Genomic DNA, 54219 nt, shown 5'->3' on the forward strand with positions numbered 1-54219 from the left:
GCGACCACGCCGCCGGCCACGACGCCGCCGCAGGTCGCCGCCACCACGCCGCCGCGCGCGCAACCCAAGCCCGAACCCAAGCCGGAGCCCAAGCCCGAACCCAAGCCGGCCGCTCCCAAGCCCGAGCAACGCTCGGACGATGGCGCCCGCGCCCTGGCGCTGCTCGAAGGCCGCGCCGCGCCGGCTCCCAAGCCGCAGGCCACCAAAGGCAACTTCGTGCTGCAGATCGCCGCCTACACCACGTCCGAGGATGCCCAGTCGCGCCGCGACAAGCTGCACCAGGCCGGTGTCACCAACGCATTCGTCGAGCAGGCTTCCATCGGAGGCAAACAGCAGTACCGTCTGCGGGTGGGGCCGTTCCCCTCGCGCGAGGCGGCGCAGGCGGCCCAGGCGCGGTTGCGCACCCTGGGCTATGACAACGGTTTCATCGCCGCCCAATAGTGACCGGCTTCGACTTCGTCGTGCTGGCCATCCTGGTGGTATCGGGTGTGCTGGGCCTGGTGCGCGGCCTGCTCAAGGAAGTGCTGTCGCTGGTCGCGTATCTGCTGGCCTTCGTGGCCGCGATCTGGTGGGGGCCTACGGTCTATGCCTGGCTGGAGCCCTATATCGAAACAACGCTGCTGCGCATGGGTGTCTCCTACGCGGCGGTCTTCATTATCGTGCTGCTCGGCGTGGGGTTGGTCAACATGACGCTTGCCGCCTTGATCCGCAGTACCGGACTGAGCCCGGCCGATCACGGCCTGGGGGGCATGTTCGGGCTGGCCCGGGGTCTGGTGATCGTGCTGGCGCTGGTCGCCGCCGCCGGCTACACGCCGCTGCCGCAGGAGCCGTGGTGGCAGGACGCCATGTTTTCGCATTCGGCCATCGAGGCCATCAAACATATCAAGACGTGGCTGCCGCCGTCCCTGGCGACATGGCTGCCGTATTGATTAGCTTCACATCAACCAGGAAATCTCACCATGTGTGGAATCGTAGGGGTCATCGGGCGCGGGCCGGTCAACCAGCTGCTCTATGACAGCTTGCTGCTGTTGCAGCATCGCGGGCAGGACGCCGCGGGCATCGCGACGTCGCAAGGCAACCAGTTCAATATGTACAAGGCGCACGGCCTGGTGCGCGATGTATTCCGCACGCGCAACATGCGTGCCCTGCCGGGCACCTCGGGCGTGGGCCAGGTGCGCTATCCCACCGCCGGCTCCAGCGCCAGCGAGGAAGAGGCCCAGCCGTTCTACGTCAATGCCCCGTTCGGCATCATGTTCGCCCACAACGGTAACCTGACCAATTGGCGCGAGCTGCGTGAATCGCTCTACCGCGTCGACCGCCGCCACATCAACACCAATTCCGACTCGGAAGTGCTGCTGAACGTGCTGGCCCACGAACTGCAGTCGGCCGCCAGCGGCGTCTCGCTCGACGACGACGCCATGTTCCGCGCCGTGGCCGCCGTGCACAAGCGCGTGCGCGGCGCATACGCCGTGGTGGCGCAGATTTCCGGTTACGGCCTGCTTGCGTTCCGCGATCCCAACGGCATCCGTCCGCTGTGCATCGGCCGCCAGGAAACCGACGAAGGCGTCGAGTGGATGGTGGCCTCGGAATCCGTGGCGCTGGAAGGCAGCGGCTTTGCCTTCGTGCGCGACGTCGAGCCGGGCGAGGCGGTGTTCGTCGACCTGGACGGCCGTTTCGTCAGCCGCCAGTGCGCCGACAATCCGCAACTGGTGCCTTGCATCTTCGAATATGTCTACTTCGCCCGTCCCGATTCGCTGATCGACGGCGTGTCGGTGTACGACGCCCGCCTGCGCATGGGTGAATACCTGGCCGACAAGGTCGCGCGCAACATGCGCCTGGGCGACATCGACGTGGTCATGCCGATCCCCGATTCCTCGCGCCCGGCCGCCATGCAACTGGCCGCGCGCCTGAACCTGGACTACCGCGAAGGCCTGATCAAGAACCGCTACGTCGGCCGCACCTTCATCATGCCGGGCCAGGCCGTGCGCCGTAAATCGGTACGCCAGAAGCTCAACGCCATCGGCATGGAGTTCAAGGGCAAGAACGTGCTGCTGGTGGACGACTCCATCGTGCGCGGCACCACCAGCCGCGAGATCGTCGACATGGCGCGCGCCGCCGGCGCCAACAAGGTGTACTTCGCCTCGGCCGCGCCTCCGGTACGCTTCCCCAACGTCTACGGCATCGACATGCCCACGCAGAGTGAACTGATCGCCACCGGCCGCAGCGACGAGGAAATCGCCCGCGCGATCGGCGCCGACAGCCTGGTCTACCAGGACCTGCAGGACATGCAGCAGTCGCTGCGCGACCTCAATCCCAAGCTGACGCGCTTCGAAGCGTCCTGCTTCGACGGCGAATACATCACCGGCGACATCACCGCGGAATACCTGGCGCGCCTGGGCCAGTCGCGCGGCGAATCCGGCGATGGCGAAGGCGCCAGCGGCCTGCAGTTCAACATGGGCTACGCCGCCAACGACGCCTGAGGCCGGCGCTACAAACGGCCGCTCCGTCTGAACTGCCCCCCAAAAGGTTGGATTTCGTCCAACTTTCGGGGGGCAGTTCACGTGTGAAGCCCCCCGGCACTTACCCCTTAGCCTTGAGAGGGCAGGTGTTGATGCCGATCAGCGAATACAGCGGGCAAAAGCGCACCACCCCTGTCAGGAGTGGGATGACGCCCAGCCAGCCCCACCAGCCGACGGTGCCGGTGGCCGCCAGTGCGATGAGGACGAGGCCGATGACGATGCGAAGGATGCGGTCCAAGCCGCCGACATTGAATTTCATGGTTTCTCCTGAGTCATTCAAACAAAAACCGAAGCCAGACAGGGGTGAATACGGCTAACGGCAAGACGCTCACCCGGCCAGCGCGTTGCGGTTCCAAGGCATGCGCATGAGCACGCGGGCGAGCCCGCAGAACCCCGAGACACCCGCAAAAACAAGCCCGGCCCCCGCGAAGCCTGAGAGCGCATGGAACCAGGGCGAGACCGTGGCACCCAGCACTGCCCCGAGCACGATCAGCGAGCCTGCGGCGATCTGCACCTGCCGCTGCAGCTCCAGCGGCTGCGAGGCATCGGCCACAACGGGCAGCCCCGCCTTCTTCCAGGCATCCAGCCCGCCTTCAAGCACGTAGGCGTCGCAGGCCACGCAGGCCCTCAGCGCCGACGCGTTCACCCGCGTCCGGTTGCCTGAGCGGCAATGGAAGATGACGGTCGACGCGTCGTCGAGTGGCATGCCGCCGCTTTGCAGGCGGTCCATGGACACATGGCGCGCCGCTGCGATGCGTTCGCGGGCGTGTTCGTCCGCGGCACGGATGTCCACCAAGACAGCACCCTGGTTCATGAGTTCGCTGGCGGCTTGGGGCGAGATGGATTTCAGGGACATGGCGGTCTCCGGTGGCGGGTCATGGGCAGAAGATGGTCTTGAGCGTCGCGATGAGCTTGGTCACATCCGGGTTTTCAATTCGATAGTGCAGGGTCTGTGACTCGCGTCGGTAGGCCACCAGACCTTCCTCGCGCATCTTGGCCAGGTGCTGGGACAAGGCCGATTGGCTCAGCGCCACGTACTCGTGCAGCGCGCCGACGGTCATTTCTCCATGTTCGATCAAGAGGCAGAGAACGAGCAGGCGGTGTTCGTTGCCGACGGCCCGCAGCATGGCCGCAGCCTTGGCCGCACCCTCCTGCAAAAACGATTGGTCTTTTGGGTTGAGCGTCATGGTGATTTATATTTCATTTTTTTCTAATTTAGCATAATCTAATAAATAGTCAAAGCATCTCTTCCAAAACTCCAAGGCAGGACATTGCTTATGCAATCCGTTGCTCAGGTTCAGGTTTTCAGGGCTTCGGCGTGGCCCGGGGCGTGGCTATCCGCATGGGCGGTGGCCTCTCCGCGAGGTGCGCCCCGAACGCCGTGGCGGCTTTCAGCGAGTGCTTGGCGCCGACCGGCAGTTCCGCGCCTTCCGCTGTTGCCCAATAGCGGACACGAGGCGCCACACGCCGAGATCGGGTTTTATTGCCTCACTGTGCGGGCGCTGCGGCCCGGACTTTCCCGCATCCATTCGATATAAACAAGGACTTGATCATGCAAACTTCGGATTTCGTTGCGACCGTTTTTGACGGAAAGAGCAACCCCAACAAGGTAACCGTGACGTTCACCATGGCGCTCAACGCGCTGCTCAAGGGGCATACGGCGACCATCATTTTGATGGTGGAGGCCGTCGAACTGGGCAAACCGGGCGCAGCGGCGGGTATGGATATCGGAAAGCCGTTCGAGCCGGTTGCCAGTTTGCTGGAGAAATTCATGGAAAAGGGTGGACGAATTGCGATCTGCGGCGCGTGCATGATCCACAACGGAATGAGTTCCGAACAAATGGATCCACGCTTCAGCGTCATCACCGCACCAGACGTGATTGACCTGCTGATGGGGGCCAAGGGGTCGTTGCAAGTAACTTGATGCCGTTGAAAAAGCAGATTGGAAAGGCTGCTGTCTCCACTGCTTCTGCATGGCAGCGTGATTCGTTTCGCGCAGGCGACGGAATGAATCACGCGGCAGATCTTTCCACTTGCACGGCGTTCAATGAAGAACTGAGTGCCCGCGTGCTTTACACACAACGCAAAGCACTCACCACAGACTGTCGCCGCAGGCTTCAAGGTGGGTCAGGTACAAGCGAAGGTCGAACTCGTACTGGTGGTATTGCGGCTCCATCAACCGGCACAGGTTGTAGAAGGCCTTGTTGTGTTCCTTTTCCTTCAGGTGCGCCAGTTCGTGCACCGTGATCATCTTCAGGAATTCCTGCGGTACCGCCTTGAACAGCGTGGCCACGCGGATTTCGTGCTTGGCCTTGAGCTTGCCGCCCTGGACCCGCGAGATGAAGGTGTGCTGGCCCAGTGCATGCTGGATCACATGGATCTTGCTGTCGAAGGCGATTTTGCTGAGCGGCGCGCCGTTGCGGATATAGGTGTTCTTCAGGTCCACCACATAGTCGTACAGCGCCTTGTCGGTGCGCACGCCATGCGCGCCACCGGGGTAGCGGGCGCGCAGCGCGGGCCCGAGCTTGCCCTGGTCGAGCAGGGCGCGGGCCTGCGCCAGCAGCGGTTCGGGATAGCCGGTGAGGTATTTCATGGCGTCAGGAAAGCGGCGGGGCCGGGCGCTGGCGGACGCGCGGGCGTCCGGGCTGCCAAGCCGGCGGCGCGGCTCAGGCGGCGCGGCCGCGGCCAAAGACAGCGGGCAGGGCCATGGCCAGCAGGATCACGAACAGCGCCAGGCTCCACAGCGCGTACTCGATGCCCAGCACCGGCACCACCGCGTCCATGCAGGTGGCATAGATGCCGAACAGCCACGGCACGCCGCCATCCAGGCCGATGCCGGTCATGAAGCGGTCGGCGAAGGTCTGGTCGCAGGACAGCATCTTGGCGGCCACGGTGTACTGGTACCAGGCCGCGGCGATGCCGCTGACCGACAGCAGGGCCGCCAGGGCGGCGCAGAGGCGCGTCAGCGCGCGGCCGCCGCCGAAGCCGCCGACCAGGGCGATGACGCCGATCACCAGGTAGATCAGGCGCTGCAGCACGCACCAGGCGCACGGCGGCATGTCGAAGACATACTGGGAAACCAGGGCGATGCCGACGGCGCCGAAGCAGAAGAGGGCGATCAGGCGGAGCAGGCGTTCTGAACGAGAAGTCATGGTTGTTGCAAGATAAGGGTTCGCACGGGCGGGTGCGCGGGGATGGCCGGTGTGCGGCCGCCAGGCCGTTAGGCTTTGGGAATCGGAATTGGTTGCATGACCTGCTGCAAGACGCCGAGCAGCAGTTCGCGCGAGCCTTCCCAGAAGATCTGCACGCCCAGGCACAGCATGATGAAGGCCGACATGCGCATGAATACAGCGGTGCCATTATCGCCCAGCCGGTGCAGCATCTGTGCGGCAAAGCGCAGGCAGACGTACAGCGTCAGCGAAACGACCACGATGCCGGGGATCGAGCCGCCCAGCCGCAGCAGGCTCAGCAAGTGGTTCTGGTCGCGCAGCGACACGCCCACCGTGATGGCCGCGGCGATCGAGCCGGGGCCGCAACTGATGGGGAAGGTCAGGGGATAGAAGGCCCGGGACTTGGCCATCTCGGGGGTGAATGATTCGGCCATGCGCGCGACCCGCTCGGTGTCGGCGTCGGGGGAATTCACCAGCCGCCAGGCGCTGGCGATCACCAGCATGCCGCCGCCCACCCGCACGATCGACAGCGAGATGCCGAAGAAGCTCAGCAGCACGTTGCCGGCCACCATGGCCACGATCAGCATCAGGCCGACGTTGATGGCGACGCGCTTGGCCAGCACCGTGCGGGTCGCCGACGAGGCGCCTTCGGTGAGCGACAGGAAGATGGGGGCGATGGCCGGCGGATTCAGGAACGGCAGCAACGTGGCCAGCGCAAAGAAGAAGCTGGCCCCCAGCACCCGCAGGTATTCGTTTAGCTCCATCCCAGGTATCGCCAAGCCGAAAACCGGATTGTATGCGGTCGGCGGCGGTCTGGCGATGACTCGCCGATGGCCTCAGGCGGCCTGCTGCCGGGCCTCGTCGCCGGCCAGCGCGTCCAGGATGTCGCGTTCGAACTGCATCTGGCTGCGCGGGCGCGCCAGCGCCGCGCCGTCGACGATGAACACGTCTTCCACCCGGTCGCCCAGCGTCATGATCTTGGCCATCAGCAGGTTCACCTCGTGGCTGGCGAAGACCCGCGCCAGGGCGTGCAGCAGGCCGGGTCGGTCGGTGGCGGTGACCGACAGGCGCCAGGAGGTGCTGCGTTCGTCGGGCTGCAGCTCGGCCTGCGGCATGATCGGGAACACGCGCGACATGCGCGACTGGCGCGCACGACCGTAATGGCTGCCGCGGCCGGGTTGGGCCTCGGCCGCGGCCTTGGCGTCCTTCAGGCGCTCGGCCAGTTCGTGTTCGACCAGCGTGGCCTGCGCGCGCAGGTCGCTGGCGCCCTCGGGCAGCAGCACGATGAAGCTGTCCAGGGCCCAGCCGTGGCGGGTGGTGTGGATGCGGGCATCCTGCACCGACAGCGACTTGGCATCGAAATACCCGCAGATCGCCACGAACAGGTCGGGCGCGTCGCGGGTGTAGACCATGATCTGCAGGCCTTCGCCGTGCTCGGTGGGGCGGGCCCGCACCACCGCATGGTCCGGCGCCACCTGGTGGTACAGGTGGCGCGTGTGCCAGGCGATGTCGGAGGCGTCGTGGCGCAGGAAATAGGCCACGTCGAGCTGGTTCCAGAAGGCTTCGCGGGCGTCGTCGCGCAGGCCGGTCAGGCGCGTCAGGCGCGCGGCCTCTTCCTTGCGTTCGGTCAGCACCGTATGGGCGTCGGCATGGGCGCCGCCCAGCGCGGCCAGCGTCAGCTTGTACAGGTCTTCGAGCAGCTTGCCCTTCCAGGCGTTCCACACCTTGGGGCTGGTGCCGCGGATATCGGCCACCGTCAGCAGGTAGAGCGCGGTCAGGTGGCGTTCATCCTTGACCGTGGCGGCGAATTCCTGGATCACGGCCGGGTCGGACAGGTCGCGCTTCTGCGCCACGGCCGACATCAGCAGGTGCTGGCGCACCAGGAATTCCACCAGCCTGGCGTCTTCGGGCTCCATGCCGTGGTCGTGGGCGAACTTGCGCACCTCGCGCGCGCCCAGCTCGGAGTGGTCGCCGCCGCGGCCCTTGGCGATATCGTGGAACAGGGCCGCCACGTACAGCAGCCAATGGCGGTCCAGGCCGGCGATCAGCTGGCTGGCCAGCGGATATTCCTGGGCGTGCTCGGGCATGGTGAAGCGGCGCAGGTTGCGCACCACCGCCAGCGTGTGCTGGTCCACCGTATAGGCGTGGAACAGGTCGTGCTGCATCTGGCCGACGATGCGGCGGAACACCGGCAGGTAACGCGGCAGGATGTTCAGCATGGTCATGCGGCGCAGCTCGTGCACGATGCCGCGCGGCTGCTGCAGGATCTGCAGGAACAGCTTGCGGTTGACCGGATTACGGCGGAACTGCGCGTCGATGCGGTGGCGCGAGTGCCAGATGGCGCGCAGCGTGCGCGCCGACATGCCGGTCAATTCGGGATGCTGCTGCATCACCAGGAAGGCGCGCAGCAGCAGCGTGGGGTTACGCTCGAAGCCATCGTCGCGGATGATGTCGAGGCGATCGCGCAGATTGCGGAAGTCGTCGTCGATGTCGCGCGCGTCGCTGTCGGGGCGCGGGAACAGCCGCTCCTCGATGTTCTGCACCAGGATGCCATTGAGCTGCGTCACCAGGCGCGCGGCCCAGTAATAACGCTGCATCAGCAGCTCGCTGCCGCGGCGCGTGGCGGTGGCGTGGATGCCGTAGACCTCGGCCAGGGCCGGTTGCAGGTCGAACAGCACGCGGTCTTCGCGGCGCCGGGCCAGCAGGTGCAGTTCGATGCGCAGACGCTTGAAGGCCTGCTCGGCCTTGCGCAGGTCGCGCGCCTCGGAGGGCGTCAGCAGGCCGGCCTGCGCCACGGCGCGCCAGGTCTCGCCGAAGCCGGCCGCGCGCGCCATCCATAGGATCACTTGCAGATCGCGCAGGCCGCCGGGCGATTCCTTGCAATTGGGTTCCAGCGCGTAAGGCGTGTCCTGGTAGCGGGCGTGGCGCTGCTGCATCTCGACGCGCTTGGCGCGGAAGAAGGCGCGCGCGTCCAGGCGCGACTGGGTGGCGGCCTCGAATTTCTTCATCAGCGCGCGGCTGCCCGCCAGCCAGCGGGATTCGAGCAGCGCCGTCTCGACCGTGATGTCGGCGTCGGCTTCGCGCTCGCAGTCTTCGATGGTGCGCACGCTGTGGCCCGGCTCCAGGCCCAGGTCCCAGAGCGCGGCCACCAGGCGCTCGATGGCGGATTCATCTTCGCCGGTGGGCACGTGCGGCAGCAGGATCAGCAGATCGACGTCCGAGTGCGGGTACAGTTCGCCGCGGCCGTAGCCGCCCACCGCCGCCAGCGTGGCGCCGGCCGGCAGCGGGTAATGCTTGACCAGGTCGCGCAGGGCCGCATCGACGATGCGGCGCAGTTCGCCCAGCAGGGTGTCGGGGCGTTCGTGCTCGCGGAACTGGACCACCGCGGCGCGCCGGGATTCCTGAATGCGTTCGCGCAGGGTGCTGAGGATGTCGGCGGTCATGGTGGCGGGCGGGCCGGGGTCAGACGGCGGGAATGACGATCGGTTCGGTGATGAAGGCGGGCGGCTGGGGCATGCCGGGCGACAGGGTCAGAACCTCGTAGCCGGTGTCGGTGACGCAGATAGCATGCTCCCATTGCGCCGACAGGCTGTGGTCGCGGGTCACGACCGTCCAGCCGTCGGACAACTGGCGGATCTCGCGGCGGCCGGCGTTGATCATCGGCTCGATGGTGAACAGCATGCCCGTCACCAATTTCACGCCCGTGCCCGGCTTGCCATAGTGCAGCACCTGCGGGTCTTCATGGAAACGCTGGCCGATGCCGTGGCCGCAGAATTCGCGCACCACCGAGAAGCCGTTGGCCTCGGCGTGCTTCTGGATGGCGTTGCCGACGTCGCCCAATGTGGCCCCGTTTTTGACCTGCTGGATGCCTTTCCACATGCACTCGAAAGTGATCTCGGTCAGGCGGCGCGACAGGATCGATTGCTCGCCCACGGCGTACATGCGGCTGGTGTCGCCGAACCAGCCATCCTTGATGATGGTGACGTCGATATTGAGCGAGTCCCCGTTTTTCAGGGCCTTGTCGCCGGGGATGCCGTGGCACACTTGGTGATTGACCGAGGTGCAGATGGCACCCGGGAACGGCGGGTAGCCGGGCGGGGCGTAACCGACCGTGGCGGATTTCACCTTGAGTTCGTCGGTCAGGTATTCCAGGCAGAGACGGTCCAATTCCCCGGTGGTGACGCCAGGCTTGACGTAGGGGGTGATGAAATCGAGGACTTTGGCGGCGTCCTGGCAGGCCGCGCGCATCTTGGCCAGGTCGGCCGGATTGGTAATAGTGCCCATGGAATGATTGACGGATCTCGCTTGAATGTCTGCTTGAAAGAATAGTAGAATTATAGGCTTCCCTAAAATTTTGGGGAGCAATCTGGGTAGCGGCAAGCGCCGATCCCGGCGGGTGGGGATGGAATCATCCAGGCCACACCCGGTTGGTTGTCTGATTTAGTACGTTGGGCCACACCGCTTCTTGTGAGATCGGTGGCGGGCTTCGGAGTTTCATCGCAAGCGAAGGTTGTGGTGGGGGTTCGGGCCAGTCGCCAGCTTCCGGGAGGCATGGCGGCGCAACGGGCGAAAGAGGGCAGCGGGCCGGGGCGGTGGGAGGTTGCATCGACACAGGTCGGGGCGCTGCGTGCTCGCAAGCCCGGTCATGTTTTCGAGCAGCGATGCAGGTTCAGAGTGGCTGCCGGCTTAAGTTCTTGGAAGGTTTCCAGTTTCTGGGGATTTTCCTGAAGAACCGCCCCCGGCGACTGATGCGCGGCATGGTCAAAAACCGTCTGGTTGAAAAGCCAGGGGGGTTGAAAACCAGGGCGTGAGTGAACGGGATGTCGCTGCCAACAAAACAGGTCCGGGTGCGCTGGAAGAAACTGCCAGGAATTTCCTGGCGGGTCGGACGGCGCGATGCGTGCGTGCGGGGCAAGGCGCCTTGTCGTGGCGGCCGTCTGGGTTTATCGCGGCAGCGTAGCAGCAGGCGCGCGGGGCACATGCCCGGCAGCGTCGGAGTATTGCGGCAGTGATCGGCCGGCCCGGTTAAAATCGTTATCTATCATCCCGCGTGGTCGCGGGAAATCGCGCGCAACACCACCCAGGGTGTCAGCCATAGGCTGATGCAGGTGCGGCGCAAGAAATCAACCCTTGGAGAAAGTTATGTCTTTGATGCGCGAAATGCTGGAAGCGGGTGTCCACTTTGGTCACCAGACCCGCTACTGGAACCCCAAGATGGCCCCCTTCATCTTCGGCCATCGCAACAAGATTCACATCATCAACCTGGAAAAGACGGTTGATAAGTACCAGGAAGCCACCAAGTTCGTGAAGCAGCTGGCTGCTCGCGGTGGCAACATCCTGTTCGTCGGCACCAAGCGCGCAGCCCGCGAGCTGGTCGCCGCCGAAGCCGCCCGTTGCGGCATGCCCTTCGTTGACGCCCGCTGGCTCGGCGGCATGCTGACCAACTTCAAGACGGTCAAGACCTCGGTCAAGCGCCTGAAGGACATGGAAGCTGTCGTCGCCGAAGGCGGCGCCGAGCGCATGATCAAGAAGGAAGGCCTGCTGTTCCAGCGGGAACTGGAAAAGCTGAACAAGTCGATCGGCGGCATCAAGGACATGAACGGCCTGCCCGATGCCATGTTCGTGATCGACGTCGGCTACCACAAGATCGCCATCGCCGAAGCCAAGACCCTGGGCATCCCCGTGGTCGCCGTGGTTGACACCAACCACTCGCCCGAAGGCATCGACTACGTCATCCCCGGCAACGACGACTCGGCCAAGGCCATCGCGCTGTACGCCAAGGGCATCGCCGACGCCGTGCTGGAAGGCCGCGAACAGAACCTGAACGGTCTGGTCGAGGAAATCGGCGAAGGCCAGGAAGAGTTCGTCGAAGTGCAGGACAACCAGGCCTAAGCCTGCTGTCATGTCCGGCGGTTAGTGTCCGGGGGCGGTCGCGGATAGCGGCGTACCCCCGCCTCGCCGGCAGTGCGAAGGTGGGTTCCCACCTTCCTCATCCGCCGCTAGCGGACGTCTCATCGAATCACACCACTGCCCCGGCCCGCCGGGGCATGTCTTAGCAAAATTTGGAGCTAACATGGCTGAAATTACCGCCGCCCTGGTCAAGGAACTGCGCGAAAAGACCGATGCGCCCATGATGGAGTGCAAGAAGGCCCTGACGGAAGCCGAAGGCGACCTGGCCCGCGCGGAAGAAATCCTGCGCGTCAAGCTGGGTAACAAGGCCAGCAAGGCCGCCGCCCGCGTCACCGCCGAGGGCCTGATCGGCCTGTTCATCTCGGCCGACGCCAAGCAAGGCGCCGTCATCGAAGTGAACTGCGAAACCGACTTCGTTGCCAAGAACGACGACTTCGTCGCCTTCGTGAACAAGCTGGCCGAGCTGGTCGCCACGCAGAATCCCGCCGACGTGGCCGCCCTGTCGGCGCTGCCCTACGGCGACGGCACGGTCGAGTCGACCCGCACCACCCTGATCGGCAAGATCGGCGAAAACATGGCGATCCGCCGCTTCGAGCGCATCGAGACCCCGAACGCGCTGGCCAGCTACGTGCACGGCGGCCGTATCGGCGTGCTGGTTGAGTACTCGGGCGCCGAGGAAGTGGGCAAGGACCTGGCGATGCACATCGCCGCGACCAAGCCGAAGGCCCTGAACGCCGACGGCGTGAACCCGGCCGACATCGCCGCCGAACGCTCGGTCGCCGAGCAGAAGGCCGCCGAATCGGGCAAGCCGGCTGAAATCGTCGCCAAGATGGTCGAAGGCTCGGTGCAGAAGTTCCTGAAGGAAGTGACGCTGCTGTCGCAACCGTTCGTCAAGGACGACAAGAACACCGTCGAACAGATGCTCAAGGCCAAGGGCGCCTCGATCAGCAAGTTCGTGCTGTTCGTCGTCGGCGAAGGTATCGAGAAGAAGACCAGCGACTTCGCCGCTGAGGTTGCCGCCGCCGCCGCCGGCCGCGCCTGATCTCAGGGTAGTGCTTAGAGGCCGGCGCTAGATTATTCTAGTCCGGCCTATTTCTTGTCTTACACTTTCGTCGGAATGTTCTTCGGGATATCACCTATGAGCAGCAGATCATACAAACGGGTTCTTCTCAAACTTTCCGGCGAGGCGCTGATGGGCGACGATGCATTCGGCATCAATCGCGCCACCATCGTCCGCATGACCGATGAGATCGCCGAAGTCGCCGCCACCGGCGTCGAATTGGCCATCGTCATCGGCGGTGGCAACATTTTCCGTGGCGTCGCCCCGGGCGCGCAGGGCATGGACCGCGCTACCGCCGACTACATGGGCATGATGGCCACCATCATGAACGCGCTTGCCCTGCAGGACGCGCTCAAGCACAAGGGGATCGACACCCGCGTGCAATCGGCCCTGAACATCGACCAGGTCGTCGAGCCGTACATCCGCCCCAAGGCCCTGCGCTACCTCGAAGAAGGCAAGGTCGTCATCTTCGCCGCGGGCACCGGCAACCCCTTCTTCACGACCGACACCGCGGCTGCCCTGCGTGGCGCCGAGATCGGCGCGGAGATCGTGCTGAAGGCCACCAAGGTCGACGGCATCTACAGCGCGGATCCCAACAAGGATCCTGCCGCCACGCGCTATGCGCGCATCAGCTTCGACGAGGCCATCGTCCGCCGCCTGGAAGTCATGGACGCCACCGCGTTCGCGCTGTGCCGCGACCAGAAGCTGCCGATCAAGGTGTTTTCGATCAATAAGTCGGGCGCGCTCAAGCGCGTCGTCAGCGGCGAAGACGAAGGCACGTTGGTACACGTTTAAAGAAAAGGAAAATCCATGAGCGTCGCAGAAATCCGCAAATCCGCCGAAGCCAGGATGGCCAAGTCGCTTGACACGCTCAAGACCAACCTGGCCAAGATCCGCACGGGCCGTGCCCATACCGGTATCCTGGACCACGTGCAGGTCGAGTACTACGGTTCGCCCGTGCCGATCAGCCAGGTCGGCAACGTGAACCTGATCGACGCGCGCACCATCAGCGTCCAGCCCTACGAAAAGAGCATGGCCGCCGCGATCGAGAAGGCCATCCGCGAGTCGGACCTGGGCCTCAATCCCATGTCCATGGGCGACACCATCCGCGTGCCGATGCCGGCGCTGACCGAAGAGCGCCGTCGCGACCTGACCAAGGTCGTGCGCAGCGAAGGCGAGGACGCCAAGGTGGCCGTGCGCAACTTGCGCCGCGAAGCCAACGACACCTTGAAGAAGCTGGTCAAGGACAAGGAAATCTCCGAGGACGACGAGCGTCGCGCCCAGGACGACGTCCAGAAGCTGACGGACCGCAACGTGGCCGACATCGACAAGATGGTCGCCCAAAAAGAAGCGGAAATCATGACCGTATAATCCTTGCAATGCCGGGCGGGCTGGTTGGGCTGCCCGGCACCAGGATTCCTGCTTTCGCGCCGTCCTATCCATTGCGGCACGCCTGTGCGGCGATGGATCGACGGCGCGGGTTTTTCCCGTTTTCCCAGTTTTACGCCGGTCGACGGCGCTCCCCAGACCCATGGCAACCAGTTCTACCCAGGCGGTTCCCGCTACCCGCGACATCCCGGAGCACGTGGCCATCATCATGGATGGCAATGGCAGATGGGCGACGCGGCGCCTGCTGCCGCGCACGGCGGGGCATGCCAAGGGCGTGCAGGCGGTGCGCCGCGTGGTCGAGGCCTGCGGCCGGGCCGGGGTGCGCTATCTGACGCTGTTCGCCTTCAGCTCCGAAAACTGGCGCCGGCCGGCCGAGGAAGTGTCGCTGCTGATGCGCCTGTTCGTGCAGGCGCTCGAGCGCGAGGTCGGCAAGCTGGAAGAGCAGGGCGTGCGCCTGCACGTCATCGGCGACCTGTCGGCCTTCGAGCCGCGCCTGCAGGAGCTGATCTTCGCGGCCCAGGCCCGCACCGCCCACAATGACCGCCTGCACCTGACGGTGGCCGCCAATTATGGTGGCCGCTGGGACATCCTGCAGGCCACCCGCGCGATGCTGGCGGCCGAGCCCGCGCTGGCCACGCAACCGCAGTTGGTCGACGAAGAACGGCTGGCGCGGCATCTTTCCATGTCCTGGGCGCCTGAGCCCGACCTGTTCATCCGCACCGGCGGCGAACAGCGCATTTCCAATTTCCTGATCTGGCAGATGGCGTACGCGGAGTTCTATTTCACCGACCGCTACTGGCCGGACTTCGGCGCGGATGAATTGCGCCAGGCGTTCGAGTGGTACCGGACGCGCGAACGCCGGTTCGGGCGCACCAGTGCCCAGCTCAGCGAGAGCGGCGAAAAATAGTCCGGCGACCCTGCCGCGCGCGGCGGCGCCGGGTCGACCCTGAGGAGATCGTCATATGTTGGGCCAGCGTATCGTTACCGCCGTCATCCTGCTCGCCGTCCTGGCCGCCGCGATGATCAGCGCCAACCCCTGGTGGTTTGTGGCCTTGCTGGCGTTGGCCGCGGCCTGCGCCAATTGGGAGTGGCTGCGCCTGACGCTGCCGCAGCCGCCCTCGCGCCTGCTTGCCGCGGGCATTCCCGTCCTGCTGTTCGCGGCCATGCTGGGCCTGGCATCGGCGTGGCTGGCGGGCAACCGCGCCGGTCTGACCGATCCCGGCTGGATCCTGCGCTACGCGACTCCGCTGGTGGCGGTCGTCTGGTTGTTGGGCGCCACCACGGCCGTGGTGCGCGGCCATTCGGACGCGGCGCCCGCCAGCCTGGCGTGGTCGTTGTTCTCGGTGCCGGCCGCTTTCGTGGCCTGGGCGGTGCTGGCGCAATGGTATATGGCGCAAGGCGCTGTGTTCGTGGTGTCGCTGCTGGCGCTGGTCTGGGTCGCCGATATCGCGGCCTATTTCGCCGGCCGCGCGTTCGGCAAGCGTAAACTGGCGCCGCGGGTCAGTCCGGGCAAGACCGTGGCCGGCGCCGTGGCCGGCGTGCTGGGCGCGGTCATCTGGATCGGCCTGTCGAGCCTCTGGGACGGCACCTATGGCCACGCCCTGGTGGCGCGCTGGTCGTTCTGGCTGGCGTTGCCGATCGCCGCGCTGCTGGGCGTGCTGTCCATCGTGGGCGACCTGTTCGAATCGCTGCTCAAGCGCCGCGCCGGCCGCAAGGATTCGAGCGCGCTATTGCCTGGCCACGGGGGCGTCTACGACCGTATCGACGCCATTCTCCCGGTCGCGCCGTTCGCGCTAATTTTGTCTGGAGTGTTGTTTTGACGGCTTTTCAACGCGTCGTGGTGCTGGGGTCGACGGGTTCGATCGGCGAGAGCACGCTGGATGTGATCGCCCGCCATCCTGACCGGCTGGCGGTGTATGCCCTGTCCGCCTACAGCCGCATGCAGCGCCTGGCCGAACAGGCGCTGGCGAGCCGTGCCGCGGTGGTGGTGGTACCCGACGCCGAGGCGCGCCGGCAGTTCGTTGCAGCCTGGCCGGCGGGACAGGCCATGCCCGAAATCCGCGTTGGCGCCCAGGCCCTGGCCGATACGGCGGCCGATCCGCACTGCGATGCGGTCATGGCCGCCATTGTTGGCGCCGCCGGTCTGCCGGCCGCCCTGGCGGCGGCACGGCAGGGCAAGCGCGTGCTGCTCGCCAACAAGGAAGCGCTGGTGGCGGCCGGCTCGCTGTTCATGCAGGCCATTCGTGACAACGGCGCCGAATTGCTGCCGATCGATAGCGAGCACAATGCGATTTTCCAGTGCCTGCCGCATGGCGGCCGGGCCGGCGCGCCGGATGCGCCAGCGCCCGGGGTGCGCCGACTGCTGCTGACCGCCTCGGGCGGCCCGTTCCGCGGCCGCGACCTGGAGGACCTGCACGAGGTCACGCCGGCGCAGGCCTGCGCCCATCCCAATTGGAGCATGGGCCGCAAGATTTCAGTCGATTCGGCCACCATGCTCAACAAGGGGCTGGAGGTGATCGAGGCGCACTGGCTGTTCGCCATGCCGGCCGATCGCATCGAGGTGGTGGTGCATCCGCAGAGCGTGGTCCACTCCATGGTGGAATACGACGACGGCTCGATCCTGGCGCAACTGGGCCAGCCTGACATGCGCACGCCGATCGCCTATGGTCTGGGATTTCCCGAGCGGCTCGACAGCGGGGTGGGCGCGCTGGACCTGGCCCGCCTGGGCCGGCTCGATTTCGAGCAGCCCGATCTGGCGCGTTTTCCCTGCCTGGCGCTGGCGTTCGCGGCGCTGCGGGCCGGGCAGGGCGCCTGCATCGCCCTGAATGCCGCCAACGAGGTGGCGGTGGAGGCCTTCCTGGCGGGGCGCCTTGGGTACACCTGGATCGCGCGCGTGATCGAGGCGACCCTGGAGTGGCAGGTGGGGCAATCATCTGTTACGCTCAACAGTCTTGACGATGTGCTGGCGCTGGATGCGGCCGCGCGCGTTTACGCCGGAAACCTGGGTCTGGCGTGACGCCGCCCGGATGGCAACCCCCGGCAGTTCGGGCCACCTGGGCCCGCATCGCCGCTGATTCCTGGATTTCCTGACCCCGATGCTTTTCACCCTGCTGGCCTTTGCCGTGGCGCTTGGCTCCCTGATCATTTTCCATGAGTTGGGGCACTACTGGGTGGCGCGCCTGTGCGGTGTCAAAGTGCTGCGATTTTCGGTTGGTTTCGGCAAGGTGGTGCTGCGCCGCACCGATCGGCATGGCACCGAGTGGGCCTTGTCGGCGCTGCCCCTGGGGGGCTACGTCAAGATGCAGGACGACGCCCCGGCCGGCGCCAGCGCGGCGGAAGCCGCCACCGCCTTCAACAACAAATCCGTCGGCAAGCGCATCGCCATCGTCGCGGCCGGTCCCATTTTCAACCTGATCCTCGCGGTCTTCCTGTATGCCGGCCTGAACCTGGCCGGCACCCAGGAACCGGTCGCCGTGATCGCGCCGCCCGCTGCCGACACGCCCGCTGCGCGCGCAGGCCTGGTCGCGGGCGACCGCATTTTGGCCATCGACGGTCAGGAGGTGGCGTCATGGTCTGACGCCCGCTGGCGCCTGATGGACCTGATGGCCACCGGCGGCCGTGCCCGCATCGAAGTCGGCACGCCTGGCGGGGGCGCGCAACAGCGCGAACTGGTCTTGCCGGCCAACGCCATGGACCCGGCCGGCGGCGACCCGCTGGCAGCTGCCGGCATCCGCCTGGCCCAGCCCAAGCCCGCGGTGCGGGTCGTCAACGATGGCGGCGAGGGAAAGGCGGCCGGCTTGCGCCCGGGCGACCTGATCCTGGCCGTGGACGGCCAGCCCACCCCCGACACCGGCGCGTTGGTCAAACAGATCCAGGAGAGCGCCGGCAAGACGCTGGCGCTGACGCTGTCGCGTGAGGGCGCCCAGGTCACTGTCAATGTCACGCCGCGCCCCGAGACGGTCAATGGTCAGGTCATCGGCCGCCTGGGCGTGCAGCTGGGCGGCGACGTGCCTATGGTGACGGTGCGCTACGGCGTGCTCGACAGCCTGTGGCAAGGCACGGTCCGCACCTGGGACACGGCGCTGTTCTCGCTGCGCATGATGGGCCGCATGGTGACGGGCGACGTGTCCTGGCGCAATGTCAGCGGTCCCGTGACCATCGCCGACTATGCCGGCCAGACCGCCCGGATCGGCATTGTTGCGTATATCGCTTATATCGCGTTGATCAGTATCAGCCTGGGCGTACTAAATTTGCTGCCTATTCCTATGCTGGACGGGGGGCATCTGCTGTACTATCTCGTCGAAATTGTGCGGGGCAGTCCGCCTCCCGCACGGTGGATCGATATCGGACAGCGCGCAGGCATTGGTTTATTGGCAAGCCTGATGGGGCTTGCGCTTTTCAATGATTTCACGCGCCTGTTCACATAAGCGCCAATTAGCATAAAATCCCCCGCCATTTGCACGACCGAGGATACTCAAGGATGTCTTTTCGCCGGATGTTTCATCACAAAAAGGGTGTACTGCCGGGCGTAGTGCCGAGCCTGATCGCCGCATTGCTGCTGCCGGGCATGGCTCATGCTTTCGAGCCTTTTGTCGTGCGGGATATCCGCGTGGAGGGGATCCAGCGTACCGACGCCGGCACCGTCTTTGGTTATCTGCCGGTCAAGGTGGGTGAGAAATTCACCGAAGACGAAGCCACCGAGGCGATCCGCCGCCTGTACGGCACGGGCTTCTTCACTGACGTGCAGATCCAGACCGACAACAATGTCGTGGTGGTGGTGGTCCAGGAACGTCCCACGATCGCATCCGTGAATTTCAACGGCATGCGCGAATTCGATTCCAAGGCCATCACCAAGTCGCTGGGGCAGGTCGGTTTCGCCGAGGGCCGCATTTTCGACCGCTCCATGCTCGAGCGCGCCGAATACGAACTCAAGCAGCAATACCTGTCCAAGGGCAAGTATGGCGTCGAGGTGACTTCCACCGTGACGCCGCTGCCGCGTAACCGCGTGGGCGTGAGTTTCGACGTGTTCGAAGGCTCGGTGGCCCGCATCCAGGAAATCCGCTTCGTCGGCAACAAGGCCTTCTCCGAAAGCGACCTGCTCGACGAATTCAAGCTGACCACGCCGGGCTGGCTGACCTGGTACACCGATACCGACAAGTATTCGCGCGAAAAGCTCGAGGGCGACCTGGAACGCCTGCGTTCGTTCTATCTCGATCGCGGTTACCTCGAATTCACGGTCGAACCGCCGCAGGTCACGATCTCGCCGGACCGCAAGGACATCCGCATCACCATTACCGTCCATGAGGGCGAGCCGTACAAGGTGCGCAGCGTCAAGCTGGCCGGCAACCTGCTCGGCCTGGACAAGGAAATCAATGCCCTGGTGCAGGTCAAGCCGGACGAGACGTTCTCGGCGGCCAAGGCCAACAATTCGGCCAAGGCCATCACCGACTACCTGGGCGAGTTGGGCTACGCCTTCGCCAACGTCAACCCGAACCCGCAGCTCGACCGCGCCAAGCATGAGGCCGACCTGACGTTCTACGTCGATCCGAGCCGCCGGGTTTACGTGCGCCGCATCCAGATCGGCGGCAACACGCGCACCCGCGACGAGGTCGTGCGCCGCGAAATGCGCCAACAGGAAGCCGCCTGGTACGACGCCAAGGACATCAAGACCTCGCGCGACCGTGTCGACCGCCTGGGCTACTTCAGTGACGTCAATGTCAAGACCGATCCGGTGCCGGGCTCGCCCGACCAGGTCGATGTCAACGTCGATGTCAAGGAAAAGCCCACCGGCATGATCAACCTGGGCGTGGGCTACGGTTCGTCCGAGAAGGCGATCCTGTCGGCCGGCATCAGCGAAGACAACGTGTTCGGCAGCGGCACCAACCTGACGCTGCAACTGAACACCAGCAAGAGCAACCGCGCGGTGGTGTTGTCGCACACCGACCCGTACTGGACCAAGGACGGCATCAGCCGCACCACGTCCGCGTACTACCGCGTGACCGAGCCCTGGAACAACAACGACGGCGACTATCGCGTCAAGTCCATGGGTCTGGGCATGAACTTCGGCGTGCCGATCTCGGAATACGACCGGATCTTCCTGGGCGCCAACCTCGAACGCAACCAGATCGATCTGTTCTCGAATTCGCCGCTGGCCTACCGCAACTTCGTCAATCAGTACGGCGACTCGACCAACTCGGTCATCTTCACCGCCGGCTGGTCCAACGACACCCGCGACAGCGCCCTGGCGCCGACCAAGGGTTCGTACACCCGCTTGAAGAGCGACTTCTCGACGGTCGACCTCAAGTACTACATGCTCACCGGCCAGCAACAGTACTTCATCCCGCTGGGCGGCTCGTACACCCTGGCGCTGAACGGCATGGTCGACTGGGGCCAGAGCTACGGCGGCAAGGACTACCCGATCATCAAGGACGTGTACGCCGGCGGTATCGGCACGGTGCGCGGCTACGAAGGTTCGTCGCTGGGTCCGCGCGACCCGGTCACGGGCGACTACCTGGGTGGTTCGCGCCGCATCGTGGCGAACGCGCAGTTGTATCTGCCGTTCCCGGGCGCGTCCAAGGATCGCACGCTGCGCTGGTTCATCTTCAGCGACGCGGGCCAGGTCGGCGCCGGCAGCGGCCTGTCTTGCACCGGCGGCAAGCCGGGCAGCGAGGTCGAGGATCCTTGCGGCTGGCGTTTCTCGGCCGGTATCGGCCTGTCGTGGCAATCGCCGATGGGCCCGCTGCAGCTGTCGTACGCCCGGCCGCTCAACGCCAAGGCAGGCGACGACAAGCAGAGCTTCCAGTTCCAGATCGGGACCGGGTTCTGAGCGTCGGCGTTACGCTTGAAAACAAGGGCAGGGCCCCCCGGCCCGGCCCCTCTGTCGTTTAGTGGCACAATACACACTTTGGCTTTGCCTTACTGGAAGGTGAGATTTTCATGATGTCTGACTTCGCACTTAAATCATCGAATACGCCGCGTGCCAGCCGCCGTGGCAAGCTGGGCGGCTCCATTGCCCTGGTGGGTGCGCTCATCCTCGGTTCCGTCGCGGCGGTACCCGCTCAGGCGCAAGGCACCAAGATCGGCTTCGTCAATACCGAGCGGATCCTGCGTGAGTCCGGCCCCGCCAAGACCGCGCAAAGCAAGATCGAAGCCGAATTCAAGAAGCGCGACGACGAGCTCCAGCGCCTGAACTCCACCCTGCGCTCGCAAGCCGAAAAGTTCGACAAGGACGCTCCCGTGCTGTCGGAATCGGACCGCGTCAAGCGCCAGCGTGAACTGTCCAACCTGGACACCGATCTGCAGCGCAAGCGCCGTGAATTCCAGGAAGACTTCAACCGCCGCCGCAACGAAGAGTTTTCCAGCATCGTGACGAAGGCCAACGAGGCCATCAAGCGCATCGCCGAACAGGAAAACTACGACCTGATCATCCAGGACGCCGTGACGGTCAACCCGCGCATCGACATCACCGACAAGGTGATCCAGAGCCTGGGCAAGTAAGTCGCAGTCGCCGTATGCCGGTTCTACTGGATCTTGCCCGCGCGCCGACGCTTGAAGCGTTGCTGAGCGCCGCCGATACCCAGGGCATGGACTGGCGCATCAGCGCGCCGGCCGGCGCGGAGCCCTTGCGGGTCCGCGGTATCGGTACCCTGGCCTCGGCGGGTGGCCAGGAGATCAGCTTCCTGGCCAATCCCAAGTACCAGAGCCAACTCGCGACCACCCAGGCGGGGGCGGTGATCGTCTCGGCCGATGTGGCCGAGACGCTGGCTGCCGCCGGTGCCGACCGGCCGCGTTTCACGCTGGTCATCTGCAAGCATCCCTATTTGCTGTATGCCCGGGTGGCGCAATGGTTCGACGCCGCCCGGCGTCCAGCCCAGGCTGCTGCCACGCATCCGTCGGCGGTGGTCGCGCCTGATGCGCAGATCGAGGCGGACGTGCGTATTGGTCCGAATTGCGTCATCGAGTCCGGGGCGCGCATCGGGCGAGGCACGGTGCTGGGGGCGGGCTGTGTCATCGGCGCCGCATCCTCGATCGGTCCCGACAGCCGCCTGCATGCGAATGTCACGCTGTATGAAGGCGTCAAGGTCGGCGCCCGCGCCATCATCCACAGTGGCGCGGTGCTGGGGGCGGATGGTTTCGGCTTCGCGCCGGATCCGTCGCTGGGGCAGGGCGCCTGGGGCAAGATTCCCCAGCTGGGCGGTGTGTCGGTGGGCGATGACGTCGAGATCGGCGCCAACACCACCATCGACCGCGGCGCGCTCGAGGACACGCTGGTCGCCGACGGCGTCAAGCTCGACAACCAGATCATGGTGGCACACAACGTGCGCATCGGCAGGCATACCGCGATCGCGGCCTGCGTGGGCGTGGCGGGTTCCACCACCATCGGCGAGCGCTGCACCATCGGTGGCGCCGCGATGCTGTCCGGACACCTGACGCTGGTCGACGACGTGCACATTTCGGGCGGCACCGCGGTGACCTCCAATATTTCCAAGCCTGGCCGCTACACCGGGGTGTACCCGTATGCGGATCACGGCGAATGGCAGCGCAACGCCGCAGTGATACAACAGTTGGCGCAATTGCGCCGCCGCGTGCGGACGCTGGAAAAAGACTAGGGCGCATTGACGCCGCCCGGGTGCGTCCGGCGCCGCAAGATTTACTTCATTTCGCAGGAATTCACAGAAAAATGGAACTCGACATCAAGGGGATCATGGAGAGGCTGCCGCATCGTTACCCGATGCTGCTGATTGATCGCGTCGTCGAAATGGTGCCCGGCAAGTCCATCGTCGCCATCAAGAATGTCTCGATCAACGAGCCGTTTTTCAACGGCCACTTTCCCCACCATCCGGTGATGCCGGGCGTGCTCATCGTGGAAGCCATGGCCCAGGCCTCGGCGCTGTTCTCGTTCACGGACGAAAACGGCGGCCTGAAGTGCGAAGGCGCCAAGACGGCGTATTACCTGGTGGGTATCGATGGCGCGCGTTTCCGCCGGCCGGTGGTGCCGGGCGATCAATTGCGCATCGAGGTCGAAGCCGAGCGCCTGAGCCGCAGCATCTGCAAGTACCAAGCGCGTGCCACGGTCGACGGACAGGAAGCGGCGTCGGCCAAGCTCATGTGCGCGATCCGCAGCCTGGAAGAGTAAATGGCAGGAAACATCCATCCTACCGCCGTCGTCGATCCGGCGGCGAAAATCGACCCCAGCGTGGTCATCGGCGCGTTCTGCGTCGTGGGCCCCGATGTGACGATCGGCGCCGGCACCGAGCTTGGCCCGTATTGCATGGTCGATGGCGTGACCACCATCGGGCGCGACAACCGTTTCTACCGGTATTGCTCGATCGGCGGCATGCCGCAGGACAAGAAGTACAAGGGCGAGCCGACCCGGCTGGTCGTCGGCGACCGCAACACGGTGCGCGAATTCGTCACGCTTAACACCGGCACGGTGCAGGATGGCGGCGCCACCACGCTGGGCGATGACAACTGGATCATGGCCTACGTGCACGTCGCGCACGACTGCCATGTCGGCAACAACACCATCCTGGCCAATTCCGTGCAATTGGGCGGCCACGTCCACGTGGGCGACTGGGCCATCGTCGGCGGCCTGACCGGCGTGCACCAGTTCTCGCGTATCGGCGCGCACAGCATGACGGGCGGCAACAGCTCGCTGATGCAGGATACGCCGCCGTTCGTGCTGGCCGCGGGCAATCCGTGCCGCCCGGTGGGCATCAACGTCGAAGGCCTGAAGCGCCGCGGCTTCACGCCGGCCCAGGTGTCGGCGCTGCGTGACGCCTACAAGATCATCTATCGCCGCGGCCTGCCGCTGGATGAGGCGCGCGCGGAGCTGCGCGCCCGCCAGCAGGCCGAACCCGAAGTCGCCGAGCACCTGCAGACCCTGCTGGATTTCCTCGACGTCGCTTCGCGCGGCATCATCCGCCCATGAACATGCGGATCGGCATGGTGGCCGGCGAGCCCTCGGGCGATCTGCTGGCCGGGCGTATCATTGCCGGTCTGCAGCAGCGCGCCCCGGGCGTGCGGTGCGAAGGCATCGGCGGCCCGCAGATGCAGGCGCGCGATTTCGATACCTGGCACCCGATGCATGCGCTGACGGTGTTCGGCTACGTCGACGCCCTCAAGCGCCTGCCCAGCCTGTTGCGCACCTACCGTGACGTGTCGCGCCGCTGGCTGGCCGAACCGCCGTCGGTGTTCGTCGGCATCGACGCGCCCGATTTCAACCTGCGCCTGGAGCATCAATTGCGCCAGGCCGGCACGCCGACCGTGCATTTCGTCGGCCCGTCGATATGGGCCTGGCGCTACGACCGCATCCACAAGATCCGCGAATCGGTCTCGCACATGCTGGTGCTGTTCCCGTTCGAGGAAGATATCTACCGCAAGGAAGGCATCCCGGTCACCTACGTCGGCCATCCGCTGGCCGGCGCCGTGCCGATGCAACCGGACCGCGCCGCCGCACGCGCGCGGCTGGGCATCGATCCGGACGCGCGGGTGCTGGCGATCCTGCCGGGTAGCCGTTCGTCCGAAATCCGCTTGCTGGCGCCGCGCTTCCTGCAGGCCGCGCAGCTATTGCACAAGCGCGATCCGGCGTTGCAATGTGTGGTGCCCATGGTCAACGACCAGCGCCGCGCGGAATTCCAGGCGATCCTGGCCAAGTACCCGGTGCCGGGGCTGCGCTGCGTCACCGCGCAGGACCTGCATGGCGCCGATGGCGATCGCCAGGCTCCGGTGGCCTGGTCGGTGATGGAAGCCAGCACCGCAGTGCTGGTGGCCAGTGGCACCGCCACCCTGGAAACCGCGCTGTACAAGCGGCCCATGGTGATTTCCTACGTGCTGTCGCCGCTGATGCGTCGCATCATGGCTTGGAAGTCCGGACAGGAGCGGCCCTACCTGCCATGGGTCGGCCTGCCCAACGTGCTGTTGCGCGATTTTGCCGTGCCCGAGCTGTTGCAGGACGATGCCACGCCGGAAAAGCTGGCCGAAGCCACCTGGACGGCCCTGACCGACGAGGCCTTGGCGGCCCGCATCGAGGCGCGCTTCACGGCCTTGCATCAGGAACTGCTGCGCGATACGCCGGCGCTTGCCGCCCAGGCGATCCTGGAGGTGGCCGGTGGAGCAGCCTGATCTGTTCGCCGCGCCCGCGCAGCCGGCGCTGGTGACTGCGGGCGTCGACGAGGCGGGCCGCGGTCCGCTGGCGGGCGCCGTGTATGCGGCCGCCGTGATCCTGGACCCGGCGCGTCCTATCGACGGCCTGGCCGATTCCAAGGTGCTCAAGGCCGCCACGCGCGAGGCGCTGGCGCTCGAGATCCAGGCGCATGCCTTGGCCTGGTGCGTGGCCAGCGCCAGCGTGGCCGAGATCGACAGCCTGAACATCCTGCGCGCCACCATGCTGGCGATGCGCCGCGCCGTCGAAGGCCTGTCGATGGCGCCCCAGTTGGCGCTGGTGGACGGCAACCAGGCGCCCAAGCTGGGTTGCACGGTGCAGACGGTGATCAAGGGCGACGCCCTGGTGCCAGCCATCTCCGCCGCGTCGATCCTGGCCAAGACCGCGCGCGATGCCGATCTGCTGCGTTTGCATACGCTCTATCCGCAATACGCCTTCGACCAGCACAAGGGCTACGGCACCGCGCTGCACCTGCAGATGCTGCGCGAACACGGCCCCTGCGCCGAGCATCGCCGCAGTTTCGCGCCCATCAAGGCCTTCGGCCTGGTTTCATGAAACACATCAGTTCCCGCGACAATCCCGCGGTCAAGGCGCTCGTCAAGCTGGCGGGCACCGCCGGCAAGCGCGGCGCGCCCGTGCTGCTGGACGGCGTGCACCTGTGCCAGGCGTGGCTGCAGCATCATGGCGCGCCGGACCAGGCCATCTTCGACGTCGAGCGGCTGTCGCAGCCCGATATCGCGGCGCTGGCGGCCGCGGTGCCGCGCGACCGTTGCCTGGCGCTGGATGCGCGCTTGATGCAGGCGCTGGCCAGCGTGGAAAGCGGGCAGGGCGTGGCCTTCGTGGTGACGCCGCCGCTGCCGTCCCTGCCCGAGGCGGTGGACGAGAATTGTGTGCTGTTCGACCGGATCCAGGACCCGGGCAATGTCGGCACCTTGCTGCGCACCTGTGCGGCCGCCGGCGTCAAACGCGTGTTCCTGGCCACCGGCACTGCGGCCGCCTGGTCGTCCAAGGTGCTGCGCAGCGGCCAGGGGGCGCACTTCGCCCTGGCGATCCACGAGCACGTGGACTTGCAGGCGCTGCTGCCGGCCCTGCGCGTGCCGCTGGTGGCGACGGCCCTGGAAGGGGCCCAGGACCTGTATGGGGGGCGCCTGCCCGAGCGCTGTGCGTGGGTCTTCGGCCACGAAGGGCAGGGCGTAGCGGCCGGCTTGCTGGCGGCGGCGCGGCTCAAACTGCGCATTCCCCATGACATGGCCGCGGTCGAGTCGCTCAACGTGGGCGCTGCGGCCGCCATCTGCCTGTTCGAGCAGCGCCGTCAGGCGCTGGCGGCCGGCGCGCGCTGATATCGTCTGGTCTTCGGCCGCGGCTCCGCTAACGGGGCCGGACCCCGCTTATACTCTCGCGATATTCATGATCCGGAACCTGTTTCCGGCGTCGGGCCATGGCTACCCAGGAGTCCGCATGGAGCTTGTAAGGATGCTTGTGATGTCGGCCGCCGCGCTGCCGGTGCCGCTGGAAGCCGGGCAGGCCCGCTATGTGCGCACCGGCATTGTCAGCGGCACGCAAGCGCTGCGGCTGGAGGAATCGGCCGAGACGGCCCGGCAGGACATGGCCGGCCTGCCTTATTGGGGCGCGGGCTGGCGCGACCGCGAAAAACGGTGCTATTGATATATATACTTACATATTTTGCCAACCCGAGGTGTTCCATGAGGTCGTCGCCGGTCATTGGCCAATCATCGACTCGCCGCGTGGGCCGCGTGATGGTGGCCGCGAGCCTGAGCCTGATGGTGTTGGGTGGCTGCGCATCCGGCAAGCCCGAGCCGGCCAGCCTGGTGCCGGTCGCGGCGGCAGAGCCTGGCAGCGTGATCCAGCTGTCCCGGGCCGTGGTGGGCGCGCTACCGGCCGATGCCACGGTGACGCTGCCGGCCGCTTCGCAATGGCGGCGCGTGGGCGCGATTGCGCAAGGGGATGTCTATCGGCCCCTGGGGGCGCAGTTCGTGGTCAGGGCCCCCAGGAAAACCGAAGCCTATCTGGTGGCCTCTTCGGGCCAGTGGGTGGGGTGTTATCTGCCAGGCGAACGCGGCTATGTCGAGCTGACTCGTCCAGTGGCGCTGCCGGTGGGCATGCGTCAATGAATATAAACAGGTTCGTGCCCAGCGCTGACGCGCAGTGTGCGTAACCGCATCACAGGAGAGCTGTACGAATGAAGCGCGGAATCAGGATGCTGGCTGCCGCCGCGATCGCGGTGGGGGTGTTGGCGGGTTGCGGCGGCGCCCGTTACCGGGACGTGGCGGCGAACATTCCCGTCATGGTGCCGGATACCGGCCGGATTTATTTCTACCAGCCGCCAGCGCCTGGCAGCGTGTTGTCGAGCCAACCGTACCTGCGTGTCAACGGCACCAAGGTGGGGCGTTCCAAGCCGGGCAGCTTTTTCTTCATCAATCGTCCGGCGGGCACCTATCGCGTCGACACGATGCGTGAAAACGAATTCGTGACCTTCGACCTGGCGCCGGGGCAGACGCGCTACGTGCGCCTGAGCATCGAAGGCGTGGGCGGCAATTCTTCCAGCGTGGGCACCCAGGTCATGCGGATGGAAGACTCGGAAACGCTGGCGCAGCAGGAAATGGCGCCGCTGAAGTATTGGGGCGCCGGCTCGCGCGAGCGCGTCAAGCTGCGCCGCTGACCGCCGCCGGGCGGCCCGCTTTGCACCCGCCAAGGGCGCGCCGCCAGCGCGCCCTTGGCGTTTTCAGCCGCGATCCAGGCCGACTTCCTGCAGCACCGTGGTCGAGATCTCCTCGATCGACTTGGTGGTGGTGGACAGCCAGGAAATGCCTTCGCGGCGCATCATGCGCTCGGCCTCGGCCACTTCGTAGCGGCATTGCTCCAGTTGCGCGTAGCGGCTGTTGGGGCGACGTTCGTTGCGGACCTCGGCCAGGCGCTCGGGCTGGATCGACAGGCCGAACAGCTTGGCGCGGTGCGGCGCGATGGTCGAAGGCAGGACGCCGCGCTCGAAGTCATCCGGGGTGAGGGGGAAGTTGGCGGCCTTGATCGCGTACTGCATGGCCAGGTACAGGCTGGTCGGGGTCTTGCCGCAGCGCGACACGCCCACCAGGATGACGTCGGCCTGGTCGAGCTGGTTGACGAACTGGCCATCGTCATGCGCCAGGCTGAAGTTGATGGCGTCGATCCGGTTGCGGTACTTTTCCGAATTGGCCTGCATGTGCGAGCGGCCGATGGAGTGGCTGGATTTCAGGCCCAGCGCCTGCTCGATGTGGCTGACGAAGGTGCCGAACAGATCCAGGAAAATGCCGTTCGCCTGGCGAACTCGCGCCAGGATGTCGGGGTTGACCAGGGTGCTGAAGACGATCGGCGGCACGCCGGCCTCCTGGGCGCTGCGGTCGATGCGCATGGCCACTTCGGCGGCTTTTTCCAGCGTGTCGACAAACGGCAGCCGCACGGGCTTGAAATCGATTTGCTCGAACTGGGAAAGCACCGATTGGCTGAAGGTTTCCGCGGTGATGCCGGTACTGTCGGAAACGATGTATACCGTGCGTACGATCGGGGTAGATGTCATATGTAAAAATTCCAACCAGGCGGATGGCCGGATGTGCTCCTCCGAGTACAATCAGGCCCCTATAAGTCACCCCAAGGGCGGTCCAAGGCCAGTTTGGTCAGCGCAGGCGGATCGGCGAATGCCGGGCGGTAGCCGGCGCCGAATCTGCATTGACCAAACTCGCTTTCATTCCATTGTAAAAGGTGACTTCAATGTCGTATGTTGTTTTGTTCGAGCAGCTCCGCATGACGGACGTGGACTCGGTAGGAGGCAAGAACGCATCATTAGGCGAAATGATCAGCCAGCTGTCTGGCGCGGGTGTCCGCGTGCCGGGCGGCTTTGCCACGACCGCTGACGCCTTCCGCGACTTTCTCAAGGCCTCCGGCCTGGACAAGCGCATCGCCGAACGCCTGACCACCCTGAACCCTGAAGACGTGCGCGAGCTGGCCAACGCCGGCGCGCAGATCCGCCAATGGATCATCGAGGCGCCGTTCTCGACCGAATTCGAAACCCAGATCCGCGACGCCTTCGCCAAGCTCGACGCCGACGGCAAGGGTTCGTTCGCGGTGCGCTCGTCCGCCACCGCCGAAGACCTGCCCGACGCCTCGTTTGCCGGCCAGCAGGAAACCTTCCTGAACGTGGTCGGCATCGACGACGTGCTGGACAAGATCCGCCACGTGTTCGCCTCGCTCTACAACGACCGCGCCATCTCCTACCGCGTGCACAAGGGCTATGCCCACGCCGATGTGGCCCTGTCGGCCGGCATCCAGCGCATGGTGCGCTCGGACAAGGGCAGCGCCGGCGTGATGTTCACCATCGACACCGAATCGGGCTTCGAGGATGTGGTGTTCATCACCTCGTCGTACGGCCTGGGCGAAACCGTGGTGCAGGGCGCCGTCAACCCCGACGAGTTCTACGTCTTCAAGCCCACGCTGGCCCAGGGCCATTTCCCCATCGTCGGCCGTCGCATCGGTTCCAAGCTGATCAAGATGGAATTCGATCCCGAGCGTCCGGAAGGCCGCGCTGTGCGCACGGTCGACGTGCCGGTGTCCGAGCGCAACCGCTACTCGCTGACCGACGACGAAGTCATCGAGCTGGCCCGCTACGCCGTCATCATCGAGAAGCACTACGGCCGTCCCATGGACATCGAGTGGGGCCGCGACGGCGTCGACGGCAAGATTTACATCCTGCAGGCGCGCCCGGAAACGGTGAAGTCGCAGCAGGGCGCCAATGACGTGCAGCAGCGCTACCGCCTGAAGGCCACCGGCCAGGTCCTGATCACCGGCCGCGCCATCGGCCAGAAGATCGGCTCGGGCCCGGTGCGCGTAGTCGGCGACATCTCCGACATGGACAAGGTGCAGCCCGGCGACGTGCTGGTCACCGACATGACCGATCCCAACTGGGAACCCGTCATGAAGCGCGCCTCGGCGATCGTGACCAACCGTGGCGGCCGGACCTGCCACGCGGCCATCATCGCGCGCGAGCTGGGCATTCCGGCCGTGGTCGGTTGCGGCAACGCCACCGATGTGCTCAAGGAAGGCCAGGCCGTGACCGTGTCGTGCGCCGAGGGCGACGAAGGCCGCATCTATGACGGCCTGATCGAGACCGAGGTCGAGGAAGTGCGTCGCGGCGAAATGCCGGCCATCGACCTGAAGATCATGATGAACGTGGGCAACCCCCAGCTGGCGTTCGACTTCGCCCAGATTCCCAACGGCGGCGTCGGCCTGGCGCGCCTGGAATTCATCATCAACAACAACATCGGCATCCACCCGAAGGCGGTGCTGGACTACCCGAACGTCGACGGCGAGCTCAAGAAGGCGGTGGAATCGGCCGCTCGCGGCCATGCCAGCCCGCGCGCCTTCTTCGTCGAGAAGATGGCTGAAGGCGTGGCCACCATCGCGGCGGCGTTCTACCCCAAGCCCGTGATCGTGCGCATGTCGGACTTCAAGTCCAATGAGTACCGCAAGCTGGTGGGCGGTTCGCGCTACGAACCCGAGGAAGAGAACCCGATGCTGGGCTTCCGCGGCGCCTCGCGCTACATCGCCGACGATTTCGCCGAGTGCTTCCGCATGGAATGCGAAGCGCTCAAGAAGGTGCGCGATGACATGGGCCTGACCAACGTCGAGATCATGGTGCCGTTCGTGCGCACCCTGGGCCAGGCGGAAAAGGTGGTCAACCTGCTCGCCAAGCATGGCCTGGCGCGCGGCGAGAACGGCCTGAAGCTGATCATGATGTGCGAAGTGCCGTCCAACGCCATCCTGGCCGACGAGTTCCTGCAGTACTTCGACGGCTTCTCGATCGGTTCGAACGACATGACCCAGCTGACCCTGGGCCTGGACCGCGACTCCGGCATGGAACTGCTGGCGGCCGATTTCGACGAACGCGACGAGGCCGTCAAGTTCATGCTGCGCCGCGCGATCAAGGCCTGCCTGGCGGCCAACAAGTACGTCGGCATCTGCGGCCAGGGCCCCAGCGATCACCCGGACTTCGCGCAGTGGCTCAAGGATGAAGGCATCCTGTCGATGTCGCTGAACCCGGACACCGTGGTCGATACCTGGCAGCGCCTGGCGAAGTAATCGCCGGTCCGCATGCAAGAAGCCCGCGCCAGGCATGGCGCGGGTTTTTTTTCGCCGAGCCGCCCCAAGGCAGGAACGCCCCCTTGGGGGCAGCGACTCGCATAGCGGCGGAGCGGGGGGGCGTGGCGCCGCCGGAGGAAGGGGGCGCCGCGTGGCGCCGGTCGGCGGTTTGCGGGCGCCGGATTCAGGCCGCCCTGGCTTCGCGCTCGATCAGTTCGCGCTTGCGTTCGATGCCCCAGCGGTAGCCGGCCAGCGAGCCGTCGGTGCGCACCACGCGGTGGCAGGGGATCGCCAGCGCGATGTTGTTGGTGGCGCAGGCGCGCGCCACCGCGCGCACCGACCGTGGCGAGCCGATGCGCTCGGCGATGTCGGTGTAGGTGACGGTGGCGCCCACCGGGATCTCGCGCAGCGCTTCCCAGACGCGGCGCTGGAAAGCGGTGCCGCGCACGTCCAGCGGCAGGTGCAGGCCGACCGAGGGGTTCTCGACGAAGCCGACCACCGCCGCCATCCATTGCTCGAACTCACGGTCGGCGCCGATCAGCCGGGCGGCCTTGAAGCGGTCCTGCAGGTTGCGCACCAGTTGCTCGGGGTCTTCGTGCAACGCGATTTCGCAGATGCCGGTGTCGCTGGCCGCGACCAGCAGCGCGCCGAGCGTGCACTGGCCGACCGCGAAGCGGATCTCGACGCCTTCGCCGTCCTTGCGGAAGGCGGTGGGCGTCATGCCCAGGATGGCGGGGGCGGCCTCGTAGAAGCGGCCGCTGGAATTGAAGCCGGCGCCGTACATGGCATCGGTGACGCTGGGGCTTTGCCGCAGTTGCTGGCGGGCGCGCTCGGCGCGCAGCGCGTTGGCGTAGGCCTTGGGCGTGATGCCGGTGGCCGCCTTGAAGATGCGATGAAAGTGGAAGCGGCTCATGCCGGCCTGCTCGGCCAGCGTGTTCAGGTCGGGGGGGCTGTTCGGCCTCCAGCGCCCGGCAGGCGCGTTCGACGGCGGCGGCGTGCTGTTGGCTCAAGGCGGCGGGGTGGCTCATGTCAGGCTCCTGGAGCGCGCCGATGGGCGCGCTTTTGGCAATGTTCTCCTGAACCGGCCGCCGCCGCACTCCGGTTGTTGCCCGGCGCGTCCGCCTCAGGCGGGCGCGTAGGCATCCAGGAAGCGGCGCACCAGTTCGCCGGATACCGGCGTGGCCCGCACGTTGGCCGACAGGCCGGGCACGTCGAGATTTTCGGCGGCGTAGCGGCGGCCGTAGCGCTCGAGGTGGGCGCGCACGAAATCGGGGCTGAATTCGGGGTGGAACTGGGTCGAGAAGATATTGCGGCCGATGCGCAGCATCTGGTGCGGGTCCAGGTCGGAACGCGCCAGCACGGCGGCGCCGGGCGGCAGCTGCAGCACGGTCTGCGCGTGCAGCATCTGGGCGGGGAAGGTGGGCGGCAGGCCGGCCAGCAGCTTGTCGCCGGCGGCGGCGGGCAGCAGTTCGACCGTCTGGGTGCCGACCTCGCGGCCGGCCGGGTTGTAGCCGACCTTGCCGCCCAGGGCATGTGCCAGCAATTGGTGGCCATAGCAGATGCCGAACATGGGCAGGTCGGCGGCGGCCGCCGCGCGCAGCCAGGCGGCGGTGTCTTCGCTCCAGGGTTCGCGGTCGCTGACCATGGCGGGCGAACCGGTGATCAGCGCGGCGCGGTAGTGGCGCGGGTCGCGCGGATGCTCGCCGTTGTGGACGGCGACGGTTTCGAGGGCTTCGGGCGCCAGGCCGCAGGCCTGCGCGAGTTGTTCGGCATAGCCGCCGAACTGGCGCTTGAGCGTGTCGTCCGGGTCGCCCGTGTGCAGGATGAGGACGGGACGGACGGGGGAAATGGCAGCGGTCATGGAGAGGGATGCGTGGAAAATGCAGGGCGTCCGGTTCCAGGACGGCGGGACGCCAGGGCACATCATAATCCAGCACGATTGCGCGGGGCGCGGCTCGGCGTCACCGCTGCGTCACGGAAATACGTACAATCCGCAGACCGACTCATCCTTTCAGGTAAAACTCAACTATGTGGATCTGGCTTGGGCTGGCCGCGCTGGCGCTCATCGGCGAACTGGCGACGGGAACGTTCTACCTGCTGCTGGTGGCTCTGGGGCTGGCCGCGGGCGGCATCGCCGCGTGGCTGCTGGCCGGCCTGCAATGGCAACTGGTGGCGTGCGGCGTGGTGTTGTTGCTGGGCCTGCTGGCGCTGCGCAAGACCCGGGTGCTGAAAAAGCGCGAGGTCAACGCCGCCAGCAACGCCGATGTCAACCTGGATATCGGTCAGACCGTCAATGTCGAAGCCTGGGCCGAGAACGGCACGGCCCGGGTCTGGTACCGCGGGGCGCACTGGCAGGCGGAACTGGCGGCCGGCCAGCCGGCCCACGGCGGCGAGCACATCATTACCGAATTGCGCGGCACGCGCCTGGTCCTGACGCCCAAGGGCGGCGCGGCTGGCGCGGCGCGCTGAAGCGGGGATTTCCCCCGGGAACCGCCAGCGACGGTCGCCCAGACCGGCCGCGCTGGCCGATCCAAGCAGGACCCGGACCCGCCCTGGGCGGGGCCGGCCGCAGCAGGCGCCCTGGCTTCGCGGGCAGGCGCGTCACCGCATTCACTCCAGAAGAGGCACTACACCATGATGGACACTTCCACTATCGTCCTGCTCGTCATCGTCGCGCTGGCGATCCTGATCGTTATCAAGGCGATCGCCATCGTTCCCCAGCAGCACGCCTGGGTGGTCGAGCGGCTGGGCAAGTTCGACCGCGTACTGTCGCCGGGCGCGGGTTTCGTGATCCCGTTCATCGAACGCGTGTCGTACAAGCATTCGCTCAAGGAAATCCCGCTGGACGTGCCGAGCCAGGTCTGCATCACGCGCGACAACACCCAATTGCAGGTGGACGGCGTGCTGTACTTCCAGGTGACCGACCCGATGCGCGCGTCCTACGGTTCGTCCAACTACATCTCGGCCATCACGCAGCTGGCGCAGACCACGCTGCGTTCGGTGATCGGCAAGATGGAACTGGACCGTACCTTCGAGGAACGCGACGCCATCAACAGCACCATCGTCTCATCGCTGGACGAGGCGGCGTTGAACTGGGGCGTGAAGGTGCTGCGCTACGAGATCAAGGACCTGACGCCGCCCAATGAAATCCTGCGCTCGATGCAGGCGCAGATCACTGCCGAGCGGGAAAAGCGCGCGCTGATCGCGGCCTCCGAAGGCCGCCGCCAGGAGCAGATCAATATCGCCACCGGCGAACGCGAGGCGGCCATCGCCCGTTCGGAAGGCGAGAAGCAGGCGCAGATCAACCAGGCCCAGGGCGAGGCCGCGGCGGTGCTGGCGATCGCCGAGGCCACCGCCAAGGCCATCACCCAGGTGGCCGAGGCGGTGCGCCAGCCGGGTGGCAACGAAGCGGTCAACCTGAAGGTGGCCGAGCGCTACGTCGAGGCCTTCGGCAACGTGGCCAAGGAAGGCAACACGCTGATCCTGCCGGCCAACCTGGCGGATGTGGGCGGCATGATCGCTTCGGCCATGACCATCGTCAAATCCACCCGCAATAGCTGAACCGCGCGCCGTCAGGCGCTCCGCCCATGATCGCTCCCGTGCATTTGCTGTCGATTGCAGTACTGGCGGGAGTGCTGTCGCTATGCGTGCTGGGCTCCCTGGCGCGCAGCGGCATGGCGGGGATCCGCGAGACCATACGCGCCAATCTGCTCACGCTGTTGGCGTTTTTCCTGTTCGGGCTGCAGGCCACCGAGGCGCCGCGCTGGCTGACGATCATGTTGCCCAACGCGCTGATCGGCCTGGCGCTATGCGCCTACTACACCGGCATCCGGCGCCTGCTGGGACAGCGCGTGCCACGCCGCCTGATGGGGCTGGCATGCGCCGCGGCCTGGCTGGCGTTGGCTGGATACACCTATGTGGACAGCCAAGTGGCGCCGCGCATCGTCGCCATGTCGATGCTGCAGATGGGGTTCATGTTCGCGGTGGCAGCGGCGGTGTGGCGCGGATTGCCGGCCAATCGCTCGCGCTACAGCTATTACTTCGCCTGGTCGGTGGCGATGATCTCGGGGCTGACCTGCGCGCTGCGTGCGGCGCTGTTCGCCTTCTCCGTGGCGCAGGCCGATTCCCTGCTGCAGCCGACTACCTGGAACATCGTGTTCATGACGCTGGGGGTGCTGGCGATGCCGTGCCTGACGCTGGGCACCATCATGATCATTCACGACCGCATGCTGGCCGATCGTGAGCACGAGGCCAGCACCGATTTCCTGACCGGGCTGATGTCGCGCAAGGCGTGGTGGCTGCAGGCCGAGCGCTATTGCGCGCAGGCGCTGCGCACGCGGCGGCCGCTGTCGATGCTGTTGCTGGACATCGATCATTTCAAGCGCATCAACGATACGCACGGCCACGCCGCCGGCGATGCGGTGCTGCGCCACTTCGGGCTGCTGGCCACGGCCACGTTGCGCACTGGCGACCATGTGGGCCGGGTGGGGGGCGAGGAATTCAGCGTGCTGTTCGCCGACATGCGCAGCGATGCCGTGATGGAAGTGGCGCATCGGCTGCTCGACTCGGTGCGGCGCACACCCTGCGCGCATGGCGGCAGCACGATCGCGTATACCTTCAGCGCCGGGGTGGCCGACTGGCTGCCGGGCGAGAACCTGCCGGCGTTTTTCGAGCGGGCCGACCGCATGCTGTACGCCGCCAAGCAGGCCGGCCGCAATCGCGTGGTGGGGCCAGGCGAGAACCTGGCCGAGCGCGCGCCGTTGCCAGCGGCGGCCTGAACCGGCGGCGCGCTCAGCCGTCCTTGCGCGAGGCGCGGGTGTCGTGCTTCATGATGCGCTCTTTCTCGCGCTGCCAGTCCTTTTCGCGCGCGGTGTCGCGCTTGTCGTAGAGCTTCTTGCCGCGGCCCAGCGCGAAATCGAGCTTGATGCGGCCATTCTTGTAATGCAGGTTCAGCGGCACCAACGTGTAGCCGCGCTGCTCGACCTTGCCGATCAGCTTGCTGATTTCCTCGGCCTTGAGCAGCAGCTTGCGCGTGCGCATGGCGTCGGGATGGATGTGGGTGGATGCCGTGGGCAGGGGGCTGACGTGCATGCCGAGCAGGAACAACTCGCCATCGCGCACGATGACGTAGCTTTCCTTGAGCTGCACGCGCCCGTCGCGGATCGCCTTGACTTCCCAGCCCTGGAGAACGAGGCCGGCTTCGTAGCGGTCTTCGATGAAGTAGTCGTGCGAGGCCTTGCGATTATCGATAATGCTCATCTTGTCGGGGCCAAAAGGCCCATCTGTCCTTGCTTGCGCCCCCGGATGGCGCGGTGCCGGTAAAATCCTATCATTCTAGCCATTTGCGATAGTCGATGCACAAAGTACAACGATCCGTCCTGGTGCCTTACAGCGCCGCACAGATGTTCGACCTGGTGGCCGACGTGGAGAAATACCCCGAGTTCATGCCGTGGTGTGGCGGCGCCGAGGTGCAAAGCCGCGACGAGCACGGTATGCAGGCGTCCATCCTGATCAGTTTCGCGGGCATGAAGCAGCGCTTCACCACGCGCAACCGGCATGTCTATCCCGACCGCATCGACCTGGAACTGGTCGACGGTCCGTTCTCCAGCCTGGAGGGGCACTGGGAGTTCCAGGCCCTGGCCGAAGACGCCTGCAAGGTGCTGTTCACCATGGAATACGCCTTTTCCAACCGGGCGCTGGAAATGGTGGTGGGGCCGGTGTTCAACCGCATCGCCACCAGTTTCATCGATTCCTTCACCAAGCGCGCGCAGGCCAAGTATGGCGAGTGAGGCCAGCACCCATGGGCAGATCGGGGTGTCGGTCTGCTATGCCTTGCCGGCCCAGGTTTGGCTGCGTGAACTGCGCCTGCCTGCCGGTTCGACCGTGGCCGATGCGCTCGTCGCCAGCGGTTTCGCCCAGGCCTTTCCAGTGGTCCAGCCCTGGGAGCGGGGGGTGGGCGTGTACGGCCGGCCGGTCGCGCCCGGCACGCCGCTGGCCGACGGCGACCGGGTCGAGATCTATCGCGGCTTGAGTTTCGATCCGAAAGAGTCGCGCCGCCGCCGCGCCGAGCACCGCCGCGCCAAGACCGCCCGCAACGGGCGGGTGCGTCCGGCCGGGCTGCTGTAGGCGCGGATCTCTGCCCGGTGGACCGGAACGGGCCCGCCATCGGCGGCGGGCGCGGGTGCCGGGGGCGGGACGCCGCCACATTGTCATCAATGGGACAAATCGCGCTGGCGCTTCCGGCGTAACATTAACTGCGCCGCACACTTACGTTTACGTCAACGTCATGTCAAAATGACCCGGTTGGCGTTCACGAGACGGCAGCAACGCCAACAGACAATACCGATGACATCAGGAGACAGGCTGTGGACTTGGAACTGACCGACGAGCAGCGCGCGTTCGCGCAGGCCGCGCGCGACTACGCCGAAGGCGAACTGGCGCCGCACGCGGCGCGCTGGGATGCCGAGGGCATCTTTCCCAAGGAGGCATTCGCGCGCGCCGGCGAGATGGGCTTTTGCGCCATCTATGCCAGCGAGGACATCGGCGGCCTGGGGTTGCCGCGCCTGGACGCCACCCTGGTGTTCGAGGAAATGGCCGCCGTCGATCCGTCGACCACGGCGTTCCTGACGATCCACAACATGGCTACCTGGATGGTGGGCAAGTGGGGCCAGCCGGCCCTGCGCGAGGCCTGGGGACCGCTGCTGGCCAGCGGCCAGAAGCTGGCGTCGTACTGCCTGACCGAACCCGGCGCGGGTTCCGATGCGGCATCGCTCTCGACCCGCGCGCAGCGCCAGGGTGATCACTATGTGCTCAACGGCGCCAAGGCCTTCATTTCCGGCGGGGGCGACACCGACCTGCTGGTGGTGATGGCCCGCAGCGGCGGCGAGGGCGCGGGCGGCATCAGCGCGTTCGCGGTGCCGGCCGACAGCGAAGGCATCAGCTACGGCCGCAAGGAAGAGAAGATGGGCTGGAACAGCCAGTCCACCCGTCCGATCGTGTTCGAGAACGTACGCGTGCCGGCCGGCAATCTGCTGGGCGAGGAGGGCGAGGGCTTCAAGATCGCCATGAAAGGCCTGGACGGCGGCCGTATCAACATCGGCACCTGCTCGGTCGGCGCGGCCCAGGGCGCGCTTGACGCCGCCCGCCGCTACATGGACGAGCGGCGCCAGTTCAACCGCCGCCTGGCGGAATTCCAGGCGCTGCAGTTCAAGCTGGCGGACATGGCCACCCACCTGGTGGCGGCGCGCCAGATGGTGCGGCTGGCGGCCTGCAAGCTGGACGCGGGGGCGGCGGACGCGGCCACCTACTGTGCGATGGCCAAGCGCTTCGCCACCGACATGGGTTTCCAGATATGCCTGGATGCCCAGCAGATCCACGGCGGCTACGGCTACCTGCGGGACTATCCCTTGGAGCGTCTGGTGCGCGATACTCGCGTACATCAGATTCTGGAGGGGACCAACGAGATCATGCGCGTGATCATCGCCCGCCAATTGTTGGAAAAAGGAGCCGACATAAGATGAATGCACCGGTGCTGTTCGAAGAAAGGGCCGCCGCCAATGGAATGCGCTTCGGGATCGCGACGCTGAACTCGCCGCAGACCCTGAACGGTTTGTCGCTGGAGATGGTCGACCTGCTGGCCGAGCGCCTGGACGCCTGGGCGCGCGATCCGGCGATTGCCCTGGTGGTGTTGCAGGGGGCGGGCGACAAGGCCTTCTGCGCCGGGGGCGATCTGCACGGCCTGTACCGCAGCATGACCGAGAACGCCGGCAAGGGGGCCTGGGGCAATGCCTACGCGCGCCGTTTCTTCGAGCACGAGTATCGCCTGGACTACCGCATCCACAGCTACCCCAAGCCGGTGCTGTGCTGGGGCCACGGCATCGTCATGGGCGGCGGCATCGGCCTGATGATGGGCGCCAGCCACCGCGTGGTCAGCGAGAGCTCGCGCCTGGCGATGCCGGAAATCTCGATCGGCCTGTTCCCGGACGTGGGCGGCAGCTGGCTGCTCAACCGCATGCCCGGCCGTATCGGGGTCTTCCTGGCGCTGACCGGCGCGCAGATCAACACCGCCGACGCGTTTTTCGCCGGCCTGGCGGATTTCCGCCTGAACCACGAGGACTGGCCCAAGTTGCTGGCCTCGCTCGAAGAGCAGCCCTGGGCCGGCCAGGCCGCCGGCGGCGCCGAGGACGCGATTGCGCCGCGCTCGATCAACGACGGCCTGCTGCGGCGCGCCCTGACGGCGCTCGAGCCGCAGACGCCGCTGGAAAGCGGTCATCTGCGCCAGCACTCGTTCATGATCAACAGCCTGTGCAGCGGCAACCGGTTGGACGAGATCTACGAGGAACTGGCGGCGCTGAAAAACCATGAAGACCCGTGGCTGGCGCGCGCCGCCAGCACCATGCTGGCCGGCTCGCCGGGTTCGCTGCGGCTGTCGTTCGCGCTGCAGCAGCGTATGCGGCTGCGGTCGCTGGACGACGTGTTCCGCACCGAGTACATCGCCGCGCTGCATTGCGCCGCGCACGGTGACTTTGCCGAGGGCATCCGCGCGCTGCTGATCGACAAGGACAAGAAGCCGCGCTGGAATCCCGCGGTGCTTGACGTGGCCAGCGACGCCTGGGTGCAGAAGTTCTTCGAGGAGCCCTGGCCCGAAGGCCAGCCGCATCCGCTGGACGACCTGGGCAAGGAAGGCCGCTGACGGTCGCCGCCAAGCGGGCCGGCATCGCGTCGCAACACTGATTTCATACCTACAGCAATAGCAACAGGAGACAGGACATCATGAGCAGTATCGCGTTTATCGGTTTGGGCAACATGGGCTCGCCCATGGCATTGAATCTGGTCAAGGCCGGCCACAGCCTGACGGTGTTCGACCTGGTGCCGGCGGCGGTCAAGGTGCTGACCGACGCGGGCGCCAAGGCGGCGGGCTCGGCTGCCGAGGCGGTCAAGGGGGCCGAGGTGGTGATTTCGATGCTGCCGGCCAGCAAGCACGTCGAAGGCCTGTACCTGGACCAGGACCTGCTGGGCAAGATTCCGTCCAGCGCGCTGGTGATCGAGTGCAGCACCATTGCCCCGGAGTCGGCCCGCAAGGTGGCGCAGGCGGCCGAGGTGCGTGGCATCGCCATGATCGACGCGCCGGTGTCCGGCGGCACGGGCGGCGCCGCCGCGGGCACGCTGACCTTCATCGTCGGCGGCCAGGCCGCGGCGCTCGAGCGCGCCCGCCCGGTGTTGGAGAAGATGGGCAAGAACATCTTCCACGCTGGTGCCGCCGGCGCCGGTCAGGTCGCCAAGATTTGCAACAACATGCTGCTCGGCATCCTCATGGCCGGTACTTCCGAGGCGCTGGCGCTGGGCGTGGCCAACGGCCTCGATCCCAAGGTCCTGTCGGACATCATCGCCAAGAGTTCGGGCCGCAATTGGGCCACCGAACTGTACAACCCCTGGCCCGGGGTGATGGAGCATGCTCCGGCCTCCAAGGGCTATGCGGGCGGCTTCGGCGTCGACCTGATGCTCAAGGACCTGGGCCTGGCGGCCGAGGCGGCGCTGTCGGCGCGCGCCTCGATCCCGCTGGGCGAGCTGGCGCGCAACCTGTATTCGCTGCACAGCGCGGGCGGCTCGGGCCGGCTGGATTTCTCCAGCATCGTCAATCTGGTCAAGCGCGACCAGGACTGACATGGTCACGCCCGCCACGCATGTCGACCCGGCCGGGCGGGTCCGGGCCAGCTTCGAGCGGCAGAGCATCATGCAACTGCTCGGCGCCAGCCTGGACGTGGTCGAACCGGGCAGGGTGGACATCGTTCTGCCATACCGCGCCGACCTGTGCCAGCAGAACGGCTTCCTGCACGCCGGCATCTCCACCACCATTGCCGATTCGGCCGGCGGTTATGCCGCCTTCAGCCTGTTCCAGCCGGGCGAGGACGTGCTGACCTCGGAGTTCAAGATGAACTTCCTGGCGCCGGCCAAGGGCGAGCGCTACGTGGCCAGCGGCCGTGTGGTCAAGCCCGGCAAGCGCCTGTCGATCTGCCAGGTCGAAGTGCATGCCTATGAAGGCGAACAGGCCGCCCTTTGCGTGATAGGCTTGCTCACCGCGGTGCGTGTGACGCCGCGTTGAGCCGCTTGCGGCGGGCCGTCGCCGCAAGCTCTGTCGCGCCTTGAACGGGTTCACGGGCAATGCCTTCCAAAGAACACCATCGAATTTTTCGTAGCAACTGGCTGCGGGCCGCCGTGCTGGGCGCCAATGACGGCATCGTGTCCACCGCCAGCCTCATCACCGGGGTGGCGGCGGCCCAGGCCTCGCACGAAGCCATACTGACATCCGGCCTGGCCGGCCTGGTGGCCGGCGCGCTCTCGATGGCCGCCGGCGAATATGTCTCGGTACGCTCGCAGGCCGATATCGAGGCGGCCGATCTGCGCATGGAACAGCGTTCGCTCAAGCGCAATTCCGGCGAAGAACTCGAAGAGCTGGTCGAAATCTATGTCGAACGGGGGCTGTCGCACGATCTGGCCGAGCAGGTCGCGCAGCAATTGACGCGCCATGATGCGCTCGATGCCCATGCGCGCGACGAGCTTGGCATTTCACTGCACAACCGCGCCCGGCCGGTGCAGGCGGCGCTGGCCTCGGCGGCGTCGTTCGCCGGTGGCGCGGCATTGCCGTTGGCGGTGGCGGCGCTGGTGCCGATGCCGTCGCTGATCGGTTGGGTGATTGGCGCGTCGGTGGCCTGTCTGGCCTGTCTGGGGGCGCTGGCGGCCAGGGCCGGTGGCGCCCCCAAGGGGCCGGCGGCGTTGCGGGTGACGATATTGGGGGCGCTGGCGATGGCGGTAACGGCCGGTGTCGGTGCCGTGTTCGGCACCGTGGTCTGACACCGCCGCGGCGCTACGGCGTGATCGCGTAGGGCAGCGGGGCGGCGGCGATGCGCGGGCCGTCGGCCGCGCCCAGCCGCAGGTCGCCTTGCGGCAGGGCGGCCAGCGTGGTTTCGAACAGCACCGCGACCTTGCCGTCGGCGCGGGCCGCGTCGACGATGCGGCCCACGGGCTCGCCTGGCTGGGTGGCGTCGAACACGTCCTGGCCAGCCAGCGGCGCGCCGTCCGCGTCGGCGCCGGCAAGGGTGCCGTAGGCCATGCGGCGTTTCACCGTGCCGCGGTAGTGGCTGCGCGCCACCACTTCCTGGCCGGGATAACAGCCCTTGGTGAAGCTGACGCCCTGGATCAGGTCCAGGTTGACCGTTTGCGGAATGAAGACGTCCTGAGTCGGGCTGGTGATCCAGGGGATGCCGGCCGCCAGGTCGGCGGCGTGCCATTGGCCGGCCGGCGCCCGGCCGAGGACGGCGGCCAGTGGCGCGGCGGCGGCCAGTTGCGAGTCCGAGGCGATCCACCACCAGCGCAGCGCGGCGCCGGCCGCTGGCGCGGCGATCCAGGTGCCCGAGGGCAATTCGGCGCGTTGCCAGGGCGCGCGCGGCAGGGCGCCCGCCGCCACTTCGAGCGCGGCCAATTGCGCCGGCTCGGCCTGCACGCCGGCAGCGTGGAGGGCGGTGGGCGCGAGCCTGGCCTTGGCGCGCAGGATGAACATCGACAGGCGCTTGACCAGGGCCGCCGCCAGGTCCTGGCGTACCAGGGCGTACAACTGGGGCGCGTCTTCGGCGGCGTCGGCGCCCCGCCACATGACCAGGGTGGCCAGCAGGCGGCCCTTGGCGGTGCAATAGCCGGCCAGGCGGGCGGCATCGGCGGGCAGGCCGGTGACGTCCTGGGTCAGTTGGCCGTGCAGGAAGGTCAGTGCGTCGGCGCCGCTGGCCCCGACGACGGCAAAGTCGTCCAGAGGGGCGCATTGCGCGCAACCTTCGGCGCGCGCCGGGATCGAAGAAAAGAAAGCATGCATGGCTGCGTGGGCCCGTGAATCGTCATCAAAGGCCTGATGATAGCTGCGTTCCCTCTTTGGCAGGTCCATGCCCGCGCGCGGCAAAGGGGTGCGCGACACACTCCGGCCCTGGTTTTGTCGCGAGAGGGCCGCGCGATCCATTAAACTTCCCACACTTATGAAGAAGCGACTCCGTTTTTATGTCCTGTGGTTCCTCCTGCTCATCGTGCTGGCCGCCGCCGCGGCGGCGGGCGCGGCCTGGCACTGGATGCACCGGCCCCTGCACCTGGCGGCCGACAGGATCGATTTCGTGGTGGACCCGGGCAGCAGCCCGCGCACCGTCGCGCGCGCCTTGAACGCCGCCGGGGTACCGATGTGGGAACCGGGTTTCGTCTGGATGGCGCGCCTGTCCGAGCAGGACAAGCTGATCAAGGCCGGCGGCTACCAGGCCATCAATGGTGATACGCCCTGGCTGCTGCTCGAGCGCATGGCGCGCGGCGACATGACCCAGCGCCAGATCACCTTCCTGGAAGGCTGGACTTTCCGCCAGATCCGCCAGGCGCTGCGCGAGAACCCGGACATCAAGCAGACCCTCGGCGATATCAGCGACGAGGCCCTGATGGAACGCCTGGGCTCGGACGTCAAGCATCCGGAAGGGATGTTTTTTCCCGATACTTACATCTTCACGCCGGGCAGCACCGATTTCGACCTGTTGCGGCGCGCCTACCAGGAAGGCCAGCGCATTCTCGATGAGACCTGGGCCAAGCGCCAGGCGGACCTGCCCCTGTCCACGCCCTACGAGGCGCTGGTGCTGGCCTCCATCATCGAAAAGGAGACCGGGCACGGCCCCGACCGCCGCCGCGTCGCGGGCGTGTTCACCAACCGTCTGAAGATCGGCATGCTGCTGCAGACCGATCCCACGGTCATCTACGGCATGGGCGAAAACTATCAGGGCCGCATCCGCAAGCGCGACCTGCAGACCGACACGCCCTGGAACACCTATACGCGCCCGGGCCTGCCGCCCACGCCGATCGCAGCGGCTGGCCGCGCGGCGCTATTGGCGGCGGTGCAGCCCGAGCAACACAAGTTCCTGTTTTTCGTGTCGCGCGGCAACGGCACCAGCGAGTTCTCGGCGAACCTGTCCGAGCACAACCGCAATGTTTCCCGTTATATCCTGGGGCAGACCCCGGCGGCGCGGCCGGCCCCCGCCGGCAAGCCGCCCGCGCCGGCTCCCGAACCGGAACCGGTCTCTCCCCCCGCGCCGGACGGCAATCCGGCGCCAGCACAAGGACAACAGCCATGACCTCACGCGGACGCTTCATTACGCTGGAGGGGGTGGATGGCGCCGGCAAGAGCACGCACACGGGCTGGATCGCCGATTTCCTGCGCGGCCAGGGCCGGGAGGTGGTGTCGACGCGCGAACCCGGCGGCACGCCGCTGGGTGAAAAGCTGCGCGCGCTGGTGTTGACCGACCCGATGGGCCTGGATACCGAGACCCTGCTGATGTTCGCCGCGCGCTGCGAACACCTGCACCAGGTGATCGAGCCGGCGCTGGCGCGCGGCGCGTGGGTGGTGTGCGACCGCTACACCGACGCCACCTATGCCTATCAGGGCGGTGGCCGCGGCCTGGGCGCCGCGCGCGTGGCGGCGCTGGAAACCTGGATGCAGGCGGGCCGGCCCGACCGCACCTGGCTGTTTGACGTGCCGCTGGACGTGGCGCGCGCGCGCCTGGCCGACGCCCGCGAGCCGGATCGCTTCGAGCGCGAAGGCGCGGCTTTCTTCGAGCGCACCCGCGCGGCCTATCAGGCCCGCGCCGCGGCCGAACCCGACCGCATCCGTGTGATCGATTCGACCCGGGCGATTCCCGAGATCCGCGCCGAGCTCGAAGCCGGGCTGCGCGAGCTGGTGGCGGCCCGTCCATGAGCGCGCCCCAGTTCCTGCCCTGGCAGATGGAGACGGCGCGCGCCTGGCTCGGCAACCGCGAGCGCTTCGCCCATGCCTGGCTGGTGCATGGCCTGGCCGGCATCGGCAAGCTCGATTTCGCAGTGGCCGCGGCCGCCAGCCTGTTGTGCGAGACGCCGCAGGACGGCCTGGCCTGCGGCCATTGCGCCGCCTGCGCCTGGTTCGCCAGTGGCAACCACCCGGACCTGCGCCGCATCCGGCCCGAGGCCGTGGCGGTCGAGGAGGGCGCCGACGCCGCCGAGGCGTCGGAGGAGGCCGAGCCGGCCACCGGCACCGCCAAGAAGGCACCGTCCAAGGAAATCCGCATCGACCAGATCCGCTCGCTGGAATCCTGGTTCAACACCGCCACCCATCGCGGCGGCTGGCGTGTGGCGCTGCTGTATGCGGCGCACGCGTTGAACGTGGTGTCGGCCAATGCCCTGCTCAAGGTGCTGGAAGAGCCGCCGCCGCACACGGTGTTCCTGCTGGTGGCGGACGCGCCCGACCGCCTGCTGCCGACGCTGGTGTCGCGCTGCCGTCGCCTGCCGTTGCCGGCGCCCGACCCCGACACCGCCTTGCAATGGCTGCGCGACCAGAACGTGGAGCCGGCGCGTGAATGGCTGGCGGCTGCCGGCGGTGCGCCGCTGGCGGCGCTGCGCCTGGCGCAGCACGCGGAAACCGCCTGCCCGCCGTGGTTGACGCAGTTGGTCGGCCCCCTGGCCAAGGGCCAGGCGCCCGACGTCGGCACCCTGGCCGAAGTCCTGGAGAAGGTCGCACCCAGCGAGTGGATCGACGCCTTGCAGCGCCTGTACACCGACCTGATGCTGGCCGCCGCGGGCGCGCCGGTGCGCTATTTTCCGGCGCTGGGGGCGGCCGTGGCCGAGGTGGCGCGGCGCATGAACCCCGCGCGCGCCGCCGAAGCCGCGCGTTGGCTGACGCGTCAGCGCGCGCTGGCCACGCACCCCCTGAATGGCAAGCTTTTCGCCCACGCGACGCTGCAGCGCGTGGTGCTATCCTGCCAGGCATAACCCGGCGTGACGCTGCGGCCCGCCCTGTCCGGGCGGCCGCCGCGGCGGCGCGCCAATCCTGATCCAAACCTCATGTACGTCGATTCACACTGCCATTTGAACTTCCCCGAGCTGGCGGCCGACCTGCCCGCGATTCTCGAACGGATGGCCGCCAACCAGGTGACCCACGCCCTGGTGGTCAGCGTCAATATGCCCGAATGGCCGGGCCTGATGTCGCTGGTCGAGCCGCAGCCCAATCTGTGGGCCTCGGTCGGGGTGCATCCCGATTATGAAGACACGCCCGATCCCGAGCCCGAGGAATTGGCGCGCCTGTCGGCCCACCCCAAGGTGGTGGCGATTGGCGAGACCGGACTCGACTATTACCGTCTGTCCGAACCGCTGGACTGGCAGCGCGCGCGTTTCCGCCGTCACATCCGCGCGGCCCGCGACACCGGGCTGCCGCTGATCGTGCATACGCGCGCCTCGGCCGAGGACACGGTGCGCATGCTGCGCGAGGAACGCGCGGCCGAGGTCGGCGGCGTGATGCACTGTTTCACCGAGACCTGGGAAGTGGCCCAGGCCGCGCTGGACCAGAATTTTCATATCTCGTTGTCCGGCATCGTGACGTTCAAGAACGCGCACGTGGTGCATGAGGTGGCCGCCAAGGTGCCGCTGGACCGCCTGCTGATCGAGACCGATTCGCCGTACCTGGCGCCCGTGCCGTATCGCGGCAAGCTCAACGATCCCTCCAAGGTGATCCACGTGGCCGAGAAGATCGCCGACTTGAAAGGCATCAGCGTGGCCGAGGTGGCACGCGCCTCAACCGATAATTTCTTTAATCTTTTCAGTAAGATAAAGCGATAATCTGAAGTTAAATATCTAAAGTGATTTATCAGGATTGCCATGGCTGCCCGCACCGCGTTTTCCCGTCATCGCCTTGTTTCCCACTGCCGCGGCGCGCTGCTGGCGCTGTCTGTCGCCATGGCGGCGCCGGCCGCCCAGGCGGCGGCCAATCCTGCGGACTGGTGGGTTTATGTCGCCAACGATTACACGGGCGAGATCAATGAGCTGCTGGCGCAGGGCGCCGATCCCAACGTGCGCTACCGCAACGGCCAGCCGGCCCTGATGCGGGCGGTGGTGGACGGCGCCTGGAAGGTTTTCGACGTGCTGGCGGCCAATCCGCGCACCGACGTCAATGCCGAGAATCCGGCCGGCGAGACCCCGCTGATGTACCTGGCCATCGCCGTCCAGGTCGATCGTGCCCGCAGCCTGATGGCGCGCGGCGCGCAGGTCAACCGCCTGGGCTGGACGCCGCTGCACTATGCCGCGTCCAAGGGGCAACTGGCGATGGCGCGGCTGCTGCTGGACAACAAGGCGATGGTGAACGCGCCCGCGCCCCATGGCGAGACGCCGCTGATGATGGCCGCGCTGTCGGGCAATCGGGCCATGGTCGAATTGTTGCTGAAGGCGGGGGCCGACCCCACCACGCGCGACACCAAAGGGCAGGACGCATCCGATTGGGCCACCACCGGCAAGTCGACCAAGCTGGCCGCCGAGCTCCAGGCCTTGATCGCGCAGCAGGAGGCTGCCAAGCGGGCGCGCCGCGCCAATGCGTCGGCCGCGCCGGAGGCGGCGGGCGCGCCCGCGGCCGAAACCGGTCTGGCCGGCACGGCGGCCGCGCCGCCGCCCGCGCCGGCCCCGGTCGAGCCCGCGCGCAGCCCCAAGGCAGCGCCCAGCGTGGGCGGCGTTTCCGGAGTCCGCCTGAACGACTACGATCAGCCTGCCGCGCCCTGAGCCGCGCCGCCGCCGCGTGCCTGTCCGACCCGCCTGCCCGGCGGGTTTTTTCATGGGCGGTCGGACGAGGGGGGCGAATCACCCGTCTCGGTGGCGGCGAGCGGTTGCTGGCGCGGATCAGTGGGGCATTTTTCGGGGTTTTCCCTGTGAATTATTAATTAATGGGAAAAAATTAATGGCTTAACACCATAAATTGATAATCTCGCGTCCATCAACTCAGGAGTGTTTGTGATGGATCAGTCGGTCGGGGCGGGCGCGGACCGCGTGCTGTATGTGTTGGCCACCCTGGCCCGGCACGACGGCCCCTTGAGCATCGCCGCGCTGGCGGAAAAGACCGGGCTGGCCCAAAGCACCCTGTATCGGCAGGTGGCGTTGCTCAAGCGCTGGGGCTTTGTCGGCGAGCACGAGGGCGAATACGGTCCCGGCCCGTTGTGCGTGCAACTGGCCTGGGGCTTTGACCAGTCGTCCTTCCTGATCCACGAAGCACAGCCGGACATGGCGGCGCTGGCCGCCGCGTCGGGCGAGACCATCGGCCTGCTGGTGGCGGTCAAGGACCAGGCGGTGTGCCTGGACATGGTCGAAAGCCAGCATCCGTTGCGGTGTTCATTCACCAAAGGGCGCGGCCTGCCGCTGGCGCGCGGCGCCTCGGCCAAGTCGCTGCTGGCCTTCATGCCGGCGGCGCGCTTGCAGGCCGCCCTGACGGTGCTGGCCAGGGAGTCGGGCGTGGACCCGGCGCGCCTGGCCGACGAATTGGAGGCCATCCGCGCCCAGGGCTATGCCGTGACCGACAGCGAAGTCGATGCCGGGGTCTGGGGGGTGAGCGTGCCGATCTTCCAGCGCGCCAATCAGGCGGTGGCCTCGATCACGCTGATGGCGCCTTCCACCCGCGCGGCCCAGCGGCCGCAGGCCTTCATCGACCTGACCGTGGCCGCCGCCCGCCGCATCTCGGGCAAGCTCCAGGCGCATTGACGCCGCCCGTACCCGGATTCCTTGCTGTACCCGCCACTCCCGCTTCATCTCTAGACGCCGTATCGCTGTTCGTATCCGCCTTCACTTACTTCTTTCAGGATTCGCCATGACTACTCGCCGCACCCTGCTGACCGCCGCCCTGACCCTGGGCCTGGCCTGGAACCTGGGCACTGCCCACGCCCAGGAAACCATCCGCGCCGTGACCGACGCCACCTTCCCGCCCATGGAGTTCGTCAAGGATGGCAAGCGCACCGGCTTTGACATCGATCTGGTCGAAGCCCTGGCCGCCGCCATGGGCAAGAAGATCGAATGGATCGACATCGACTTCAAGGGCCTGATTCCCGCGCTGCAGGCCGGCCGCGCCGACATCGCGGTGTCGGCCATTTACATCACGCCCGAGCGCAGCAAGGTGGTGGATTTCACCGACCCGTACTATGCCGGCGGCCTGGTGGTGCTGACCAAGAAGGATGGCCCGGTCAAGACCCTGAAGGACCTGGACGGCCGCAAGGTCTCGGTGCAGGTCGGCACCAAGTCGGTCAACTACCTGAAAGAACACTTCCCGGCGGTGCAGCGCGTCGAGGTCGAGAAGAACCAGGAGATGTTCAACCTGGTGCAGATCGGCCGCGCCGATGCCGCCGTGACCGGCAAGCCGGCCGCCAAGCTGTTCGCCCAGAGCACCACCGACCTGACGGTGCTGGCCGACCAGATCACGACCGAGGATTACGGTATCGCCGTGCCCAAGAGCAAGCCGGAGCTGACGCGCGGCCTGAATGAAGCGCTCAAGAAGATCAAGGCCGATGGCACGTATCAGGCCATCGTCAACAAGTGGTTCGAGGCGCCCGCCAAATGAACCTGGATTTCGCTCCCGTCTTCGCCGATTTCGACGCGCTGCTGCGCGGCGCGGTGGTCACCGTCGAGGTGACCGCCGGCGCCTTGCTGCTGGGCTGTGTAATCGGCCTGCTGGTCGGCGTCGGCCGTCTCAATCCGCAGCGCCGCATTCTTTACAACCTGTGCAGCGTCTACCTGCTGTTCTTTCGCGGCACGCCGCTGCTGGTGCAGTTGTTCATCTGGTTCTTCGGCCTGCCGCAGTTCGGCGTGACGCTGCCGGCGTTTGCCTGCGGCGTGCTGGGGCTGGGCATGTATTCCGGCGCCTATGTGTCGGAAATCGTGCGCGGCGCGATCCAGTCGGTCGACCGCGGCCAGACCGAGGCGGCGCGTTCGCTGGGCATGTCGTCGGGCCAGGCCATGCGCATCATCATCCTGCCGCAGGCGGTGGTGCGCATGATCCCGCCGCTGGGCAACGAGTTCATCGCGCTGATCAAGAATTCGGCGCTGGTGTCGCTGTTGACCATCCATGACCTGATGCACGAAGGGCAGAAGATCATCAGCGTGTCGTACCGCTCGCTGGAAACCTATCTGGTGGTGGCGCTGATCTACCTGGTCCTGACCACGGCCGCCATGTTGATTCTGCGCAGGATCGAGCAACGCCTGCGCGCCGGGGGGATGGTGCAATGAACGCCGTGAATCCGCAAGAAATGATCCGCATCCGCGGCCTGCAGAAATCCTACGGCGACCACGCCGTGCTGCGCGGCATCGACTTCGATGTGCTGCCGTCGCAGGTGGTGGTGGTGATCGGCCCCAGCGGCTCGGGCAAGAGCACGCTGCTGCGCTGCTGCAACGGGCTGGAAGTGGCCCAGGGCGGCATCGTGGAGATCTGTGGCCAGACGCTGCAGAACGAAGGGGAATTGTTGCCCGAGGCCGCGCTGAACCGCCTGCGCATGCAGGTCGGCATGGTGTTCCAGGGCTTCAACCTGTTTCCGCACCTGTCGGTGCTGGACAACGTCACCGTCGGGCCGCGCACGCTGCGCGGCATGGGGCGCGACGAAGCCAACGCGCTGGCCGAGGACCTGCTGCGCAAGGTCGGCCTGGCGCAGAAGATGGCGGCGATGCCGGCCAGCCTGTCGGGCGGCCAGAAGCAGCGCGTGGCGATCGCCCGTGCGTTGGCGATGCAGCCCAAGGTCATGCTGTTCGACGAGCCGACCTCGGCGCTGGACCCGGAACTGGTGGGCGAAGTGCTGCAGGTCATGAAGCTGCTGGCGCGCGAAGGCATGACCATGATGGTCGTGACGCACGAAATGGGCTTTGCCCGCGACGTGGCCGACGTGGTGGCGGTGATGGACGGCGGCGTGATCCTGGAATCGGGCGCGCCCGAGGTCATCTTCAGCCAGCCGCGCGAAGCGCGTACCCGCGAGTTCCTGCAGGCGGTGCTGAGCGCGGGGCAGGGGGCGGCATGACGGTGGCGCAACTGGACAGAAGCCTGTGGACCGCGCGCGACGACAGCGCCGAGCGCGGCGACACGCGCCGCCTGGCGCACATCGTCGAGCCTGCCGCGGGCCAGTCGCCGGCGGCCGGTGAAGCGGTGTTGCTGGGCTTTGCCTGCGATGCGGGGGTGGTCCGCAACCAGGGGCGCGTCGGCGCGGCCGCCGGCCCTGCCGCGATCCGCAAATACATGGCGGGTTTGCCCGCGCATGGCCTGGCCCGCCTGCTGGACGCGGGCGATGTGGCCTGCGAGGGCGACCAGTTGGAAGACGCGCAGGAACGCCTGGGCCTGGCGGTGGCCGGCCTGCTGGGCCAGGGCGCCCGGCCGCTGGTGCTGGGCGGCGGCCACGAGATCGCCTGGGGCAGCTTCCAGGGCCTGGCGCGCTGGCTGGCCGAGCGCGGCGACGAAGGCCCGGTGCTGGTGCTGAACCTGGACGCGCATTTCGACCTGCGCACCGGCCGGCCGGGCAGTTCCGGCACGCCGTTCGACCAGATCGCGCATTACGGCGAGGCGCAGGGGCTGGGGCTGCAATATGCCTGCCTGGGCGTGTCGCGGCTGGCCAATACGCCGGCGTTGTATGCGCGCGCGGCCGAAGTGGGCGCGGTGTGGGTCGAGGACCGCGACATGCAGGAGCGTCACCTGGCGGCGCGGCTGGCCAATGTCGACGCCTTGCTGGCGCGGGCCCGTCACGTGTACCTGACCATCGACCTGGACGTGCTGCCGGCGGCGGTGATGCCGGGCGTGTCGGCGCCGGCGCCGTACGGGGTGCCGATGGCGGTGGTGGAGGAGATCGTGCTGCGGGTCAAGTCCAGCGGCAAGCTGCGGCTGGCCGACATGGCGGAGTACAACCCGCGGTTCGACATCGATGGTCACGGCGCCCGCGCGGCGGCCCGCCTGGCCTGGCAATTGTTGTCCGCCTGAGCGGCGCGACCTGCCTGGCCGTGATACCCCGGCCCGCCCGCATGCCTGCAACCGGCATGGGGCGGGTTTTTTTATGGGCGCGTGCCGGCGCCGGCGGCAGGGTGGACGCTGCCGGTTGGGAGGACTAGGATAGACGCAGCGTTCCGGCAGGCTGGGCGCCAGGCGCGAATCGGATGCCATTAATGTGTCACCAATAAAAATATTTTTATAAAATATGGGGACACGTTTAGGTTGTGGATAAAATGGCGCAACTTTGTCAGGAGAGCGTGTTCATGTCTCAAACTCCCACCCATGCCTTGCCGTCTTATCTGAATGCCGACGATCTCGGCCCCTGGGGTAATTACCTGCAACAAGTCGACCGGGTCACGCCGTACCTCGGTTCGCTGGCGCGCTGGGTCGAGACCCTGAAGCGCCCCAAGCGCTCGCTGATCGTGGATGTGCCGATCGAGTTGGACAATGGCAGCGTGGCCCATTTCGAGGGTTATCGCGTGCAGCACAATACGTCGCGCGGCCCGGGTAAGGGCGGTGTGCGTTTCCACCAGGACGTGACGCTGTCGGAAGTGATGGCGCTGGCCGCCTGGATGTCGGTCAAGAACGCCGCGGTCAACCTGCCGTACGGCGGCGCCAAGGGCGGCATCCGGGTCGACCCGCGCAAGCTGTCGCAATCCGAGATCGAGCGCATGACGCGCCGCTACACCTCGGAAATCGGCGTCATCATCGGCCCGTCCAAGGACATTCCCGCCCCCGACGTGAACACCAACGCCCAGACCATGGCCTGGATGATGGACACGTACTCCATGAACGAGGGCTCGACCGCCACCGGCGTCGTGACCGGCAAGCCGATCGCCCTGGGCGGCAGCCTGGGCCGCGTCGAGGCCACCGGCCGCGGCGTGTTCGTGGTCGGTTGCGAAGCCGCGCGCGACCTGAACATCGACGTGTCCAAGGCGCGCGTGGTGGTGCAGGGCTTCGGCAACGTGGGCGGCACGGCTGCCCGCCTGTTCCATGAAGCCGGCGCCAAGGTCATTGCGGCGCAGGACCACACCGGCACCGTGCACAACCCCGCCGGCCTGGACGTCCACAAGCTGCTGTCGCATGTGTCGCAGCATGGCGGCGTGGGCGGCTTTTCCGGCGGCCAGGCGCTGGACAAGGACGAGTTCTGGACGCTCGAAACCGAGTTCCTGATCCCGGCGGCCCTGGAAAGCCAGATCACCGCCGACAACGCCGCCAAGGTGCGCGCCAAGATCGTCGTGGAAGGCGCCAACGGCCCGACCACGCCGGAAGCGGACGACATCCTGGCCGAACACGGCGTCTACGTGGTGCCGGACGTGCTGGCCAACGCCGGCGGCGTGACGGTGTCGTACTTCGAGTGGGTGCAGGACTTCTCCAGCTTCTTCTGGAGCGAGGACGAGATCAACCAGCGCCTGGAGCGCATCATGCGCGAAGCCTACGGCTCGATCGCCCAGGTGGCCAAGGAGCACAAGGTGACGCTGCGCACCGCCGCGTTCATCGTCGCTTGCACGCGCATCCTGCAGGCCCGCCAGGTGCGCGGCCTGTATCCGTAAGGCCTGCGGGCGCCGGGCGAGGGCCCGGCGCGCTGCAGGAGCGTGAGGAAGACAGACAGACCGCCCCGACAGGGGCGGTTTCCATTTGGGCGACGCCCTAGGATCGGGGCAGCAGTTCCGGCTTGAGGATGCCGCGCAGGTCCGCGTAGGGAATGCTCAGTTCGGGTTCGCCATAGGAGTACGGCGCGATCGAGTAGGCGTCGTACTTGACCACGATGCCGTCGCGCGTGAGGGCGAAGTTGTCGCTTTCCTGAAACGGCCACATCTTGTTGTAGGCGGCCGGGTCGCGCCTGGCGTCGGCGTTGTCGGCCAGCCACTTAGCGTGGGCCTGCCGCAGGGCGACGACGTACTCGGCGCGGCGCCCCGGAATCAGGGCTTCGTCCAGCGCCATGACGCGGCCGCGGCTGCGCTCCCAGTTCAGGTATTGGGTGGCGGGAATGCCATGCGCCGCGCCGGTCAGGAATTGTTCGGTGTGCAGCTCGATCGAGACGATGTCGCCGACCGTGTCCTTGACGCTGGCCTTGA

59 protein-coding genes (1 of these 59 only partly in view) are annotated in these 54219 nt (G+C 66.7%); 45 read left to right on the top strand and 14 right to left on the bottom strand.

The window, feature by feature from the left end; all coding sequences use genetic code 11:
• The 3 genes from HV701_RS21680 to purF form a co-directional block, all read left to right on the top strand.
• On the top strand, positions 1-441 hold a 441-nt coding region (locus HV701_RS21680; RefSeq protein ID WP_175135073.1), incomplete at its 5' end, for an SPOR domain-containing protein.
• Positions 441-929: a CvpA family protein gene (locus HV701_RS21685; RefSeq protein ID WP_175135074.1), complete on the top strand. Its 489-nt coding sequence runs from the start codon at positions 441-443 to the stop codon at positions 927-929. The genes HV701_RS21680 and HV701_RS21685, both read left to right, overlap by 1 nt.
• Before the next feature lie 30 nt (positions 930-959).
• On the top strand, positions 960-2480 hold the full coding sequence (gene purF / locus HV701_RS21690; protein WP_175135075.1) for an amidophosphoribosyltransferase: 1521 nt from the start codon (positions 960-962) through the stop codon (positions 2478-2480).
• Between the two features lie 100 nt (positions 2481-2580).
• Here the strand turns inward: purF and HV701_RS21695 are convergent, their stop codons facing one another.
• From HV701_RS21695 to HV701_RS21705, 3 genes are all read right to left on the bottom strand, one after another.
• Positions 2581-2778, bottom strand: a complete 198-nt coding sequence (locus HV701_RS21695; protein ID WP_175135076.1) for a YgaP family membrane protein — start codon at positions 2776-2778, stop codon at positions 2581-2583.
• Between the two features lie 69 nt (positions 2779-2847).
• The gene (locus tag HV701_RS21700; RefSeq protein WP_175135077.1) at positions 2848-3375 is read right to left on the bottom strand and encodes a rhodanese-like domain-containing protein; all 528 of its coding nucleotides are present in this window, start codon (positions 3373-3375) and stop codon (positions 2848-2850) included.
• Positions 3376-3394: 19 nt separating this feature from the next.
• Positions 3395-3706, bottom strand: coding sequence for an ArsR/SmtB family transcription factor (locus tag HV701_RS21705; protein WP_175135078.1), 312 nt, complete (start codon positions 3704-3706; stop codon positions 3395-3397).
• Between the two features lie 365 nt (positions 3707-4071).
• Between HV701_RS21705 and HV701_RS21710 the strand changes: the two genes are divergently transcribed.
• Positions 4072-4443: a DsrE family protein gene (locus HV701_RS21710; protein WP_175135079.1), complete on the top strand. Its 372-nt coding sequence runs from the start codon at positions 4072-4074 to the stop codon at positions 4441-4443.
• Positions 4444-4611: 168 nt separating this feature from the next.
• Here the strand turns inward: HV701_RS21710 and HV701_RS21715 are convergent, their stop codons facing one another.
• From HV701_RS21715 to map, 5 genes are all read right to left on the bottom strand, one after another.
• The gene (locus HV701_RS21715) at positions 4612-5112 is read right to left on the bottom strand and encodes a YgjP-like metallopeptidase domain-containing protein (RefSeq protein WP_175135080.1); all 501 of its coding nucleotides are present in this window, start codon (positions 5110-5112) and stop codon (positions 4612-4614) included.
• 73 nt (positions 5113-5185) lie between these two features.
• The gene (locus tag HV701_RS21720; RefSeq protein ID WP_175135081.1) at positions 5186-5671 is read right to left on the bottom strand and encodes a disulfide bond formation protein B; all 486 of its coding nucleotides are present in this window, start codon (positions 5669-5671) and stop codon (positions 5186-5188) included.
• A 68-nt stretch (positions 5672-5739) separates the two neighbouring features.
• Positions 5740-6453: a MarC family protein gene (locus tag HV701_RS21725; RefSeq protein WP_175135082.1), complete on the bottom strand. Its 714-nt coding sequence runs from the start codon at positions 6451-6453 to the stop codon at positions 5740-5742.
• A gap of 72 nt (positions 6454-6525) precedes the next feature.
• Positions 6526-9132, bottom strand: a complete 2607-nt coding sequence (locus HV701_RS21730; protein WP_175135083.1) for a [protein-PII] uridylyltransferase — start codon at positions 9130-9132, stop codon at positions 6526-6528.
• A 19-nt stretch (positions 9133-9151) separates the two neighbouring features.
• A complete protein-coding gene (gene map, locus HV701_RS21735; protein WP_175135084.1) occupies positions 9152-9973 on the bottom strand; it encodes a type I methionyl aminopeptidase in 822 nt (273 codons plus the stop codon).
• 858 nt (positions 9974-10831) lie between these two features.
• On the opposite strand from map, the gene rpsB reads away from it, so the two are divergent.
• The 19 genes from rpsB to HV701_RS21830 all read left to right on the top strand — a co-directional run bounded on the left by rpsB (position 10832) and on the right by HV701_RS21830 (position 27892).
• Positions 10832-11581: a 30S ribosomal protein S2 gene (gene rpsB, locus HV701_RS21740; RefSeq protein WP_006385201.1), complete on the top strand. Its 750-nt coding sequence runs from the start codon at positions 10832-10834 to the stop codon at positions 11579-11581.
• A 181-nt stretch (positions 11582-11762) separates the two neighbouring features.
• The gene (gene tsf / locus HV701_RS21745) at positions 11763-12641 is read left to right on the top strand and encodes a translation elongation factor Ts (RefSeq protein ID WP_175135085.1); all 879 of its coding nucleotides are present in this window, start codon (positions 11763-11765) and stop codon (positions 12639-12641) included.
• Positions 12642-12737: 96 nt separating this feature from the next.
• Positions 12738-13454: a UMP kinase gene (gene pyrH, locus HV701_RS21750; RefSeq protein ID WP_175135086.1), complete on the top strand. Its 717-nt coding sequence runs from the start codon at positions 12738-12740 to the stop codon at positions 13452-13454.
• 15 nt (positions 13455-13469) lie between these two features.
• Positions 13470-14030: a ribosome recycling factor gene (gene frr / locus HV701_RS21755; protein ID WP_049074267.1), complete on the top strand. Its 561-nt coding sequence runs from the start codon at positions 13470-13472 to the stop codon at positions 14028-14030.
• 160 nt (positions 14031-14190) lie between these two features.
• Entirely contained in the window at positions 14191-14955 is a 765-nt protein-coding gene (gene uppS, locus HV701_RS21760; protein WP_175135087.1) for a polyprenyl diphosphate synthase, read from the top strand.
• A 55-nt stretch (positions 14956-15010) separates the two neighbouring features.
• Positions 15011-15868, top strand: coding sequence for a phosphatidate cytidylyltransferase (locus HV701_RS21765; protein ID WP_175135088.1), 858 nt, complete (start codon positions 15011-15013; stop codon positions 15866-15868).
• Positions 15865-17064 (top strand): 1-deoxy-D-xylulose-5-phosphate reductoisomerase, encoded by a 1200-nt coding sequence (locus tag HV701_RS21770; protein ID WP_175135089.1) that lies wholly within the window; start codon positions 15865-15867, stop codon positions 17062-17064. Before HV701_RS21765 ends, HV701_RS21770 begins: the two co-directional genes overlap by 4 nt.
• 79 nt (positions 17065-17143) lie before the next feature.
• Complete coding sequence (gene rseP / locus HV701_RS21775; protein WP_175135090.1) at positions 17144-18475, top strand: RIP metalloprotease RseP; 1332 nt, start codon at positions 17144-17146, stop codon at positions 18473-18475.
• Positions 18476-18528: 53 nt separating this feature from the next.
• The gene (bamA, locus tag HV701_RS21780; RefSeq protein WP_175135091.1) at positions 18529-20874 is read left to right on the top strand and encodes an outer membrane protein assembly factor BamA; all 2346 of its coding nucleotides are present in this window, start codon (positions 18529-18531) and stop codon (positions 20872-20874) included.
• Between the two features lie 110 nt (positions 20875-20984).
• Positions 20985-21545: an OmpH/Skp family outer membrane protein gene (locus HV701_RS21785; RefSeq protein ID WP_175135092.1), complete on the top strand. Its 561-nt coding sequence runs from the start codon at positions 20985-20987 to the stop codon at positions 21543-21545.
• Positions 21546-21559: 14 nt separating this feature from the next.
• Positions 21560-22657, top strand: a complete 1098-nt coding sequence (lpxD, locus tag HV701_RS21790) for a UDP-3-O-(3-hydroxymyristoyl)glucosamine N-acyltransferase (RefSeq protein WP_175135093.1) — start codon at positions 21560-21562, stop codon at positions 22655-22657.
• A gap of 71 nt (positions 22658-22728) precedes the next feature.
• The gene (gene fabZ / locus HV701_RS21795; RefSeq protein WP_175135094.1) at positions 22729-23184 is read left to right on the top strand and encodes a 3-hydroxyacyl-ACP dehydratase FabZ; all 456 of its coding nucleotides are present in this window, start codon (positions 22729-22731) and stop codon (positions 23182-23184) included.
• The gene (gene lpxA, locus HV701_RS21800; protein WP_175135095.1) at positions 23185-23979 is read left to right on the top strand and encodes an acyl-ACP--UDP-N-acetylglucosamine O-acyltransferase; all 795 of its coding nucleotides are present in this window, start codon (positions 23185-23187) and stop codon (positions 23977-23979) included.
• Positions 23976-25172 (top strand): lipid-A-disaccharide synthase, encoded by a 1197-nt coding sequence (gene lpxB, locus HV701_RS21805; protein WP_175135096.1) that lies wholly within the window; start codon positions 23976-23978, stop codon positions 25170-25172. Before lpxA ends, lpxB begins: the two co-directional genes overlap by 4 nt.
• Positions 25159-25767 carry a ribonuclease HII gene (gene rnhB / locus HV701_RS21810; protein ID WP_175135097.1) on the top strand — a complete coding sequence of 203 codons (609 nt, stop codon included), beginning with the start codon at positions 25159-25161 and terminating at the stop codon, positions 25765-25767. Before lpxB ends, rnhB begins: the two co-directional genes overlap by 14 nt.
• Positions 25764-26552, top strand: coding sequence for a TrmH family RNA methyltransferase (locus HV701_RS21815; protein WP_175135098.1), 789 nt, complete (start codon positions 25764-25766; stop codon positions 26550-26552). Before rnhB ends, HV701_RS21815 begins: the two co-directional genes overlap by 4 nt.
• Positions 26553-26670: 118 nt before the next feature.
• Positions 26671-26877 carry a hypothetical protein gene (locus HV701_RS21820; protein WP_175135099.1) on the top strand — a complete coding sequence of 69 codons (207 nt, stop codon included), beginning with the start codon at positions 26671-26673 and terminating at the stop codon, positions 26875-26877.
• 38 nt (positions 26878-26915) lie between these two features.
• The gene (locus HV701_RS21825; RefSeq protein WP_244957778.1) at positions 26916-27344 is read left to right on the top strand and encodes a hypothetical protein; all 429 of its coding nucleotides are present in this window, start codon (positions 26916-26918) and stop codon (positions 27342-27344) included.
• 68 nt (positions 27345-27412) lie between these two features.
• Entirely contained in the window at positions 27413-27892 is a 480-nt protein-coding gene (locus HV701_RS21830) for a DUF2846 domain-containing protein (RefSeq protein ID WP_175135100.1), read from the top strand.
• 63 nt (positions 27893-27955) lie between these two features.
• On the opposite strand, the gene ppsR is transcribed toward HV701_RS21830, so the two are convergent.
• On the bottom strand, positions 27956-28783 hold the full coding sequence (gene ppsR, locus HV701_RS21835) for a posphoenolpyruvate synthetase regulatory kinase/phosphorylase PpsR (RefSeq protein ID WP_175135101.1): 828 nt from the start codon (positions 28781-28783) through the stop codon (positions 27956-27958).
• Between the two features lie 191 nt (positions 28784-28974).
• Between ppsR and ppsA the strand changes: the two genes are divergently transcribed.
• Entirely contained in the window at positions 28975-31338 is a 2364-nt protein-coding gene (gene ppsA, locus HV701_RS21840; protein ID WP_175135102.1) for a phosphoenolpyruvate synthase, read from the top strand.
• A gap of 184 nt (positions 31339-31522) precedes the next feature.
• On the opposite strand, the gene HV701_RS21845 is transcribed toward ppsA, so the two are convergent.
• Both HV701_RS21845 and HV701_RS21850 read right to left on the bottom strand, forming a co-directional pair.
• Complete coding sequence (locus HV701_RS21845; protein ID WP_420867825.1) at positions 31523-32251, bottom strand: bifunctional transcriptional activator/DNA repair enzyme AdaA; 729 nt, start codon at positions 32249-32251, stop codon at positions 31523-31525.
• A gap of 210 nt (positions 32252-32461) precedes the next feature.
• Positions 32462-33199, bottom strand: a complete 738-nt coding sequence (locus HV701_RS21850; protein ID WP_175135103.1) for a glutamine amidotransferase — start codon at positions 33197-33199, stop codon at positions 32462-32464.
• A gap of 167 nt (positions 33200-33366) precedes the next feature.
• On the opposite strand from HV701_RS21850, the gene HV701_RS21855 reads away from it, so the two are divergent.
• The 3 genes from HV701_RS21855 (at position 33367) to HV701_RS21865 (ending at position 36116) form a co-directional block, all read left to right on the top strand.
• Positions 33367-33807, top strand: coding sequence for an NfeD family protein (locus HV701_RS21855; RefSeq protein WP_175135104.1), 441 nt, complete (start codon positions 33367-33369; stop codon positions 33805-33807).
• A gap of 165 nt (positions 33808-33972) precedes the next feature.
• Complete coding sequence (locus tag HV701_RS21860; protein WP_175135105.1) at positions 33973-34899, top strand: SPFH domain-containing protein; 927 nt, start codon at positions 33973-33975, stop codon at positions 34897-34899.
• Positions 34900-34925: 26 nt separating this feature from the next.
• Positions 34926-36116: a GGDEF domain-containing protein gene (locus HV701_RS21865; protein WP_175135106.1), complete on the top strand. Its 1191-nt coding sequence runs from the start codon at positions 34926-34928 to the stop codon at positions 36114-36116.
• A gap of 13 nt (positions 36117-36129) precedes the next feature.
• Here HV701_RS21865 and smpB read toward each other — a convergent pair whose 3' ends face one another.
• A complete protein-coding gene (smpB, locus tag HV701_RS21870) occupies positions 36130-36597 on the bottom strand; it encodes an SsrA-binding protein SmpB (RefSeq protein ID WP_175135107.1) in 468 nt (155 codons plus the stop codon).
• A 95-nt stretch (positions 36598-36692) separates the two neighbouring features.
• Between smpB and HV701_RS21875 the strand changes: the two genes are divergently transcribed.
• The 7 genes from HV701_RS21875 to HV701_RS21905 all read left to right on the top strand — a co-directional run bounded on the left by HV701_RS21875 (position 36693) and on the right by HV701_RS21905 (position 42189).
• Positions 36693-37127, top strand: a complete 435-nt coding sequence (locus HV701_RS21875) for a type II toxin-antitoxin system RatA family toxin (RefSeq protein ID WP_175135108.1) — start codon at positions 36693-36695, stop codon at positions 37125-37127.
• Positions 37117-37464, top strand: coding sequence for an RnfH family protein (locus tag HV701_RS21880; protein WP_175135109.1), 348 nt, complete (start codon positions 37117-37119; stop codon positions 37462-37464). The genes HV701_RS21875 and HV701_RS21880 overlap by 11 nt, the downstream gene beginning before the upstream one ends.
• Before the next feature lie 239 nt (positions 37465-37703).
• Positions 37704-38858, top strand: a complete 1155-nt coding sequence (locus tag HV701_RS21885; protein WP_175135110.1) for an acyl-CoA dehydrogenase family protein — start codon at positions 37704-37706, stop codon at positions 38856-38858.
• A complete protein-coding gene (locus tag HV701_RS21890; RefSeq protein ID WP_175135111.1) occupies positions 38855-40030 on the top strand; it encodes an enoyl-CoA hydratase/isomerase family protein in 1176 nt (391 codons plus the stop codon). Before HV701_RS21885 ends, HV701_RS21890 begins: the two co-directional genes overlap by 4 nt.
• 80 nt (positions 40031-40110) lie before the next feature.
• Entirely contained in the window at positions 40111-41001 is an 891-nt protein-coding gene (gene mmsB / locus HV701_RS21895) for a 3-hydroxyisobutyrate dehydrogenase (RefSeq protein ID WP_175135112.1), read from the top strand.
• Between the two features lies 1 nt (position 41002).
• Positions 41003-41440, top strand: coding sequence for a PaaI family thioesterase (locus tag HV701_RS21900; protein WP_175135113.1), 438 nt, complete (start codon positions 41003-41005; stop codon positions 41438-41440).
• A gap of 59 nt (positions 41441-41499) precedes the next feature.
• Positions 41500-42189: a VIT1/CCC1 transporter family protein gene (locus HV701_RS21905; RefSeq protein WP_175135114.1), complete on the top strand. Its 690-nt coding sequence runs from the start codon at positions 41500-41502 to the stop codon at positions 42187-42189.
• Between the two features lie 13 nt (positions 42190-42202).
• Here the strand turns inward: HV701_RS21905 and ygfZ are convergent, their stop codons facing one another.
• Positions 42203-43201, bottom strand: coding sequence for a CAF17-like 4Fe-4S cluster assembly/insertion protein YgfZ (ygfZ, locus tag HV701_RS21910; RefSeq protein WP_175135115.1), 999 nt, complete (start codon positions 43199-43201; stop codon positions 42203-42205).
• Between the two features lie 157 nt (positions 43202-43358).
• On the opposite strand from ygfZ, the gene mltG reads away from it, so the two are divergent.
• The 11 genes from mltG to HV701_RS21965 all read left to right on the top strand — a co-directional run bounded on the left by mltG (position 43359) and on the right by HV701_RS21965 (position 53694).
• Complete coding sequence (mltG, locus tag HV701_RS21915; RefSeq protein ID WP_175135116.1) at positions 43359-44483, top strand: endolytic transglycosylase MltG; 1125 nt, start codon at positions 43359-43361, stop codon at positions 44481-44483.
• Positions 44480-45103 carry a dTMP kinase gene (tmk, locus tag HV701_RS21920; RefSeq protein WP_175135117.1) on the top strand — a complete coding sequence of 208 codons (624 nt, stop codon included), beginning with the start codon at positions 44480-44482 and terminating at the stop codon, positions 45101-45103. Before mltG ends, tmk begins: the two co-directional genes overlap by 4 nt.
• A complete protein-coding gene (gene holB / locus HV701_RS21925) occupies positions 45100-46149 on the top strand; it encodes a DNA polymerase III subunit delta' (protein ID WP_175135118.1) in 1050 nt (349 codons plus the stop codon). The genes tmk and holB overlap by 4 nt, the downstream gene beginning before the upstream one ends.
• A gap of 72 nt (positions 46150-46221) precedes the next feature.
• Complete coding sequence (locus tag HV701_RS21930) at positions 46222-46992, top strand: TatD family hydrolase (protein ID WP_175135119.1); 771 nt, start codon at positions 46222-46224, stop codon at positions 46990-46992.
• Between the two features lie 39 nt (positions 46993-47031).
• Positions 47032-47922: an ankyrin repeat domain-containing protein gene (locus tag HV701_RS21935; RefSeq protein WP_175135120.1), complete on the top strand. Its 891-nt coding sequence runs from the start codon at positions 47032-47034 to the stop codon at positions 47920-47922.
• A 231-nt stretch (positions 47923-48153) separates the two neighbouring features.
• Entirely contained in the window at positions 48154-48891 is a 738-nt protein-coding gene (locus tag HV701_RS21940; RefSeq protein ID WP_272909345.1) for an IclR family transcriptional regulator, read from the top strand.
• A 106-nt stretch (positions 48892-48997) separates the two neighbouring features.
• Positions 48998-49741: a transporter substrate-binding domain-containing protein gene (locus tag HV701_RS21945; protein ID WP_175135122.1), complete on the top strand. Its 744-nt coding sequence runs from the start codon at positions 48998-49000 to the stop codon at positions 49739-49741.
• Positions 49738-50406, top strand: coding sequence for an amino acid ABC transporter permease (locus HV701_RS21950; RefSeq protein WP_175135123.1), 669 nt, complete (start codon positions 49738-49740; stop codon positions 50404-50406). The genes HV701_RS21945 and HV701_RS21950 overlap by 4 nt, the downstream gene beginning before the upstream one ends.
• Entirely contained in the window at positions 50403-51185 is a 783-nt protein-coding gene (locus tag HV701_RS21955; RefSeq protein WP_272909344.1) for an amino acid ABC transporter ATP-binding protein, read from the top strand. Before HV701_RS21950 ends, HV701_RS21955 begins: the two co-directional genes overlap by 4 nt.
• Positions 51182-52132, top strand: coding sequence for a formimidoylglutamase (hutG, locus tag HV701_RS21960; RefSeq protein ID WP_175135124.1), 951 nt, complete (start codon positions 51182-51184; stop codon positions 52130-52132). Before HV701_RS21955 ends, hutG begins: the two co-directional genes overlap by 4 nt.
• Before the next feature lie 272 nt (positions 52133-52404).
• On the top strand, positions 52405-53694 hold the full coding sequence (locus tag HV701_RS21965; protein ID WP_175135125.1) for a Glu/Leu/Phe/Val family dehydrogenase: 1290 nt from the start codon (positions 52405-52407) through the stop codon (positions 53692-53694).
• A 97-nt stretch (positions 53695-53791) separates the two neighbouring features.
• Here HV701_RS21965 and HV701_RS21970 read toward each other — a convergent pair whose 3' ends face one another.
• Positions 53792-54219: the 3' portion of an RsiV family protein gene (locus tag HV701_RS21970; protein WP_175135126.1), read on the bottom strand. The gene runs 385 nt beyond the window's last position; 428 of the gene's 813 nt are visible here — the last part of the coding sequence; the start codon falls outside the window, past its right edge; it ends in the stop codon at positions 53792-53794.

This window comes from Achromobacter pulmonis (assembly GCF_902859765.1).
Lineage (GTDB): Bacteria > Pseudomonadota > Gammaproteobacteria > Burkholderiales > Burkholderiaceae_B > Achromobacter > Achromobacter pulmonis.

What these genes read in the sequence shown, in the direction of transcription:
- ppsA (WP_175135102.1), top strand. Translation starts at nt 28,975, where the DNA reads ATGTCGTATGTTGTTTTGTTCGAGCAGCTCCGCATGACGGACGTGGAC.
- frr (WP_049074267.1), top strand. Translation starts at nt 13,470, where the DNA reads ATGAGCGTCGCAGAAATCCGCAAATCCGCCGAAGCCAGGATGGCCAAG.
- HV701_RS21880 (WP_175135109.1), top strand. Translation starts at nt 37,117, where the DNA reads ATGGCGAGTGAGGCCAGCACCCATGGGCAGATCGGGGTGTCGGTCTGC.
- HV701_RS21965 (WP_175135125.1), top strand. Translation starts at nt 52,405, where the DNA reads ATGTCTCAAACTCCCACCCATGCCTTGCCGTCTTATCTGAATGCCGAC.
- bamA (WP_175135091.1), top strand. Translation starts at nt 18,529, where the DNA reads ATGTCTTTTCGCCGGATGTTTCATCACAAAAAGGGTGTACTGCCGGGC.
- HV701_RS21905 (WP_175135114.1), top strand. Translation starts at nt 41,500, where the DNA reads ATGCCTTCCAAAGAACACCATCGAATTTTTCGTAGCAACTGGCTGCGG.
- mltG (WP_175135116.1), top strand. Translation starts at nt 43,359, where the DNA reads ATGAAGAAGCGACTCCGTTTTTATGTCCTGTGGTTCCTCCTGCTCATC.
- rpsB (WP_006385201.1), top strand. Translation starts at nt 10,832, where the DNA reads ATGTCTTTGATGCGCGAAATGCTGGAAGCGGGTGTCCACTTTGGTCAC.
- HV701_RS21945 (WP_175135122.1), top strand. Translation starts at nt 48,998, where the DNA reads ATGACTACTCGCCGCACCCTGCTGACCGCCGCCCTGACCCTGGGCCTG.
- HV701_RS21830 (WP_175135100.1), top strand. Translation starts at nt 27,413, where the DNA reads ATGAAGCGCGGAATCAGGATGCTGGCTGCCGCCGCGATCGCGGTGGGG.
- smpB (WP_175135107.1), bottom strand. Translation starts at nt 36,597, where the DNA reads ATGAGCATTATCGATAATCGCAAGGCCTCGCACGACTACTTCATCGAA.
- purF (WP_175135075.1), top strand. Translation starts at nt 960, where the DNA reads ATGTGTGGAATCGTAGGGGTCATCGGGCGCGGGCCGGTCAACCAGCTG.
- HV701_RS21820 (WP_175135099.1), top strand. Translation starts at nt 26,671, where the DNA reads ATGGAGCTTGTAAGGATGCTTGTGATGTCGGCCGCCGCGCTGCCGGTG.
- HV701_RS21695 (WP_175135076.1), bottom strand. Translation starts at nt 2,778, where the DNA reads ATGAAATTCAATGTCGGCGGCTTGGACCGCATCCTTCGCATCGTCATC.
- HV701_RS21710 (WP_175135079.1), top strand. Translation starts at nt 4,072, where the DNA reads ATGCAAACTTCGGATTTCGTTGCGACCGTTTTTGACGGAAAGAGCAAC.
- HV701_RS21860 (WP_175135105.1), top strand. Translation starts at nt 33,973, where the DNA reads ATGATGGACACTTCCACTATCGTCCTGCTCGTCATCGTCGCGCTGGCG.
- ygfZ (WP_175135115.1), bottom strand. Translation starts at nt 43,201, where the DNA reads ATGCATGCTTTCTTTTCTTCGATCCCGGCGCGCGCCGAAGGTTGCGCG.
- fabZ (WP_175135094.1), top strand. Translation starts at nt 22,729, where the DNA reads ATGGAACTCGACATCAAGGGGATCATGGAGAGGCTGCCGCATCGTTAC.
- HV701_RS21785 (WP_175135092.1), top strand. Translation starts at nt 20,985, where the DNA reads ATGATGTCTGACTTCGCACTTAAATCATCGAATACGCCGCGTGCCAGC.
- mmsB (WP_175135112.1), top strand. Translation starts at nt 40,111, where the DNA reads ATGAGCAGTATCGCGTTTATCGGTTTGGGCAACATGGGCTCGCCCATG.
- lpxA (WP_175135095.1), top strand. Translation starts at nt 23,185, where the DNA reads ATGGCAGGAAACATCCATCCTACCGCCGTCGTCGATCCGGCGGCGAAA.
- HV701_RS21890 (WP_175135111.1), top strand. Translation starts at nt 38,855, where the DNA reads ATGAATGCACCGGTGCTGTTCGAAGAAAGGGCCGCCGCCAATGGAATG.
- lpxD (WP_175135093.1), top strand. Translation starts at nt 21,560, where the DNA reads ATGCCGGTTCTACTGGATCTTGCCCGCGCGCCGACGCTTGAAGCGTTG.
- HV701_RS21850 (WP_175135103.1), bottom strand. Translation starts at nt 33,199, where the DNA reads ATGACCGCTGCCATTTCCCCCGTCCGTCCCGTCCTCATCCTGCACACG.
- HV701_RS21950 (WP_175135123.1), top strand. Translation starts at nt 49,738, where the DNA reads ATGAACCTGGATTTCGCTCCCGTCTTCGCCGATTTCGACGCGCTGCTG.
- HV701_RS21700 (WP_175135077.1), bottom strand. Translation starts at nt 3,375, where the DNA reads ATGTCCCTGAAATCCATCTCGCCCCAAGCCGCCAGCGAACTCATGAAC.
- tmk (WP_175135117.1), top strand. Translation starts at nt 44,480, where the DNA reads ATGACCTCACGCGGACGCTTCATTACGCTGGAGGGGGTGGATGGCGCC.
- ppsR (WP_175135101.1), bottom strand. Translation starts at nt 28,783, where the DNA reads ATGACATCTACCCCGATCGTACGCACGGTATACATCGTTTCCGACAGT.
- HV701_RS21935 (WP_175135120.1), top strand. Translation starts at nt 47,032, where the DNA reads ATGGCTGCCCGCACCGCGTTTTCCCGTCATCGCCTTGTTTCCCACTGC.
- HV701_RS21765 (WP_175135088.1), top strand. Translation starts at nt 15,011, where the DNA reads ATGTTGGGCCAGCGTATCGTTACCGCCGTCATCCTGCTCGCCGTCCTG.
- HV701_RS21930 (WP_175135119.1), top strand. Translation starts at nt 46,222, where the DNA reads ATGTACGTCGATTCACACTGCCATTTGAACTTCCCCGAGCTGGCGGCC.
- holB (WP_175135118.1), top strand. Translation starts at nt 45,100, where the DNA reads ATGAGCGCGCCCCAGTTCCTGCCCTGGCAGATGGAGACGGCGCGCGCC.
- HV701_RS21715 (WP_175135080.1), bottom strand. Translation starts at nt 5,112, where the DNA reads ATGAAATACCTCACCGGCTATCCCGAACCGCTGCTGGCGCAGGCCCGC.
- HV701_RS21720 (WP_175135081.1), bottom strand. Translation starts at nt 5,671, where the DNA reads ATGACTTCTCGTTCAGAACGCCTGCTCCGCCTGATCGCCCTCTTCTGC.
- rseP (WP_175135090.1), top strand. Translation starts at nt 17,144, where the DNA reads ATGCTTTTCACCCTGCTGGCCTTTGCCGTGGCGCTTGGCTCCCTGATC.
- HV701_RS21825 (WP_244957778.1), top strand. Translation starts at nt 26,916, where the DNA reads ATGAGGTCGTCGCCGGTCATTGGCCAATCATCGACTCGCCGCGTGGGC.
- hutG (WP_175135124.1), top strand. Translation starts at nt 51,182, where the DNA reads ATGACGGTGGCGCAACTGGACAGAAGCCTGTGGACCGCGCGCGACGAC.
- HV701_RS21725 (WP_175135082.1), bottom strand. Translation starts at nt 6,453, where the DNA reads ATGGAGCTAAACGAATACCTGCGGGTGCTGGGGGCCAGCTTCTTCTTT.
- HV701_RS21940 (WP_272909345.1), top strand. Translation starts at nt 48,154, where the DNA reads ATGGATCAGTCGGTCGGGGCGGGCGCGGACCGCGTGCTGTATGTGTTG.
- tsf (WP_175135085.1), top strand. Translation starts at nt 11,763, where the DNA reads ATGGCTGAAATTACCGCCGCCCTGGTCAAGGAACTGCGCGAAAAGACC.
- HV701_RS21865 (WP_175135106.1), top strand. Translation starts at nt 34,926, where the DNA reads ATGATCGCTCCCGTGCATTTGCTGTCGATTGCAGTACTGGCGGGAGTG.
- uppS (WP_175135087.1), top strand. Translation starts at nt 14,191, where the DNA reads ATGGCAACCAGTTCTACCCAGGCGGTTCCCGCTACCCGCGACATCCCG.
- map (WP_175135084.1), bottom strand. Translation starts at nt 9,973, where the DNA reads ATGGGCACTATTACCAATCCGGCCGACCTGGCCAAGATGCGCGCGGCC.
- HV701_RS21875 (WP_175135108.1), top strand. Translation starts at nt 36,693, where the DNA reads ATGCACAAAGTACAACGATCCGTCCTGGTGCCTTACAGCGCCGCACAG.
- HV701_RS21730 (WP_175135083.1), bottom strand. Translation starts at nt 9,132, where the DNA reads ATGACCGCCGACATCCTCAGCACCCTGCGCGAACGCATTCAGGAATCC.
- lpxB (WP_175135096.1), top strand. Translation starts at nt 23,976, where the DNA reads ATGAACATGCGGATCGGCATGGTGGCCGGCGAGCCCTCGGGCGATCTG.
- HV701_RS21815 (WP_175135098.1), top strand. Translation starts at nt 25,764, where the DNA reads ATGAAACACATCAGTTCCCGCGACAATCCCGCGGTCAAGGCGCTCGTC.
- HV701_RS21855 (WP_175135104.1), top strand. Translation starts at nt 33,367, where the DNA reads ATGTGGATCTGGCTTGGGCTGGCCGCGCTGGCGCTCATCGGCGAACTG.
- HV701_RS21845 (WP_420867825.1), bottom strand. Translation starts at nt 32,251, where the DNA reads ATGAGCCGCTTCCACTTTCATCGCATCTTCAAGGCGGCCACCGGCATC.
- HV701_RS21955 (WP_272909344.1), top strand. Translation starts at nt 50,403, where the DNA reads ATGAACGCCGTGAATCCGCAAGAAATGATCCGCATCCGCGGCCTGCAG.
- HV701_RS21705 (WP_175135078.1), bottom strand. Translation starts at nt 3,706, where the DNA reads ATGACGCTCAACCCAAAAGACCAATCGTTTTTGCAGGAGGGTGCGGCC.
- pyrH (WP_175135086.1), top strand. Translation starts at nt 12,738, where the DNA reads ATGAGCAGCAGATCATACAAACGGGTTCTTCTCAAACTTTCCGGCGAG.
- HV701_RS21900 (WP_175135113.1), top strand. Translation starts at nt 41,003, where the DNA reads ATGGTCACGCCCGCCACGCATGTCGACCCGGCCGGGCGGGTCCGGGCC.